Annotated in this window: 29 protein-coding genes (1 of these 29 running past the window's edge); 10 read left to right on the top strand and 19 right to left on the bottom strand. The window is 71.5% G+C overall.

The window, feature by feature from the left end; all coding sequences use genetic code 11:
* Together OB08_RS11410 and OB08_RS11405 are read left to right on the top strand one after the other, a co-directional pair.
* Positions 1–814: the 3' portion of an NAD(P)/FAD-dependent oxidoreductase gene (locus OB08_RS11410; RefSeq protein WP_461474808.1), read on the top strand. The gene continues 389 nt to the left of window position 1, outside the view; only the last 814 of its 1,203 coding nucleotides appear in the window; the start codon falls outside the window, past its left edge; the stop codon is at positions 812–814.
* Between the two features lie 71 nt (positions 815–885).
* Positions 886–1,665, top strand: a complete 780-nt coding sequence (locus OB08_RS11405) for a hypothetical protein (RefSeq protein WP_461474807.1) — start codon at positions 886–888, stop codon at positions 1,663–1,665.
* A 15-nt stretch (positions 1,666–1,680) separates the two neighbouring features.
* Here the strand turns inward: OB08_RS11405 and OB08_RS11400 are convergent, their stop codons facing one another.
* The 6 genes from OB08_RS11400 to OB08_RS11375 all read right to left on the bottom strand — a co-directional run bounded on the left by OB08_RS11400 (position 1,681) and on the right by OB08_RS11375 (position 7,816).
* Complete coding sequence (locus OB08_RS11400) at positions 1,681–2,832, bottom strand: OmpA family protein (RefSeq protein ID WP_461474805.1); 1,152 nt, start codon at positions 2,830–2,832, stop codon at positions 1,681–1,683.
* Between the two features lie 90 nt (positions 2,833–2,922).
* Positions 2,923–3,906: an alpha/beta hydrolase gene (locus tag OB08_RS11395; RefSeq protein ID WP_461474803.1), complete on the bottom strand. Its 984-nt coding sequence runs from the start codon at positions 3,904–3,906 to the stop codon at positions 2,923–2,925.
* 54 nt (positions 3,907–3,960) lie between these two features.
* Positions 3,961–5,331 carry an FAD-dependent oxidoreductase gene (locus OB08_RS11390; protein WP_461474801.1) on the bottom strand — a complete coding sequence of 457 codons (1,371 nt, stop codon included), beginning with the start codon at positions 5,329–5,331 and terminating at the stop codon, positions 3,961–3,963.
* Between the two features lie 52 nt (positions 5,332–5,383).
* Positions 5,384–6,439, bottom strand: a complete 1,056-nt coding sequence (locus OB08_RS11385; protein WP_461474799.1) for a polyprenyl synthetase family protein — start codon at positions 6,437–6,439, stop codon at positions 5,384–5,386.
* 46 nt (positions 6,440–6,485) lie between these two features.
* Positions 6,486–7,154: a bifunctional demethylmenaquinone methyltransferase/2-methoxy-6-polyprenyl-1,4-benzoquinol methylase UbiE gene (ubiE, locus tag OB08_RS11380; RefSeq protein ID WP_461474928.1), complete on the bottom strand. Its 669-nt coding sequence runs from the start codon at positions 7,152–7,154 to the stop codon at positions 6,486–6,488.
* Between the two features lie 113 nt (positions 7,155–7,267).
* Positions 7,268–7,816: a DUF402 domain-containing protein gene (locus OB08_RS11375; protein ID WP_461474797.1), complete on the bottom strand. Its 549-nt coding sequence runs from the start codon at positions 7,814–7,816 to the stop codon at positions 7,268–7,270.
* 22 nt (positions 7,817–7,838) lie between these two features.
* On the opposite strand from OB08_RS11375, the gene OB08_RS11370 reads away from it, so the two are divergent.
* The gene (locus OB08_RS11370) at positions 7,839–9,137 is read left to right on the top strand and encodes an isochorismate synthase (RefSeq protein WP_461474795.1); all 1,299 of its coding nucleotides are present in this window, start codon (positions 7,839–7,841) and stop codon (positions 9,135–9,137) included.
* A 99-nt stretch (positions 9,138–9,236) separates the two neighbouring features.
* Here OB08_RS11370 and OB08_RS11365 read toward each other — a convergent pair whose 3' ends face one another.
* The 5 genes from OB08_RS11365 to OB08_RS11345 all read right to left on the bottom strand — a co-directional run bounded on the left by OB08_RS11365 (position 9,237) and on the right by OB08_RS11345 (position 13,851).
* Positions 9,237–10,127, bottom strand: coding sequence for a permease prefix domain 1-containing protein (locus tag OB08_RS11365; protein ID WP_461474793.1), 891 nt, complete (start codon positions 10,125–10,127; stop codon positions 9,237–9,239).
* Positions 10,124–10,477, bottom strand: a complete 354-nt coding sequence (locus tag OB08_RS11360) for a PadR family transcriptional regulator (protein ID WP_461474791.1) — start codon at positions 10,475–10,477, stop codon at positions 10,124–10,126. The genes OB08_RS11365 and OB08_RS11360 overlap by 4 nt, the downstream gene beginning before the upstream one ends.
* Before the next feature lie 156 nt (positions 10,478–10,633).
* Positions 10,634–11,497 (bottom strand): polyphosphate kinase 2 family protein, encoded by an 864-nt coding sequence (locus tag OB08_RS11355; RefSeq protein ID WP_461474789.1) that lies wholly within the window; start codon positions 11,495–11,497, stop codon positions 10,634–10,636.
* A 54-nt stretch (positions 11,498–11,551) separates the two neighbouring features.
* Positions 11,552–13,372 carry a 2-succinyl-5-enolpyruvyl-6-hydroxy-3-cyclohexene-1-carboxylic-acid synthase gene (menD, locus tag OB08_RS11350; RefSeq protein WP_461474926.1) on the bottom strand — a complete coding sequence of 607 codons (1,821 nt, stop codon included), beginning with the start codon at positions 13,370–13,372 and terminating at the stop codon, positions 11,552–11,554.
* Positions 13,369–13,851 (bottom strand): PLD nuclease N-terminal domain-containing protein, encoded by a 483-nt coding sequence (locus OB08_RS11345; protein WP_461474787.1) that lies wholly within the window; start codon positions 13,849–13,851, stop codon positions 13,369–13,371. Before OB08_RS11345 ends, menD begins: the two co-directional genes overlap by 4 nt.
* Positions 13,852–13,961: 110 nt before the next feature.
* On the opposite strand from OB08_RS11345, the gene OB08_RS11340 reads away from it, so the two are divergent.
* Positions 13,962–14,246, top strand: coding sequence for a DUF4229 domain-containing protein (locus OB08_RS11340; protein ID WP_461474785.1), 285 nt, complete (start codon positions 13,962–13,964; stop codon positions 14,244–14,246).
* Positions 14,247–14,276: 30 nt separating this feature from the next.
* Here OB08_RS11340 and OB08_RS11335 read toward each other — a convergent pair whose 3' ends face one another.
* Positions 14,277–15,266: a 1,4-dihydroxy-2-naphthoate polyprenyltransferase gene (locus tag OB08_RS11335; RefSeq protein ID WP_461474783.1), complete on the bottom strand. Its 990-nt coding sequence runs from the start codon at positions 15,264–15,266 to the stop codon at positions 14,277–14,279.
* 114 nt (positions 15,267–15,380) lie between these two features.
* Between OB08_RS11335 and OB08_RS11330 the strand changes: the two genes are divergently transcribed.
* Entirely contained in the window at positions 15,381–15,827 is a 447-nt protein-coding gene (locus tag OB08_RS11330; protein WP_461474781.1) for a VOC family protein, read from the top strand.
* Here OB08_RS11330 and OB08_RS11325 read toward each other — a convergent pair.
* From OB08_RS11325 to OB08_RS11305, 5 genes are all read right to left on the bottom strand, one after another.
* Entirely contained in the window at positions 15,811–16,965 is a 1,155-nt protein-coding gene (locus OB08_RS11325) for an AMP-binding protein (RefSeq protein WP_461474779.1), read from the bottom strand. The two genes, OB08_RS11330 and OB08_RS11325, sit on opposite strands and share 17 nt — an antisense overlap.
* A gap of 22 nt (positions 16,966–16,987) precedes the next feature.
* On the bottom strand, positions 16,988–17,884 hold the full coding sequence (locus OB08_RS11320) for a 1,4-dihydroxy-2-naphthoyl-CoA synthase (RefSeq protein WP_461474778.1): 897 nt from the start codon (positions 17,882–17,884) through the stop codon (positions 16,988–16,990).
* Between the two features lie 32 nt (positions 17,885–17,916).
* Positions 17,917–18,717, bottom strand: coding sequence for an LLM class F420-dependent oxidoreductase (locus OB08_RS11315; protein ID WP_461474776.1), 801 nt, complete (start codon positions 18,715–18,717; stop codon positions 17,917–17,919).
* Positions 18,718–18,780: 63 nt separating this feature from the next.
* The gene (locus OB08_RS11310; RefSeq protein WP_461474774.1) at positions 18,781–19,740 is read right to left on the bottom strand and encodes a permease prefix domain 1-containing protein; all 960 of its coding nucleotides are present in this window, start codon (positions 19,738–19,740) and stop codon (positions 18,781–18,783) included.
* A 1-nt stretch (position 19,741) separates the two neighbouring features.
* Positions 19,742–20,077 (bottom strand): PadR family transcriptional regulator, encoded by a 336-nt coding sequence (locus tag OB08_RS11305; protein WP_461474772.1) that lies wholly within the window; start codon positions 20,075–20,077, stop codon positions 19,742–19,744.
* 135 nt (positions 20,078–20,212) lie between these two features.
* Here OB08_RS11305 and OB08_RS11300 point away from each other — a divergent pair, with 135 nt between their 5' ends.
* The 3 genes from OB08_RS11300 (at position 20,213) to OB08_RS11290 (ending at position 23,924) form a co-directional block, all read left to right on the top strand.
* Complete coding sequence (locus OB08_RS11300) at positions 20,213–21,178, top strand: TIGR03885 family FMN-dependent LLM class oxidoreductase (protein ID WP_461474770.1); 966 nt, start codon at positions 20,213–20,215, stop codon at positions 21,176–21,178.
* Positions 21,175–22,836: an alpha-amylase family protein gene (locus OB08_RS11295; RefSeq protein WP_461474768.1), complete on the top strand. Its 1,662-nt coding sequence runs from the start codon at positions 21,175–21,177 to the stop codon at positions 22,834–22,836. Before OB08_RS11300 ends, OB08_RS11295 begins: the two co-directional genes overlap by 4 nt.
* A gap of 95 nt (positions 22,837–22,931) precedes the next feature.
* Positions 22,932–23,924 carry an o-succinylbenzoate synthase gene (locus OB08_RS11290; protein WP_461474766.1) on the top strand — a complete coding sequence of 331 codons (993 nt, stop codon included), beginning with the start codon at positions 22,932–22,934 and terminating at the stop codon, positions 23,922–23,924.
* A 4-nt stretch (positions 23,925–23,928) separates the two neighbouring features.
* On the opposite strand, the gene OB08_RS11285 is transcribed toward OB08_RS11290, so the two are convergent.
* Positions 23,929–24,573, bottom strand: coding sequence for a TetR/AcrR family transcriptional regulator (locus tag OB08_RS11285; protein ID WP_461474764.1), 645 nt, complete (start codon positions 24,571–24,573; stop codon positions 23,929–23,931).
* Between the two features lie 130 nt (positions 24,574–24,703).
* On the opposite strand from OB08_RS11285, the gene OB08_RS11280 reads away from it, so the two are divergent.
* Together OB08_RS11280 and OB08_RS11275 are read left to right on the top strand one after the other, a co-directional pair.
* Positions 24,704–27,613, top strand: a complete 2,910-nt coding sequence (locus OB08_RS11280; RefSeq protein ID WP_461474762.1) for an efflux RND transporter permease subunit — start codon at positions 24,704–24,706, stop codon at positions 27,611–27,613.
* Entirely contained in the window at positions 27,610–29,604 is a 1,995-nt protein-coding gene (locus OB08_RS11275) for a YhgE/Pip family protein (protein ID WP_461474760.1), read from the top strand. The genes OB08_RS11280 and OB08_RS11275 overlap by 4 nt, the downstream gene beginning before the upstream one ends.
* Positions 29,605–29,712: 108 nt before the next feature.
* On the opposite strand, the gene OB08_RS11270 is transcribed toward OB08_RS11275, so the two are convergent.
* The gene (locus OB08_RS11270; protein WP_461474758.1) at positions 29,713–57,648 is read right to left on the bottom strand and encodes a hypothetical protein; all 27,936 of its coding nucleotides are present in this window, start codon (positions 57,646–57,648) and stop codon (positions 29,713–29,715) included.
* Positions 57,649–57,671: the final 23 nt, after the last annotated feature.

Below are 57,671 nucleotides of genomic sequence, written 5' to 3'. Positions count from 1 at the left end.
GTCGAGCTACACGTACGCCCTCGCCGCGAAGGCGTCCCCCGCTCTGCGGGATCTCCGCGGCGGAACGGTCGTCTTCGTGCAGCAGCCCGAACCCGCGTCCGCGGCGGGCGTCGCACAGAAGCCCATGTACCTCGCATGCGACTGGTGGCGCTCGCAGGGCGTTCTCGACGACATCCGCGTCGTGTTCGTGTGCCCCGAGCCCTCCGCCTTCCACATCCCCGCGATCAGCGACGAGCTTCAACGCAAACTCGACGAGTACGGCATCGAGACGCACTTCGACTCCGATCTCATCGAGGTGAGGCCCGGACGGAAGGAGGTCGTCATCGGCCGGGGTCCCGTCACGCAGACGATCGGCTACGACCTGCTGCACGCCGCGCCCCCGCAGTCGCCGCCGGACTGGATCGCGGCATCCGGTCTCTCTGACCCGGCGGATCCCCACGGGTTCGTCGACAACGACCCCGAGACGTTCCGTTCCCGCCGCTACGACACTGTCTGGGCTCTCGGCGACGCGGCCACCGTCCGCACGCTGCGCTCCGGTGGTGCGATCCGCAAGCAGGCGAAGATCCTCGCCGGGAACCTCGTCGACGCCCTCGGCGGCGCGACGCCGTCCGGCCGCTACGACGGCTACTCTGTCTGCCCGATCACCGTCAGCCGCAACACGGTCGTCTTCGCCGAGTTCGACGGCACGGGCCGGCTCGCGCCCACTGTTCCCGGCTGGAAGACGCTCTACCGCGAGCGCCGGCTCTCGTACTTCTTCGACCGGCGTGTGCTGCCCTGGGTCTACTGGCATCTCATCCTGCAAGGTCGCGCGTAGCGAGGCATCCGCTCGCCTGATCGGTGCCGTCCTCCCTGGCGCCGAGCCCGGATGCGGGTGGACAATGAGCCATGGCGGTCGACGAGCCCGTCGGCGATGCGGCCGACGAGTCGCCCTCAGCGCCGGGCGCAGCCGAGTCCGACGCCGTGCTGGCGCGCCGCGCGCAGATGCTCGCCACCGAGCACTGGGGGCTGCTGGCCGCTCGCGGCACCGCGCAGAGCGAGGTGCTCACCCGCATCACGATCTTCCTCACGCTCGTGTCGGCCGGGCTGGTCACGATCGGCCTCCTCGGACAGGCGACCGCCTTCGACGGCTGGTTCGCGGGGGCCGCCCTCGCGATCCTCGCGTTCCTCGCCCTCGTCGGCCTGATGACGCAGATGCGCGTGTTCAACGTCGCCGAGGAAGACCTCATGTACGTCGTCGCGATGAACCGCCTGCGCGGCGCGTACGTCGACCTCGATCCGCCGATCGAGCGCTACTTCCTGGCCGCGATCGCCGATGACATGGGTGGCTCGCAGCGCACGTACTCATTCCTGCGCACCCGGGGCTTCAGCCACCTGTTCGGCAGCTCGTTCATGCTCATCATCGTCGTCAACGCCTGCGTGCTCGGCCTGCTGGCCGGCAGCGTCGTCGTGGCGTCCGGCGGCGGGATCGGATGGGCCATCGCCGCGGGCGTGGCGGTGGGAGCCGCGCTCATCATCGCCTTCGCGCGGTACGGGTTCTGGACATACCGCGAGGCGTGGCGCAACCACCGGCCGCTGCGGACGACGCCCGATGCTGCCAGCGCGGCATCCGCCGTCCCGGGCCCCGGAACACGTCGTGGCCTGCGCGCCCGCTCAGGACCGTCCTGACCGGGACCGCCGGCCTCAGTCGAGCAGCACGATCTCGACCCGTCGGTTGAGCTGGCGCGCCGCGGGGTCGTCGGAGCCGTCGGGCAGAGTCTCCGCGCGCAGCGGCTCGGTCTCGCCCAGCCCTCGGGCCGCGAGGGAGTCGCTCGCGACACCGGCTTGCACGAGCAGGTCTCGGACCACCGTCGCCCGACGCTCCGACAGCTCGCGGTTGTACTCGGCTTCACCCACCTGATCGCTGTGCCCGTTGACCTGGGCTCGCGGCGATCCGAGGGCCACGAGGAGCGCCGCGACGCGCTGCAGATGCTCCTGTCCCTCCTGCTGCACGGTCGCGCTGTCGAAGCCGAACAGCACGTTGGAGTCGAGGCGGATGACCGTGCCGCAGACGGTTCCGGTCGGCTCGAGCACCTCGATGCGCGGCACGGGAGGGAACAGCGGCATGCCGTCGGCGAGCGTCTCGGCGACGACGGCGATCTCGTCGTCGGTGCCGTCGCCGAACGCCTCGCCGTCGGCGGACAGCGAGACGCGGACGCTGCCGTCGTCGTAGCCGCCCGCGCCGGACGCATCCACCCAGATCCGCGACTCGTCGTCGGTGTAGGTGCCCGAGCCGTCCGCACGCACCGTGTAGCGCCGGTCACCGCTTTCGTAGGTGCCCGACCCGTCCGACGACACCGACAGCCGCGTCTCCCCGTCGTCGTACACGCCCGAGCCGTCGGCGAGGACGGCGATGTGCACCCCCGGCGCGTCGTATACGCCCGTGCCGTCGCCCGCGACGGTGATGTCGACCGTGCCGTCGTCGTAGTTCTGCGCGCCGCTGACCGCGGATGCGCCCGCGTCGGCCGCCCCGGCATCGCCGGCCTCGGTGCAGCGTGCGTCGAGGACGGCGATGCCCTGGTAGAGGCCCGGATCCAGCTCGAGCTCGTCTGCGATCCGCTGATTCGCGTCGGTCGAGAGCAGCGAGGTGGGGATGCTGAAGCTCGGCATCGGGGGGACGGTCAGCAGCGCCCGCACCTGCTGTTCGAACGCGTCGAGGTCGCGCGGGGGCTCGGCCGTCCCGGTCGGGGCGGGATCGACGGGGGTCCCGTCGACGGGGGCGGCGCAGCCGCTGACGGCGAGGCCGAGTGCGGCGAGGACGATCGCGGACGTGACGATCGCGGGAAGTCGTGGCATCGGCTCGTGGCACTCTCAACGTGGCGGGTGGACGGTCGAGGACGTGGTGCGCTCCTGCGCCTCAGGCTAGCCGGTACCGGCCAGCCGAGGTCACCGCAGCGTGCGCACCCACCGTCCCGTCTCCCGGTACGCGTGCGCCCGGGGCTCCGGCGCCGACAGGAACACGTCGTGGATCGCGCCGTCGATCCGGGCGATCGTGACGAGGGCGCCGATGCGCGTCGCGCTCCGGGCGATGTCGTCCACCACGAGCACGGAGTCGGTCGAGGTCATCGTGTCGTTCCAGGCGATGGGCGGGGTCGACCGCGCCGACAGCAGCACGAGGACAGGGCATCCGACCTCCACCCCCGCCGCGATGCGCCGATGTCCGTCGAGGATCGCCGCGAGCCATCCCGGCCTCGTCGCGAACCCCCGCTCGGGCCGCCAGTCGGGGCGGTCGACCGGCAGCGGCAGTGCCCCCAGCTCGGTCTGCGCCCTCGTGTAGAACCCGAGGTCGACGACGGGCTGGGTGCCGCGCGGGTCGAACCGCGCACGGGCGCTCACGAGGGGTGCGATCGCCTGGCGGCCGACCGCACCGAACTGGAACTCGAGCCACGGGCTGTTGAGCACGAGCGCGCTCGCGCGGCCGGGGTGCCGCGCGGCCCACAGCGTCAGGGTCAGGCCGCCCGTCGAGTGACCGAGGAGGAACAGGCGACGACGGGGCGCGGCATCCGCTCCCTGCCCGATGGCGGCGAGCGCCGCCTCGATGTCGAGGTCGTAGTCGTCGAGGGAGTCGATGTAGCCGGGGACGTTGTCGGGGCGCAGGCTGCGGCCGTACCGGCGGAGGTCGAGCGCGTGGAAGCGCGCGCCCAGTCCGATCCAGAACCGGGCGAGCTCCGCCTGGAAGAAGAAGTCGGACCAGCCGTGCACGTACAGCACGTCGACGTCCCGCAGCGGCGCGACGAGCGCGGTGACCGGGTTCGGCAGCAGACGCACCACGGTGGCCGCCAGCGGACCGTGCACACCGTCGACGCCGAGCTCGAGCGTCAGCTGCTCGAACGGCTTCCCGAGGATGTCGGGGACCCACTGCCCGGCCATGGCCCGAGCCTAGCGACGCCTGTGCGCCGGCCGCCGAGGCGGGCGGTGCGGCGCTCAGTCGCGCGAGATCGTCACCATCTCGTCGCGCGGCACGACCTTGATGCGCGCCCGCCCGTGCGGGGCGCCGAGCGCCATCTCGTGCTCGTCGAGGCGGTGCCAGCCGTCGAGGTCGGTCCAGATCACCCCGCGCTGGGCGAGCAGCGCCGGGATCGCGTCCTCCGACGGGTCGGCCGGCTGCCACCAGGAGCCCTGGTCGTTGATGACGTGGCGGATCGTCTCCATCGCATCGGACTTCGTGTGGCCGATGAGGCCGACGGGTCCGCGCTTGATCCAGCCCGTCGCGTAGACGCCGGGGACGCGCTCGTTCGACTCGCGCCGCAGCACCTGGCCCTCGTGGTTGGGGATCACGCCGTGGCGCTTGTCGAAGGGCACCCCGTCGAGCGGCGAGCCGAAATAGCCGACCGCACGGTAGATCGCCTGGATCGGGATCTCGCGCACCTCGCCCGTGCCGACCACGCCGCCCTCGCCGTCGGGGCGCGTGCGCTCGTACCGGATCGCGCTCACGCGGCCCTCGGGGTCTTTCACGACTTCGAGCGGCTTCGCATAGAAGTGCAGATGAAGGCGACGGGATGCCTGACCGCCGGCGTTGTTGACCGAATCGCGCTTGCGCCACGACTGCAGCACGCGGTCGATGACCATGACCTGCTTGTTGCTCGCGATCGCCGCCTTCGACGCCTCGTCGTAGTCGAAGTCCTCGTCGTAGACGACCATGTCGACGTCGCGCAGCTCCCCCAGCTCGCGCAGCTCGAGCGGCGTGAACTTCACCTGCGCCGGGCCGCGACGGCCGAACACGTGCACGTCGGTGACCGCGCTGGCGGCGAGGCCCGCGTGGACGTTGTCGGGGATCTCGGTGGGCAGAAGGTCTTCGGCGTGCTTGGCCAGCATGCGTGCGATGTCGAGGGCGACGTTGCCGTTGCCGATGACGGCGACGGACTCGGCGTCGAGCGGCCAGTCGCGCGGCACGTCGGGGTGCCCGTCGAACCAGCTGACGAAGTCGGCGGCGCCGTAGGAGCCCGCCGCGTCGATGCCGGGGATCGAGAGGTCGGCGTCACGGATCGCGCCGGTGGCGAAGATCACCGCGTTGTAGTGGTGCTTGAGGTCTTCGAGCGTGATGTCCTCACCGAACCGGACGTTGCCGAACAGGCGGATGTCGCCGCGGTCGAGCACCTCGCGAAGGGCCGTGATGATGCCCTTGATGCGCGGGTGGTCGGGCGCGACGCCGTAGCGCACCAGCCCGTACGGCGCCGGCAGCTGCTCGAACAGGTCGATCGAGACGTCGAACTTGCGCTCGGCCTTGAGCAGGATGTCGGCGGCGTAGATGCCGGCCGGCCCTGCGCCGACGATCGCCAGTCGGAGCTTGGTCATTGGAGTCCTTTCGGGTACTGCGAAGTCGGGATGCAGCGGTGCGGCGATCGCGTCAGCTCGAGCGGTCCGCGACGGCCTGAGCGAAGCGGGTCAGCGCCTCGCGCACCGGACCGTCGGGCAGCGGGGCGAGCGCCTCGACGGCCTCGCTGGACCAGGTGTTCGCAAGGTCGAGGGTGGCCTGGGTCGCGTCGTGCTCGCGGAGCTCGGCGAGCGCGTCGTCGAGGATCGCGGGGTCGGCGCCGTCGGCGATGCGGGCGACGCCCTCGTCGATGCGCTCGCGCAACTCGACCGCGCCGGCATCGGTGCGCTGGCCGAGCACGAGATACGGCATCGTGGGCACGCCGGCGCGCAAGTCGGTGCCGGGGACCTTGCCGGTCTCGTCGGGATCACCCGAGAGGTCGATCACATCGTCGAGCAGCTGGAAGGCCACACCCGCCTTCTCGCCGAAGGTCACCATCGCCTGCTCGAACTCGCGCGGGCCGTTCGAGAAGATCACGCCCGCCTGGGCGGCGGCGGCGATGAGCGAACCCGTCTTGTCGGACAGCACCTGCAGGTAGAACGCGACGCGGTCGTCGCCCTCCTGCGGCCCGACGGTCTCGTGCATCTGACCGAGCACGAGTCGCTCGAAGGTGTCGGCCTGCAGCTGGATCGCCGCGTCTCCGTGCCGGGCCATGATCTGGCTAGCGCGAGAGAACAGCAGGTCTCCGGTGAGGATGGCGACGTTGTTGCCCCAGATGGCATGCGCGCTGGGCACACCGCGGCGCTTGTCCGCGGCATCCATCACATCGTCGTGATACAGCGAGCCGAGGTGGGTCATCTCGAGGGCGGTGGCCCCGTCGATCACGCGGTCGTTCGCGCCCTCGCCGAGCTGCGACGTCAGCAGCGCGAGCATCGGGCGCACGCGCTTGCCCCCGGCGTCGTACAGGTAGCGGCTCGTCGCGTCGGCGAGCGCGTCGGCGACGCGCAGCTCGCGCTCGAGCGCGTCGTCCACGCGCTTCAGGCCCGCCTCGACCACGGAGAGGAGCTTGCGGGACCTCGGTCCCGCGAAGATGCGGTCGGTGAGGCCCAGCTTGCCCGCGATGCGCGAGCCCGGCGCTGAGGGAGTCACACGCCCAGCCTACCGGGGCCGGTGGACGGGGATCGCGGTGAGACGCTCAGTCGCGGTCCTGGGGCTTCGTCGCCCGGTGCAGCGCCACGATGCCCATGGAGAGGTTGCGGTGCGCGACGTCGGTCCAGCCCGCGTCGCGGATCCACGTCGACAGCGTGCGCTGGTCGGGCCAGTCGCGGATGGACTCGTTGAGGTAGTCGTACGCCTCGGCATTGGAGCTCATCGTCTTGGCGACGACGGGCAGCACACGGTCGTTGTAGAAGCGGTAGAGCCCGTTGAATACCGGCGACGGCGGATGCGAGAACTCGCACACGACGAGCCGGCCACCCGGCCGGGTCACACGCAGCAGCTCGGCGAGCGCCTTCTTCGGCTCGTTGACGTTGCGCAGCCCGAACGACATCGTCACCGTGTCGAACTCCGCGTCGGCGAAGGGCAGGTCGGTCGCGTCGGCCTGCACGAAGGACAGATTCCGGATGCCGCCGTGCCGGCGCTCCCCCTCGGCGATCATGCCAGGCGAGAAGTCCGCAGCGACGACCGTCGCGCCGCTGCGCGCGAGCGCGACGCTCGACGCGCCGGTGCCGGCCGCGAGATCGAGGATGCGCTGACCACGGCGCGGCGCGACCGCACGCGTGGTCGCCGCGCGCCAGAAGCGGTCGTTCCCCATGCTCAGCACGGTGTTCGTGCGGTCGTACGCGGGGGCGACCTGATCGAACATGCCGCTCACGCGGGACGGATCCTTGTGCAGGTCCGCGCGGTTCGGCTCGCGCTCGGAGGGGTGGGATGCCACACGACGAGTCTAGGCGCGCGGGGCCGTGAGGGATGCCCGGGTCACTCGAGCCCGAGCTCGGCGAGGCGCTGGAGCCAGGCATCCGTCGTGGCGTCGTCGAACGGCGCCGCGCGGGCGACGACTTTCGTCTCGAGGTCGGCGGCGAGCTGTTCGAGGTGCGTCACGACCTCGGCCGGATATCCGAGTTCGATGCGGTGCTCGTCCCACTCGTCCTGATCGTCGAGGTACACGCCGCGATCGGAACGCTCGACGACGTCGAGGTCCATGTCGATGCCGGTGGGCTCGGCGCCCGTCCAGCGCACGTCCCACGCGAGGTCGATGTAGACGCGCGTGCGATGGGGCGCCGCGTTGTGCGTGAACGTGTAGTCGCCGCTGGGCGGCATGAGGGTGACGTTCGGATGCTCCGGCCGGAACTCGCGCCCGGGGCGGGAGCTGTCCCATCCCGGCAGCTGGCCGAACCAGTCGCCCCAGCGGTCGCTGCCGAGGAAGACGCACTCGTGGATCCAATGCGGGCTGCCGTCCCACTTGCGCCAGCGGAACATGAGCCGGGTGCCCGGCTCGGGGCGCGCGGGGACGGCGTCGTCGCTCATCCCGCGAGTCTAGGCTGGGTGTGTGACCTCTTCGCGCCGCCCGCCGCAGCTGGTGGTCGAGACCCGGGAGATCGATCCCGTCGAGGATCTGCTCGCCTTCACCGACCCGGACTCCCCGCTCGCGTGGCTGCGTCGGGGGGAAGGGATCGTCGGCGTCGGCCGCCCCGTGACGTGGTTCGAGTCGGGCGGATCCGACCCGATCGCCGATCCCGCGACGCAGCCCTCGGTGGAGGACGCGTGGCGCATGATCTGCGCCGAGGCTGAGATCGACGACCCGGTCGGCCTGCACGGCACCGGCCTCGTCGCGTTCGGGGCCCTCGTCTTCGACCGTCGTTCGGCCGCCGCGAGTCGCCTCGTCATCCCGCGGATGATCGTCGGCCGGCGCGACGGACGCTCCTGGGTCACCCGCATCCGCTCCACCGTCGGCGAGCTCGACGACCCGCCCTTCGAGCCGGTGCCCTACGGCCCGTACTGGTCGGCGACCCTCGGTCCCGGCGCGCTCGACCCGCAGGGCTACCAGGCCGCGGTCCGCGCGGGCCTCGACGCGATCGCCGCCGGCGAGGTCGGCAAGGTCGTACTCGCCCGCGACCTGGTGGGCACGGTCCCGGCCGGCTCCGACCTGCGCCGGCTCGTGCGGGCCCTCGCGACGGGGTACCTCGACACGTGGACGTTCGCCGTCGACGGCCTCATCGGCGCGAGTCCCGAGACGCTCGTGACCGTATCGGGCGGCGAGGTCACCGCGCGCGTGCTGGCCGGCACGTTCCCCCGCGGCGCCGATGCCGACGACGACGCCGCGGCGTCCTTCCGCCTGTCCCACAGCGGCAAGGACCTCGACGAGCACCAGTACGCGGTGCAGAGCGTTCTCGACGCGCTGGCGCCGCACGTGAGCACGGTGCGCGCCGACGACGAGCCGTTCGCCCTGGAGCTCCCGAACCTGTGGCACCTCGCGACGGACGTCGCTGGCGAGATCGCCGACGGCGCGTCGGCGCTCGACCTCGTCGCGGCCCTGCACCCCACCGCGGCGGTGGCGGGGACGCCGACGGATGCCGCGCTCGATCTGATCCGCCGGCTCGAGCCCTTCGACCGGCGCCGGTATGCCGGCCCCGTCGGGTGGGTCGATGCGCACGGCGACGGCGAGTGGGCCATCGCGCTGCGGTGCGCCCAGATCGGCGCCGAGCCCGCTCGGGGCTTCGCGGAGTTCTCCGACACGATCCCCGTCGTCGCCCACGCGGGCGCGGGCATCGTGGCGGGCAGCGATCCCGAGACCGAGCTGCTCGAGACGCGCGTGAAGTTCCGCCCGATCGTCGACGCCCTGGCCTGAGTCGCCGGCCGGCGTGCCGGGCGTGCCGGGCGTGCCCGGCGTGCCCGGCGTGTCCGGGGGTCGAGTCCGGTCGTGACGAGGTTGATCTGTGCGCTGGGGTCAGGACTTCTTCGGGGCGAAGAGCATCCGGGCGAGGACGAGCATCATGAGCGCGAAGCCGCCCGCGAACGCCGCCGGCGCCCACCACCAGCCCACCGTGAAGACGAGCGCCGCGATGACGGCGAACGTCACGAGCCAGATGACGACGGTGTAGATGCCGAAGCGGGCCGCCGTCTCGGGCTCGCGCTCGAACCGGTTGGCGGGCTCGCGGGCCAGTGCCTGACGCGTCCACGCCTTGTGGCGGTTGGTCTGGCTCGCACCGAGGAACGCGAAGAGGATGATCGAGGCGATCACGCCGAGCGCGGCGAAGACGACGCACCAGACGGGGAGCGCGCCCACCGCGACCAGGAACCCGAACGCGACGCCGTACGACGCGAGGAAGGTCGCCCCCGCGAATCCGCCGGCACGATTCTCGGGCATCGGGTGGTTGGTCGTCGTCTCCTGGTGGAGGGAGTCTCCGACGAGCAGCCCGAGCGCGGTGGACGCCATCCCGAAGAGGCCGATCACCGGCCCGACGACGAGCGGCAGGACGCCGGTCGCCCCGAGCACGCCGAGCACGATGCCGACGACGGCGGCGAGCGACCACACGACCGCGCGCACGACGTAGCCGACCTTGGGCTTCACGCGGTACCGCTGCTGCAGCGCTGCGTAGTCTTCGCGGGGCGCGGAGGTCGCAGCATCCGACTCGTCCAGCAGGTCGCGCACGTCGCCCAGCTCGGCGACGGCCTCGCGAGCGGCGTCGGCCGGCGTGCGGCCGCCCGCCTCCAGCTCGGCGGCACGGGCCATGAGGTTGGCGCGCACCTCCTCCTTCAGGTCCTGCGCGTCGGGCGTCATCGCGATGCCCCGGAACGCCTCGTCGAGGAGGCGGTGGATGTCGGTGTTCTCTGTCATTTCTCCGTGCCCTTCACGTCGAGGAGCGAGTCGATGATGCGGCGGGTGGCGTTCCAGGCCGCGACGTTGTTGCTGAAGACCGCACGCCCCGCGTCGGTGATGCGGTAGTACTTGCGGCGGCCGCCCTGCGTCTCGTCACCCCAGTAGGACTCGACGAGTCCGTCCTTCTCGAGGCGCCGGTAGGTGGCGTACAGGGTGGCCTCTTTGATCTCGTGGTCGCCTCCGGTCGCGTCGCGGATCGTCTTGTAGATCTCGAAGCCGTACCGGTCGCCGCGGCGGAGCACGCCGAGCACGATCGTGTCGGTGTGACCGCGCAGCAGGTCTGCTGCGAACGCGTCGTCCTTTGTCATGTCGAGTACTGTATCACATCAAGTACTCTACGAAAGATGTATCTGTATCGCATCGAGTGCCCCGCTCCTGTGCGGCGGCGCTGTGAAGAGCTCCACCCTGCCGGGGCGTTCACCATCGAGGCCACGGCCCGGGCGGCTCGCGGCATCACTCCCTGATCACGTCGCCGCGAGGCGCCTCTTCTCGGCCTCCACGTCGAAGGTCGCCTTCGGCCATTGGGGGTCGATCTCCTCGAGCGCCTCGAGCAGGAGGTTCTGCACCGCGATGCGCGCGTACCACTTGCGGTTGGCCGGGACGACGTACCAGGGCGCGTGATCGGTCGACGTGCGCTCGAACACCTGCTGGTAGGCGTCCATGTACTTGGGCCACAGCTTCCGCTCGTCGACGTCGCCGGGGTTGTACTTCCAGTGCTTGTCGGGACGGTCCAGCCGCTCGGTCAGGCGCGCCTTCTGCTCGTCCGACGAGATGTGCAGCATCACCTTGACCACCCGCGTGCCACCGCCGGTCAGCTGTTTCTCGAACGTGTTGATCGCCCCGTAGCGCCGCTCGATCTCGTCGTGGGGGGCGAGCTCGCGCACGCGACCGATCAGGACGTCCTCGTAGTGCGAGCGGTCGAACACGCCGATGAAGCCCGGCTCGGGCACCCGTTTGGCCACGCGCCACAGGAAGTCGTGCTCGAGCTCTTCGGGCGTGGGCTTCTTGAATGCGGTGATGGAGACGCCCTGCGGGTCGACGGATCCCACCACGTGCCGCACGATGCCGCCCTTGCCGGCCGAGTCCATCGCCTGCAGCACGAGCAGCACCGCCGCGTCGGTCGCATCGACGCGGCTGCGCGCGAAGAGGCGGTCCTGGTACTCGTCGAGCTGCTTCGCGCCGGACGCCAGGTCCTCGGCCGCCTGGACCTTGCCCTGCTCGTAGCCGGGAGTGGCCTGCGGGTCGACGTCGGCGAGCACGAAGCCCTCGCGCACGCGGAGCAGCTCGGCCACATCGCCGACCCAGTGCTTCTGACTCTTCGCGATCATGTGCCCATCATGCCGAGCGTGCGACGGCGAAGGGAAGACGAACGGATGCCGCGCTCACCGCGCGAGCGGAACCTCGATCAGCTGCCGTCCGCCCACGGGTGAGGTGAGCACCTGGTCGAGCGCCGCGCGCGTCGTGACCCGCTGGTACTCCCAGCCGTACGCGAGGGCGATCTGCTCGAGCCTGACGGTGTGGGGTGTGTAGAGCACGCGGTCCATCGCGTCGGATGCCGCGACCGCGGCGACCTCGAGGCCGTCGAAGATCGTGCCGCCGCCGTCGTTGCCGACGATCACCTGGAGGCGCGGCTCGGTCTCGCCGGGCGGCAGGAGCAGCGCGCCCACGTCGTGCAGCAGCGTGAGGTCGCCCACCAGCACGCGCGTGACGCCGGGGCGCCCGTCGGTCTGCGACGCCACGGCGATGCCGGTGGCGGTGGCGACGGTGCCGTCGATGCCGGCGAGGCCGCGATTGGCGTGCACGGGGACCTTCTTGCCGCCGAGGAGGTCGTCGGCCACGCGCACCAGCCGCGACGAGCCGAACACCAGCCGGTCGTGCGGCCACGTGGCCCGCCAGACCGCATCGGCGAGCGCGGCACGGTCGATCGGCGCCCGCACCGCGGCCAGTTCGGCCGCGATCGCGCCGAGGCGCTCGCCCGGCACCGCCGAGCTGAGGCCCTCCACGTCGGGAGGCGGCGGAGCCAGGTCGACGGATGCCTCGCGCGACGCGTGCAGCCACGCGCCGAGCCACGCGCGATCCGCCTCGCCCGTGGCGACCGCGACCGAGTCGACCGCCGTCGTCGCGCCGTTGAGGTTGAGGGGCTCGCCGGGACCGCGCAGCGCCACGACCTCGACATCGGGGTCGGACAGCAGCGCGGCGACCTCCCTGCTGAGCGTCGGGTGGCCGAGGACGACCGCCCGCTCCACGCGTCCGCCGAGCGACGGATCGCGGAGCAGCGCGCGATAGCCGTGCACGAGGTTGCGTCCGAACCGGGCGCCGCTGACGATCTCGGCGACGAGCGGCCATCCGCCCTCGTGCGCGAGCGTCTCGGCGTCGGGGCCGGCATCGGCGCCCGCGACGACGACGGTGCGCGGCCCGCGCACGAGCACGTGGGGCTGGTCGTCGGGATCGTCGGGCACGTCGGACTCGCCGATGCCGCCTCCGCCTTGATAGAGGGCGCCGGATGCCTCGTCCTCGGCCGGGGCGTCGACGAGCGGCGGGCCATCGGGGTCGGCCTCGGCGGCCGCGGCGAGCTCCGCCGTGGGAACGCCGAACCACGCGGGGAGGTCGCCGGCGAGCGGCTCGCGGTACGGGAGGTTGAGGTGCACCGGACCTGCCGACCGGAGGCCCGCGCCGAGCGCGGCGGCGAGCGCCTCGTCGGCGACGCGGTGGAGCATCTGGCTCTGCTCCTCGTCGCCCTCGACGTCGCACCCGTCGGGCACGGGAAGGTCGGCTTCGAAGCGCACGCTGGGCGAGAACATCCCCGGCTGGCGTGTCGTCTGGTTCGCGCCCACCCCGCGCAGTTCAGGAGGCCGGTCGGCGGTGAGGAGCAGGAGCGGCACGCCGGCGTGATGGGCTTCGAGTGCGGCGGGCAGGAGGTTGGCGACCGCCGTGCCCGACGTGCAGACCACGACCGCCGGCATCCGGGTCTCTCGTCCGATGCCGAGCGCCGTGAAGCCGGCGACCCGCTCGTCGATGCGCACGTGCAGGCGGACGGCCCCGCGACGCTCGAGCTCGGCGGCCACGAGGGCGAGCGCCTGCGAGCGGGATCCCGGGCTGAGCACGATGTGACCGACCCCGCGCTCGACCAGCCTGCTCAGCAGCGCGGCCGCGGCATCGGTGGCGGCGGAGGCGAGTCCGCCGGCGCCTTCCGGCGCGCTCAGCTGACGGCTCCGCGCTGACCGCGCTCGTCGTCTCCGTCCGTCGGACGCACGGGAGGTTCGACGGGGGCGTCGGGCGAGGCCGCCGTAGGGGTTCCCGGCGCTTTCGCGGCGGGGGTGCCCGGTGCGGCGGCGGAAGGTCCGTCGATCGTCCACCGGGGGTCGTCGTCTTCGGCGTCGAGCTGGGCGAGCTCTTCCTCGAGACGGCGGATGCGCTCGTCCTGATCGCTGACGGCGCCGAGGCGGCCGAGGAACTCGGGATCGTCATCGGGCGCGCGGCGAGCGGCGAGCGCGGACCGGCGGGTGCGGCCGACGACCAGCCAGAGGAGGCCGCCCAGGACGGGGATCAGCACGACGATGAGGATCCATACCGGCTTGCTCACTCCCCGGTGCCGAGTGGGCGGCTGCACCGCGCAGTCGACGATGGTGAAGACCCAGAATGCGGTCGCCACCAGGGCCAGTATCAACAGGGCCCGAGTCATGCCCCCATCCTAGGCGAGGCCGGGCATGCCCGGCCCTGTCGTGACCGAACCGTCGCTTCGCGGCATCCGTCGCCCGAATCGCACCGGAGGCGCTCGATTACGATGGACGGGTGAAAGCCCGCTCAGCCCTCGTCTACACGGTGCTGCGGCTCCTCGCCTTCCTCGTGCCGTTCGGCCTGCTGATGCTGCTGCCGATCATGCGCGAGTACTACTGGCTCGCCGCGATCTTCGCCGCGCTCATCGGCCTCAGCCTGTCGATGCTCTTCCTGCGTCGTCCGCTCGACGACATGACGGCCGGGCTCGCGGCGCGGCGCGCACGTGCGCGGCGACCCGTCAGCGACGAGGACGTCGAGGACGCCGCGTCCGACGCCGCCGAGCCGCGACCCGGCGACTGAGGCCGCTCCGGCAGGGCCGGCCCCGGGCGATCAGCCCGGCGACCCGATGAACGCCCAGGCCAGGAACGCCCCGTAGGCGATCGAGGTCAGCGAGGTGAGCCCCAGCGCGACGACCAGTTCGCGCGGGTCGCGGTAGGTCCACACGATGAGGATCGCCGGGAGCGCCGCCAGCAGCACGAGCAGGGTCAGCCATGCGATCGGGTAGAACAGCGCGAGGAACACCGCGATGCCGAAGGCCGCCAGCACGAAGACGGTGAACGCCCACCGCGTCGCCGTGCGGCCGATCAGCACGGTGAGGGTGCGCTTGCCGGCGAGGCGGTCCTGGTCGATGTCGCGGAGGTTGTTGGCCAGGAGCACGGCGCATGCGAGGAGCCCCGCGCCGACGGCGCCGAACCAGGCCTCCTGCGGCAGCGCGAAGGCCTGCACCCACGTCGTGCCGAGGGTGGCGACGAGCCCGAAGAAGACGAACACGAAGAGCTCGCCGAGCCCGTAGTAGCCGTAGGGCCGCTTGCCGCCGGTGTAGAACCACGCCGCGAGGATGCACGCCGCACCGACCGCCAGGAACCACCACTGCTGCGTGCGGATGGTGATGGCGAGCCCGGCGACCGCGGAGATCGCGAAGAACAGGAGGGCGACCGAGAGCACGGCGCGGGGCCTGACCTTGCGCGAGGCGGTGAGGCGGGAGGGGCCGACACGGTGGTCGTCGGTCCCGCGGATGCCGTCGCTGTAGTCGTTGGCGTAGTTGACGCCGATCTGCAGCGAGACCGAGACGATGAGGCAGAACAGCGCGATCACCCAGTGGAACTCGTCGACCACGAGCATCGCGGCGCCCGTGCCGATCACGACGGGCGTCACCGCGAGGGGCAGCGTTCGCAGGCGCGCGGCGGCGATCCAGTCGCGCGCGGTGGCGGGCTCGACCGCCCGCGGGTCTCGGGACTGATGCACGCGCTGCGGGTTGCCGCGGGGGGCCTGCTTCTTCGGACCGGGGTGCTTGCGCTTCTTGCTGGGAGTGCCTGCCACGAGTGGTCATCCTAGAGGGCTCGTCGATGTGCTGCGCGTCGACGCGTCATGCCGGTGCGATCCCGTGTGCGCAAGCCCTGGCGGGCGCAGCGCGGACAGGCGGAGGATGACGGCATGCTGAGCATCGGATCGATCGTGCTGACCGTGGAGGACATCGACCGCGCCGGCGCCTTCTGGCGCGAGGCGCTGGGCTACGTGAACCGGCGGGAGCCCAGCGAGGACTGGGTGCTGCTCGACCCGCCCGACAAGGCGACCTGGGCGGCGCCGGGCGCGAGCCTCGCCCTCTCGGTCACCGGCTACCCGCAGCACTACCCGCCGCGGATCCACCTCGACATCTACGCGGAGGACCAGCGGGCCGAGGTCGAGCGACTGCTCTCGATCGGCGCCCGCGAGGTCGACTGGCACGACTACCCCGATGACGCGGACTGGGTCGTGCTCGAGGACACCGAGGGCAATCGCTTCTGCGTCGTCGACGTGGGGCCGTTCGACGCCGCCATCGGCACCGATCGCCCGCAGCCGGGCGAGGAGGGGGTGCCCCCGCCGGTCAGTGCAGGGACGTGACGGCGCGGCGGATCGCCTCGCGGTCGGGCTTGCCCGACGGCAGCGTCGCCAGCTCGTCGACGAGCACCAGCCGTGACGGGCGCGCGTGCGGGCCGATCTCGGCCCTGACGGCCGCGCGGGCCTCCTCGAGCTGGACCGACTCGCTGCGCCGCAGCGACTCGCCTCGTGTGGCGACGACGACGGATGCCTCGCCCCACCGCTCGTCCGGGACGCCGACGACGACGGCGTCGGACAGGCCCGGCACGGTGCGTACGATCCGCTCGACGCGGTCGAGCGAGATGTTCACCCCGCCCGAGACGATGACGTTGTCGATGCGTCCGCGCACGCGCAGGACGCCGTCCTCGAGGATCCCGGCGTCGCCGGTGCGGTACCACCGCGTCCCGTCGCCCGCGTGCGGGAAGGCCCGGGCCGTCAGGTCGTCGTCGCCGAGGTAGCCCTCTGCCAGGACCGGGCCCGCGACCTGCACCTCGCCGCGCATGATCCGCGCGCTCACGCCGCGCAGCGGCACGCCGTCGTAGACGCAGCCGCCCGACGTCTCGGTCGAGCCGTAGGTCTTGACGATGCGGGCGCCTGCGGCGAGCGCGCGCTCGAGCGTCAGCGGGGGCAGCGCCTGGCCGCCCACCAGGATGGTGTCGAAGGAGCGGAGGGCGGTGAGGACGGTTCGGTCACCCTCGGCGGCGTCGAGCAGTCGCGCGAGCTGCGCGGGCACGAGCGACGTGTAGGTCGGGATGCGCATGCCCCGTTCGCTCGAGGCCATCATGAGTGCGGCGGCGGCGAACGACTGCGGGGTGAACGAGCCGCTGAGGATCGCGGGCTCGCGGTCGGCGACGATCGAGCGCACGAGCACCTGCATGCCGGCGACGTAGCTCGCCGGCAGCGCGAGCAGCCACGCACCCTCGCCGACGCGGTCGGCTGTCGCCAGCGCGCTCGCGGTGAGGGCGTCGCGGCTCAGCACGACGCTCTTGGGCACACCGGTCGACCCCGAGGTCGTGACGACGACCGCCGTCCCCGGGCGCACCTCGCCCGGGAGCTCGCTCACGAGGCCGAGCCCGAGCGCCGGCCCGGCGCCGTGCAGGGCGCTCTTGAGCGCCCGCAGGATGTCGCGGGGATCGTCGCCGGTGACGGGTTCGAGCTTCATCGGCCGGCAGCCGTGCGGCGCATCAGAAGTGCCACGGGTACGGCGACCAGTCGGGGTCGCGCTTCTCGAGGAACGCGTCGCGGCCCTCGACGGCCTCGTCGGTGCCGTACGCGAGGCGCGTCGCCTCGCCGGCGAACACCTGCTGGCCGACCATGCCGTCGTCGACGGCGTTGAAGGCGAACTTGAGCATGCGGATCGCCGTCGGCGACTTGGTGAGGATCGTCCGCGCCATCGCGATCGCCTCGCGCTCGAGGTCGGTGTGCGGCACGACCCGGTTGACCGCGCCGATCTCGTAGGCGCGCTGCGCCGAGTACTCCTCGGCGAGGAAGAACACCTCCCGCGCGAACTTCTGCCCGATCTGGCGTGCGAAGTACGCCGAACCGTACCCGGCGTCGAAGGAGCCGACATCCGCATCCGTCTGCTTGAAGCGGCCGTGCTCGGCGCTCGCGATCGACAGGTCGCACACGACGTGCAGCGAATGCCCGCCGCCGGCCGCCCACCCCGGGATCACCGCGATGACGACCTTCGGCATGAACCGGATCAGCCGCTGCACCTCGAGGATGTGCAGGCGCCCGGCGCGCGCAGGATCGGTGACGGCGTCGGTCTCGGAGTACTTGTAACCGTCGCGCCCGCGGATGCGCTGATCGCCGCCGGAGCAGAACGCCCACCCGCCGTCCTTCGCGCTCGGACCGTTGCCGGTGAGCAGCACGACGCCGATGCGCGGATCCTGACGAGCGCCGTCGAGCGCACGGTAGAGCTCGTCGACGGTGTGGGGCCGGAAGGCGTTGCGCACCTCGGGTCGGTCGAACGCGATGCGGGCGATGCGCCCGTCCTTCGACACGTGCGAGGTGATGTCGGTGAAGTCGCCGGCGCCGGGCGCCGGCATCCAGCTGTCTTCGTCGAAGAGCTCCGAGACCATGGGGTTCAGCCTAGAGCGCGGCATGCCGCCGCTCACGCCCCGTTCTTGGCGTCACGCCAGCGCAGCCAGGACCGCACGAGGTCGTAGTCCCAGTCGGGGCCGTGGAAGGCGAGCGTGAACAGGCGCACGCCGGCCGCGTGAAGCTCGTCGGCGACGGCCTCGTCGCGCCGGTGGAGCTCGTTCGAGACGACGAGACCCGACGTGTCGCGCTCCTCCTTCTCGGCCCACCGCTCGATGACGGCGAGCTTGTGCGCGAGCTCGTCGGGCCGCACGAAGCTGTGCCAGATGTCGGCGTGACGGGCCACCAGGCGCAGCGTCTTCTGCTCGCCCTTGCCGCCGATCATGACGGGGATGCGCCGCGTCGGTACGGGATTGAGCTTCGCCCACCGCGCCTCGATGCGCGCGAGCCCGTCGGCGAGGTCGTTCAGCCGCGAGCCGGCGGTGCCGAACTCGTAGCCGTACTCGTCGTAGTCGCGCTCGAACCATCCGGAGCCCGTCGCGAAGATGAAGCGGCCCGTGCCGTCCTTGGCGGAGATGTGGTCGATCGTGCGGGCCATGTCGGCCTGCAGGTCGGGATTGCGGTAGCTGTTGCAGTTCACGAGCGAACCGAACTCGACCCGCTCGGTCTGCTCGGCCCACGCCGCGAGCATCGTCCACGACTCGAAGTGCAGGCCGTCGGGGTCGCCCGTGAGCGGGAAGAAGTGGTCCCAGTTGAAGAGGATGTCCACCCCCATCTCCTCGAGGCGCAGGACGGCGTCGCGGAAGGCGGAGTAGGGGGCGTGCTGAGGCTGCAGCTGCACGCCGAGGCGCACGGGAGCGTCGAGGAGGGGCATGCAGAGAAGCCTAAGGCGGGCGGAATGCCTCGGCTCCGGCATCCCACCCGCCCGTGGTCTTCGTCAGGCCCGTCGGGCTCGCACCGCCTTGAGCGTGCCGTCGACGGTGTCCCACACCGCGATGCCGGCGATCACGAACCCGACGACGGTCGCGACGATCGCACCGACGTCGGCGCCCTCCTCGCCGATGATCGTCGGGAAGTACTCCGGGTTGATGAGCTCGCCCTGCATGAGCAGCCAGATGGCGGGGATCGCGATGGCCGCATTGAGGACGCCGTTGACGACGGCGAGCCACACGGTCCACCGGCCGAGCGCGTAGACCGTGACGGCGAGCCCGGCTTCGAGCGCCATGAGCGCGAACAGTCCGAGGATCCAGCCCGGCCACAGGCCCGGGTCGAGGAACGACAGGCCCGGCTCGGTCGGCACGAAGCCGATGAACAGATCCCACAGGATCGCCCCGGCGGCGACGGCGAGGAACACGAGCGAGGCGACGAGGTCGCCCAGGCCCGCACCACGCGGACGGGGCTCCGGCAGCTGGTCGACCGTCCACTCCTCGAAGGGCATGGACTTCTCGCGACCCTCGGTGCGCTCGACGATGACGAACACGAGCGTCGTCCAGAAGGCGAGGTGCACGCCGACGGTGAGCGCGAGCGGCCAGATCGCGCCCATGATCTCGCCGAAGGTGGCGCCGTCGAGCACCATCGCCAGCGAGACGCCGAACACGGCGCACGGGATCACGATCCACAGCAGCAGCTTCAGCAGCCGCCACCACTGCAGGTAGTAGCGCGGCCCGACGAGCCACAGCGGGCGGTCGGTGTAGCCCGCCGCGAGCTTGTCGGGGTCACCGAGCTCGGTGAGCACCGCGCGCTCCGCGGCTTCGGGCGCGTCGCCCTCGGCGACGCGCGCCTCGATCTGGTCGTCGATCGAGCCGCGCAGCTCGGTGGCGAGGTCGGTGCGCTGCGCCTCGGGGACGGTGCGCATGGCGGCGTCGACGTAGCGGTCGGTGAGGGAGGTCGTTGTCATCTCAGTGCTCCTCGGGGAGGGCGTCGATCGCCGTGGCGATGGCGCGGAAATCATCGGTGAGTGCGTTCGCCAGCCGCGTGCCGGCGGCGCTGGTGCGGTAGAACTTGCGGGGCCGTGCCTCGTCGGTGTTCCACTCGCTCGTGAGGTGCCCCTGCTTCTCGAGGCGGCGCAGCAGCGGGTAGAGGGTGTTCGCGTCGGTGGGGAAGCCGCGCTCCCCCAGCTGCTCGAGCAGCCCGTACCCGTACCCCGGCTGCTCGAGCAGACGCAGGCAGGCGAGCACGATGGTGCCGCGCCGCAGCTCCTGCAGGTGCGTGTCGAGGATCTCGGATTCGCTCATGTCTCACAATTTACTGTGTGAGACACAGCATAGGCAAGCACACATTATGTGCGGCTCACACGTTGTTGCTTTCAGCTCGCCCCCGCGAGCCGCAAGAGCCTTGAGAAGACGCAGCCCGGCGCCTTGACTCGGAGTATGGTCTTCATCGGCTACCACGCCTCGCACGAGCAGCTCCCGCCCAGCGCCCTTCTGTCGGCCGTCACCGGAGCCGAGCGCGCCGGCTTCGACGGCGCCATGTGCTCGGACCACCTCGCGCCGTGGGGCGTGCGGCAGGGGGAGTCCGGATTCGCCTGGTCGTGGCTGGGCGCCGCCCTCGCCTCGACATCGTTCTCGATCGGCGTCGTCAACGCCCCCGGGCAGAGGTACCACCCCGTCGTGATCGCCCAGGCCATCGCGACGCTCGAGGAGATGTTCCCCGGACGCTTCTGGGCGGTCCTCGGCAGCGGCGAGGCCATGAACGAGCACGTCACCGGCGACCCCTGGCCCCCGAAGGAGGATCGCAACGCCCGCCTCGACGAGTCGATCGATGTGATCCGCCACCTCCTCGCGGGAGACGAGGTCAGCCGCGACGGGCTCGTGCGGGTGCACCGCGCCCGCGTGTGGTCGCTGCCCGATCAGCCCCCGCCGCTGCTCGGGGCGGCCGTCAGCGCCGAGACGGCGGGCTGGCTCGCGGGCCGCGTCGACGGGCTCGCCACCGTTGCACAGGATCCCGCGGCGCTGCGTCGGGTCGTCGAGGCCTACCGGTCGGCGGGCGGCGGGGGACCCTGCGTCCTGCAGGTGCACGTCTCGCTCGCGGAGACGGATGCCGCGGCCCTGGCGCTCGCGGAGGACCAGTGGCCCAACGGGCTGATCGGCCCGCCGCGCGCGTGGGACTTCGATCAGCCCGAGGACTTCGACGCCGCTGTCCGCGACCCCGACGAGATCGAGCTGCGCAAGGCGGTGCTCGTGGATCACGACGCAGCGGCGCTGGCGGAGCGCGTGACCGAGCTCGCGAACATCGGCTTCGACCGCGTGTACCTGCATCACGTCGGCAAAGACCAGAACGCGTTCCTCGACCGCGCCGCGGACGAGCTGCTCCCCGCCCTGCGGAGGACGCTGTGAAGATCACCGACACGAGCGACCTGTGGTGGAAGACAGCCGTCGTCTACTGCCTCGACGTCGAGACCTACCTCGATGACGACGGCGACGGGATCGGCGACCTCACGGGCCTGGCCCGCCGCATCGACTACCTCGCCGACCTCGGCGTGACGTGCCTGTGGCTCATGCCCTTCTACCCGACCGCCGACAGGGACGACGGCTACGACGTCACCGACTTCTACGGCGTCGATCCCCGGCTGGGCTCGCACGGCGATCTGGTCGAGGTCATCCGCACGGCGCGGGACCGCGGCATCCGGGTCATCGTGGATCTCGTCGTGAACCACACCTCCGATCGCCACCCGTGGTTCATCGCCGCGCGGCGCTCGCGGAACTCCCCGTACCGGGACTACTACGTGTGGCGCGACGAGCCGCCCGAGAACAACGTCAACGCCGTGTTCCCCGGCGAGGAGAGCACCCTGTGGGAGCTCGACGAGAAGAGCGGCCAGTACTACCTGCACAGCTTCTACAGCCACCAGCCCGATCTCAACATCGCCAACGCGTCGGTGCGCGACGAGATCGCGAAGACGATCGGATTCTGGCTGCAGCTCGGGATCTCGGGCTTCCGCGTCGACGCCGTGCCCTTCCTGCTGGAGGTTCCCGAGGGAGCTGAGTTCAGCGATCCCCACGAGTACCTGCGCGACCTGCGACGCTTCCTCCAGCGCCGCTCGAAGGAAGCGGTGCTGCTGGGCGAGGTGAACCTTCCGTACTCCCAGCAGCGCCAGTACTTCGGCGGTGGCAAGGGCGAGGAGCTGACCCTGCAGTTCGACTTCATCGGCATGCAGGCCCTCTATCTCTCCCTCGCCCGCTCCGACCCGCGACCGCTCGCGAAGGCCCTGCGGTCGCGCCCCGCCATCGCGCCGGAGGCGCAGTGGGCGAATTTCGTGCGCAACCACGACGAGCTCACGCTCGACAAGCTGACCGACGCCGAGCGCGAGGAGGTCTTCGACGTGTTCGCGCCCGACGAGAGGCAGCGGGTCTACGGCCGGGGCATCACGCGCCGCCTGCCGACGATGCTCGGCGGCGATCCGCGCCGCATCCGCATGGTCTACAGCCTGCTGTTCTCACTGCCGGGCACGCCGGTGCTGTTCTACGGCGAGGAGATCGGGATGGGCGAGAACCCCGACATCCCCGGCCGCATGGCGGTGCGCACCCCGATGCAGTGGAACGACGGGCGCAACGGAGGCTTCTCGACGGCCCCGCGGTCACGACTGCCGGCGGCGCCGCCCGAGGGCGGCTACTCCCCCGCTCACGTCAACGCGTCCGATCAGCTCAACGACGAGGAGTCGCTGCTCCACTTCGTACGCCGTCTCGCGTCCCGCTACCGCATCTCGCCGGAGATCGGATGGGGCCAGGTCGAGATCCTCGAGCACGACGCGCCCGCCGTGCTCGCCCACTCGGTCCGCGCCGACGTCGGCCGTGTGATCGCCCTCCACAACTTCTCCGACGAACCGGCGCGCGTGCGGCTGTCGCTGACGGACGAGCCGCCGGGCACGCAGCTGAGCGATCTGTTCGGTCCCGACCGCCGGGATCTCGACGAGCGCGGCGGGGTGGAGTTCGAGCTCCCGGCCTACGGGTGGACGTGGGCGCGGGTGGCCCGGGCGGGCGACGGTCGCATCGGCTGAGCCGCGAACACTGGCGCGGTGGGCAAGCGCATGCCAGGATGACGAAAAGGAGGCCGCCATGACCGCCAAGCCCTCGCCCCGTGCATGATGGTCGCGTGAGCAGCGCCGTCCCCCCGCTTTCCGAGCTCCGCGCGAGCGCCCGCCTCGTCGCGCTGCCGCTCGCGACGCGATTCCGAGGCGTCGACGTGCGCGAGGCGCTCCTCTTCGAGGGCCCAGAGGGCTGGACCGAGTTCTCGCCCTTCGCCGAGTACGACGACGCCGAAGCCGCGACGTGGCTGGCCGCCGCGATCGATTTCGGCTGGATGCCGCAGCCCGCCGCCGTCCGCGATGAGATCCCGGTCAACGCCACCGTGCCCGCCGTGCCGGCGGCGTCGGTCCGCGACGTCCTTGCGAGGTTCGACGGATGCCGCACCGCGAAGGTGAAGGTCGCCGAACCGGGGCAGCGCCTCCCCGACGATGTCGCGCGGGTGCGCGAGGTGCGTGACGTCATGGGCGCGGAAGGGCGCATCCGGGTCGATGCGAACGGCGCCTGGAACGTCGATGAGGCCGAACGGGCCCTGCACGCGCTCGCCGAGTTCGACCTCGAGTACGCCGAGCAGCCGTGCGCGACGGTGGAGGAACTGGCCGAGCTGCGCCGGCGGGTGAAGTACATGGGCATCCCGATCGCCGCCGACGAGAGCGTGCGCAAGGCCGACGATCCCCTGGCGGTTGCACGCGCGGGAGCCGCCGACCTGCTGGTCGTCAAGGCGCAGCCGCTCGGCGGAGTGCGCCGAGCGCTCGTGATCGTGGCGGAGGCCGGACTGCCGGCCGTCGTGTCGAGCGCACTCGACACCTCGATCGGGCTCTCGATGGGCCTCGCTCTCGCTGCGGCCCTCCCCGACCTCGACTACGACTGCGGTCTGGGCACCTCGTCGCTCTTCACGTCCGACGTCGCCGATCCGCCGCTCGCGCCCCGCTCCGGCGCGCTGCCGGTCGGACGGATCGCGCCCGATGCCGCACTGCTCGCGGGGAACGCGGCATCCGACGACCGTCGCGACTGGTGGCTCGACCGTCTCGCGCGCTGCCACGCGCTCCTCGATCGCGGCTAGCGTCTCAGCCCTTCGAGGGCGCGATCAGCAGCTCGGCGACGCGCGCGAGCTCCTCGTTCGTGGCCTGGCGCATCTGCGCGTGGTCGAGACCTGCCATGACCGAGCGCACCGACGCGCCCTCCCACACCGTGAGCATGAGACGCGCGGCGTCGATGGGCGGGAGCAGGAAGGTGAGCGCCTCGGCGCGACCGATGTCGTCGATGATCTGCGCGACGCTCTCGAGCATCTCCTCGCCCTGTGCCAGATAGGCGGCGGCGAGCTCCGGATTCCGCAGGGCGTGGATGCGGATCTCGTTCATGAGGAGCACCCCCAGACGGTCATCGGCGGAGAGGTCGATCGCCTGCTGCACGATCTCGAAGGCGTTGACCCGCCCGCCCGCGAACGCCCCGTCGCGCTCGAGTTCGGCGACGCGGGCGCGGACCCCCGCCACACGCTCGCGGGTCACCCGCGCGACGAGCTCGAGGAAGAGCTCGTCCTTGGTCTCGAAGTTCGAGTAGAACGCTCCGCGCGTGAATCCCGCGCGCTCGCAGATGGCTTCGACGGATGCCGCGTCCAGCCCCACCTCGGCGAACACCTGCGCCGCCGCATCCAGCAGCTTCTGGCGCGTGGCCTCGCGCCGTCGTGAGGTCACTCCGACCGTGTCCGTCATCGCCCCTCCATCCGCTCATCTTCACACGCACTACCCAGGTTCGATTCCCGGGCGCGCCCTACGATACACTCATGTATCCGATACAGCGCTGTATCGAAAGATCCTGAACCCGTCCAGACGCGGAGGCGCTGTGTCCACCCTGCTGTATGCCCTCGGTCGCTGGTCCTACCGTCACCCCTGGCGGGTGCTCGTGGGCTGGCTGCTCCTCCTCGGCGTCGCGCTCGGCCTCGCGGTGCCCCACCTCGGCGGCACCGACAACTCGTTCTCGATCCCCGGCACGGAGGCGCAGGAGGGCATCGAGCTGCTGGACCGCAGCTTCCCGCAGGCCAGCGGCACGAGCGCGCAGCTCGTCGTCGTGGCCGCCGACGGCGGCGCCGTCCCGGAAGCGCCCTACGCAGGCGAGATCGACGACACCGTCGCCCACCTGGAAGACCTCGACGGCGTCATCGCCGTCACCGATCCGTTCAGCGAGATGGTCTCGGGCATGGTGTCCGACGACGAGTCGGCGGCGATCATCCGCCTGCAGTTCGACGGCCAGGCCACCGACGTGTCGGACGAGACCAAGGCCGAGCTCGAAGACGTCGGCGACGACCTGCGCGGCACGCTCCCCGAGGGCTCGCAGGTCGCGATGGGCGGCGACCTCTTCTCGCAGTCGGTGCCCGCGCTCTCCCTCATCGAAGCCGTCGGCGTGCTCATCGCGCTGTTCGTGCTGATCGTCACGTTCCGCTCGTTCGCGGTCGCGTGGTTCCCGCTCATCTCGGCGCTGATCGGCGTGGGCCTCGCGATCGCCCTCATCTTCGTCGCGACGGTGTTCGTCTCGGTCTCGTCCACGACGCCGATGCTCGCGATCATGCTCGGGCTCGCGGTCGGCATCGACTACGCGCTGTTCATCGTCGCGCGACATCAGGACCAGGTGCGCACCGGCGTCGAGCCCGAGGAATCGGCCGCCCGCGCGACGGGCACCGCCGGCTCGGCCGTCGTCTTCGCCGGCATCACGGTGCTCATCGCCCTGATCGGCCTCGGCTTCGCCGGCATCCCGTTCCTCACGACGATGGGGATCGCGGCCGCCGTCGCCGTCGCGATCGCCGTGATCGTGGCGATCACCCTGACGCCCGCCCTGCTCGGTTTCGCCAAGCACCGCGTCGCGGGCTGGGGTCACGGCCGCAAGAGGCGAGGGGTCGCGCTCGCCCGCCGGCGCTCGACCGCCCAGGCCGCGAAGCCGGAGGGCGTCACGGCAGAGCCAGCCGAGCGCGAGGGAGCGGATGCCGCGCCCCCGGCGCACGCGGCGGCGAAGAAGACCAACCGGTGGGTGATGCTCGTGACGCGGCATCCGATCATCACCACGGTCGCGGTCGTCGTCACGCTCGGGGTCATGGCGATCCCCGCGGCCAGCCTCGCGCTCGCGCTGCCCAACGCCGGCCAGCAGCCCGCGTCCAGCCAGGCGCGCCAGGCGTACGACCTCACCGCCGAGCACTTCGGCCCGGGCGCGAACGGCCCGCTCATCATGACCGGGACGATCGTCACGTCGACGGATCCGCTCGGCCTCATGTCCGACCTCGCCGACGAGATCGAGAAGGTGCCGGGCGTGAAGGAGATCGCGCTCGCGACCCCCAATGAGACCGCCGACACCGGGCTCGTCCAGATCGTGCCCGAGACGGCTCCCGACGACCCGGCGACGGCCCAGCTCGTGCGCGACCTGCGCGAGCTCGCCGCCGAGCTCGAGGACGAGTACGGCGTCGACCTCAAGGTCACCGGCTTCACCGCGGTCGGCATCGACATCTCGGATCGCCTCGGCGCCGCCCTGCTCCCGTTCGGCGTGTTCGTCGTGGGCCTCTCGCTCGTGCTGCTGATGATCGTGTTCCGCTCGATCTGGGTGCCGATCAAGGCGGCGCTCGGCTACCTGCTGTCGGTGCTCGCCGCCTTCGGCGTCGTGGCCGCCGTCTTCGAATGGGGCTGGGGAGCCGAGCTCCTCCACGTCGACCGCACCGGACCGGTGATCAGCTTCATGCCGATCATCCTCATGGGCGTGCTGTTCGGCCTCGCGATGGATTACGAGGTGTTCCTCGTCAGCCGCATGCGCGAGGACTACGTGCACGCGCGCCGCGGGGCGACAGCAGCCGACGGCAGCCCGCGCGACATCGCGCTCGGCGCCGTCCGCTCCGGCTTCACCGCGTCGGCGCGCGTGGTCACCGCCGCCGCCGTCATCATGTTCGCGGTGTTCGCGGCGTTCGTGCCCGAGGGGGACTCCTCGATCAAGCCGATCGCGCTCGGCCTCGCCGTCGGCATCGCCGTCGACGCCTTCCTCGTGCGCATGACCCTCGTTCCGGCCGTCATGGCGCTGCTCGGCGACAAGGCGTGGTGGATGCCGCGCCGGCTCGAGCGCATCCTCCCCCACTTCGACATCGAGGGCGAGGCGGTCGAGCGCGAGCTCGCGCTCGCGGACTGGCCGGAGCCCGGCACCACCGCCGCGGTGGTCGGCGACGGCGTGGCCGTGCGCGCCGACGGCGGTGCGGCCGGCGACGTCACCCTCTTCGACGAGGCGGGGTTCCGGGTCGAGCCCGGCGGCACGCTCATCGCGACCGGCGACCCGCGCGCGACCCGGGCGTTCGCGCTGACCGTCGCCGGGCGCCTCGCACCGGACGCCGGACGCCTGCGCGTCGCCGGGCATCTGCTGCCCGAGCGCGCTGCCTGGGTGCGCGCCCACGTCGGCGTCGCCCTGCTCGGCACCGCCGACGACCGTCTCGGCGAGCTCCGGCGCGCGCTGAGCGGACGCACCACGCTCGTCGTCCTCGACGGCCTGGACGCGCTCGACGCCGCCGAGCGCGACCAGGCGGCGGCGCTGCTGCGCGACGCCGAGACCGCCGCGCGAGCACGGCCGGGCGAAGCATCCGGTCGCCTCACCGTCGTCGCGACCGCGAAGCACGACGGACCCGCCCTCGCCCTGCTCGCCGACGCGCACCGACCGGACATCGCATCGCTCGCGCTGCGCACCGGCACCGCCCCCGCTTCCTCCTCCCCCATCGCCGAGGTGACCGCATGACCCTCTCCATCGAACGCGCGCGAACGCGCCGGCCTGTGACGTGGCTGACCCTCATCGGCGTGCTGCTGCTGCCCGTCGTGATCGGCGGCATCCTGGTCGCCTCGCTCTACAACCCGGTCGAGCGCCTCGACGGGCTGCAGGCCGCCATCGTGAACGAGGACGAGCCCGTCACGATCGACGACCAGCTCGTGCCGCTCGGCCGCCAGCTCACCGCCGGACTCGTCGAAGGCGGCGAGGACCAGCCGAGCAACCTCACGTGGACGATCTCGAACGCCGACGACGCGGCGTCCGGCCTCGCCGACGGCACCTACGCGGCGGTCATCACGATCCCCGAGAACTTCTCCGCCGCCGCGACCTCCACCCAGCCGGGCGAGACGCCCGAGCGCGCCACCATCGAGGTGCAGACCCCGCCCGACAGCCTCATCGTCGACGACGCGATCACCGCACAGGTGACGACCGCCGCGGCCGCCCTCATGGGCGAGCAGCTCTCGCAGGTGTACCTCGAGAACGTCTTCCTCGGCTTCACCACGCTGGGCGATCAGCTCGGCGAGGCTGCGTCGGGCGCCACCCAGCTGGCCGACGGCGCGTCCCAGGCGGCCGACGGCGCGACGCAACTCGCCGACGGGATGCCGCAGCTCGCCGCCGGCGCGGACGGACTCGCGTCCGGAGCCGGCGAGCTCCAGGGCGGGCTCGGGCAGATCGCCGGCGGGATCCAGTCCTCCGCCGACGGCGCCGGCGACCTCACCGCGGGCGTGAACGCCGGCGCAGCGGAGCTCGCGAAGACGGGCATCGTGCCGGATCCTCTTCAACAGGGAGCGGATGGAGCCGCCGCCACGGCGGTGGCCGCCAAGACCGCGTCCAACGAGACCGTCGCGGCGCTCCGGGCACTCTACGGTGAATGCCTCGCTGCGGGAGGTGACTGCGCCGCTCTGCTCGACGCCCTCACGCTCGCCGGAACGACATCCGCCATCCTCACCGGCGACGAGACCCCGCAGAACCCCGGTCTTGTTCCGCTGACGGAAGGAGTCGCGGGCGGTCTCAAGCTCTTCGACAAGGAGGCGACAGCGGAATTCGCGAAGCAGTTCCGCGACATCGGCGCGGGCGCTTCGCAGCTGTCCTCCGGGCTCGACCAGCTCGCCGCGGCGACCACGCAGTCCGCCGACGGCGCCGGCCAGCTCTCGTCGGGCGCCTCGCAGCTCGCGGGCGGGATCACCCAGGCGGGCGACGGCGCGAGCTCGCTCGCCGACGGCGTGGCGCAGCTCGCCGACGGCACGACCACGCTCGCGGATGGACTGGACCAGGCATCCGCCGCCCTCCCCTCCTACACCGACGGCGAGGCGTCGAGCCTCGCCGAGGTCGTCGCGAACCCGGTCGAGGCCGACGGCGTCGGCACGTCGCTGTTCGGCGCCTCGGCGATCCCCCTGCTGTCGACGCTCGCGCTGTGGTTCGGCGGCCTGGCGACGTTCATCGCCCTGCAGGCGGTGTCACGTCGTGCGCTCACCGCCCGCGAGCCGTCCGCACTGCTCGCGCTGCGCGGCTTCGCGCCCGGCGCCGCACTGGGCGCCGCGCAGGGCATCCTCGTCGCCGCCGTCGTGCAGATCGCCGCCTCGTACGACTGGGGTCAGTGGTGGGTCTTCGCGGGCGTGAGCGTCGCCGCAGGCGTCGCGTTCGCCGCCGTGAACCAGGCGCTGGTCGCGGTGTTCGGCGGCGCCGGCCGCTGGATCTCGGCGCTCATCGGCGTGCTCGCCGTCGCGACGGGAGTCGTGTCGACGGTTCCGGGTGTGCTGTCGAGCATCGCGGCCCTCATGCCGACGTCGCCCGCCTACAACGGCATGGTGTCGGCGCTGACCGAGACCGGCGGCGTCGGGGCGGCCTTCGCCGGGCTGGTGGTGTGGGCGGTGCTGGCGTTCCTCGCCACGGTCCTCGCGGTCGCCCGGCGTCGCACGACATCGGCTCGCGCGGTGCTCAGCGCCGCCCCCGCCGCGGCGTAGCGGCCGGCACGAGAGTGGCGGCCCGGTCCTCGCGGTGCGAGGGCCGGGCCGCCGTGTTTCCCGGCGGCCGAGTTCGTCGGGGGAGGTCGAACGCGGCCGCCGGAGCTTTCACCCGTCGTCGGTGACGATCGTCACCACTCCGCCGGAGCGCTTGAGGTTCGCCGCCGCGGTGGGACGCAGCCGCACCACGAACGACTCGGACTGCTCGCGGACCGCGTCGCCCACGACCGTGAAGGTGATCGTCGCCGTCGTCTGTCCCGCGGCGAAGGCCACCGTGCCCGCCGACGGCCCGAGCATGTCGGAGCCGAAGGCCGCCGACGACCCCGAGTAGGCGGCTTCGGTGCCCCACTCGAGTGTCAGCGGGCCTTCGGCCGACGAACGCGTCACCGTCACGGTGACCGTCCGCGTGCCGGATGCGCCCTCGACGACCGAGGCATCCGAGATCGACACGGTCTGCAGAGCGGCCGGCGCCGCCGCGTAGGCGTCGTCGTCCGTCTTCAAGCGGTATTCGTCCACCGAGGCCACCACGCCGGCGCCGAGGCCGAAGACGCCCTGCCGGCCGTCGCCGATCGGCGAGTTGTAGGCGAACGAGGCGAGCACCTGACCGTTGAGCGTGACCGTGACCACCGTCGCCTTGAGCACGACGTTCAGCACGTGGTCGACGCCGGATGCGATCGCCCGTGCGATCGCCAGATCGATGGTCCGGATGCCGCGCGACACGTGCCCGATGACGACGCGCTGCCCCGCCACGTCGAGCGCCGCGAACTTGTGGTCCGAGCCCGAGTACCAGTCGAAGACGAAGCCCGTCGTGCCGACGGCGCGCAGCCGGGCCTCGAGCTCGACGTAGCTGAGTGCGTCGAAGGTGGGGACGGCGCCGTCGGCCGCGGCGACGCCGACGAGCGAGATCGCGCGGCCCGAGGCATCCGCCGTCCCTTCGAACCGTCCAGTGCGCGTCTGCGTCCACGAGCCGGCGACCGCGGTGGTGGTCGCCGGTCCGCCGCCCTCGAAGAACTCGGTGCGGTCGATGGTGATCGCTGGGGCGATGACGGTGAGCGCGATGTTGTCGAACAGCCCCCGCGCCTGGTCGGACCCGAACCCGACGAGCCCCTTGTTGAGCGCGACCTGGCTGCCGTCCAGCATGCGCGGCGCGAACGTGTACGACAGGGCGTTGCGGCCGTTGATGGTCGCGGTGACGATGAGCCCGTTCACGACGACGTTGAGGTCGTAGTAGGTGCCCGCCTTGACACCGCCGGGAACGGATGCCTGGGCGAGGACCGCCCAGCCCCACGACGCGCGGTGACCGATGACGACCTTGCTGGTGGACTGGTCGATGCCGGCGAACTTGAAGTCCATCGGGCCGAAGTAGTCGAAGACCACGTACGCGTTGGCCTTCCAGCCGGCCGTCGGCTTGTCCATCGAGATCTTCGCCGACAGCTCGTAGTAGACGCTCTTGTACGCGTCGGAGTACCAGACCGCCATCGCGTCGCCCGTGCTGTCGGCCGCCGTGACCTTGAGCACGCCCTGCTGCACCGTGAAGACGCCCGAGTCCGTCGCGAAGCCCTGCATCGTGCCGTCGTTGAAGTCCGCTCCGCGCAGCGTGTCGCGCCGGCCGCCGGGGATGTTGCCCGCCTGCGGATCGGTCGGGCCGCCGGTCTGCGTCTGCCACTGGCCGTGATCGTGCTGGGTGATGAGACCGAGCTCGCCGTACGGTTCGCCGTTGCGGATCTGCTCGGTGCCCTCGTCGCTCCAGCGCGTGAGGTCGACGCCCTGGCTGCGGCTGAGCGCGTACAGGAACTGCGGCAGCTGCGGCTCGACCTGCCGGCTCACCGTGGCGATGCCGAACGGGGAGAACGGCACGAGGTAGCTGTTGAACTCGCCGACCCAGTCGATCAGGCGGTCGCCGCCGGTGTTGCCGATCAGGATGTCGAGGCCCGCGCCGCCGAACACCCGGTCCTGGAAGCTGGAGTTCACTCCGTCGGGGGTGTCGTTGAGGTAGGTGTCGCCGGGCACCGTGCAGGTGCCGTTCGGCTGGGCGGTGACGCAGCCCGAGTGCAGGTCGTCGTCGGCGTTGTGCAGGTCGTTGCCCCACCCGCCGTACAGGGTGTCCTGACCCGTGCCGCCGACGAGCCAGTCGTTGCCGAGGTCGCCGAAGATCGCGTCGTCGCCGTCCGAGGGCTGGTTCGTCTTGGTCTGCGTGCAGTTGCCCTGGTTGTCGACGGCGATGCAGGCGGCGACGTGGTTGCCGGAGAGGTCCTCGTTGTTGAGGAAGAAGTTGTGCGGGAAGAGCGTCACGTTCGGGCTGCCGGTGCACGTGTGGCCGCTGGGCGAGTAGGACGTGCAGCCCCAGACGTCGCCCGCGCCGTTGAAGCGGATCGTGCGCCGCGGGTCGTACTCGTTGTAGAGGTAGAACTCGCCGAGCCGCAGCTCGTTGTGGTTGTTGGCGTGCCACGGGTTGGTGTCGGCGCCGAAGTGCAGCACGTCTCCCGGGTTCCACGGGTGGGCGAAGTCGATGTACTCGAGGCCGACGGGGTCGCCGTCCGCGTCGAAGTGCTGCGCGAACCCGCCTGCCGTGTAGCCCCCGGTGCCGGCGCCGATCGCCTCGGCCCCGCTGATCGCGTCGTCGCCCGCCCCGCCGTGGATCCAGTCGCCGCCCCAGCCGCCGAAGATGATGTCGTCGGAGTTGTTCGCGTCGAAGGTCGGCTGGTTCGCGACGTGGTGCTGGCTCTGGTTCGTGTCGGGACCGAGGTTGTAGACCGTGAGGTCGACCGACTTGACCAGCTCGTTCGGCACGTTGATGGTCGCGGTCTGCACCTTGCCGGGCGTGTAGATGTACTCGCCGAGCACGTCGCCCTGGCTGGTCTTGGTGTCGGGGTCGATCGTGCGCAGCCGCAGCACGCCGTACAGCGGCTCGGCGTACTCGGTGCACACCGTGGCGGAGGCGGTCGAGCAGCCCGTGTTGCGGCTGGTGAAGATGCGGCCGTCGTCGCCGAGGATGCCGTCGGAGCCGGTGCCGCCCGAGATCCAGTCGTTGCCCCAGCCCCCGATCAGATCGTCGTTCTGCGCGTCGCCGAAGAGCATGTCGTGGTCGCCGCCGCCGTACACGGTGTCGTCGCCCGTCTCGCCGTGGACCTCGTCACGGCCGCCGATCTGCGTGCTCTTCCAGGCGCCTGTCGCGGTCTCGAGGACGACGGAGCACGTCGGCTGAGTGGGCGAGCCGTTGCAGTCGCTGCCGACGCCGAGGCCGAAGTTCTCGGGCTTGTAGTCAGGTCCGCCGACCGTGTAGTCGAGCAGGTGCACGCCCCGGACGATCAGGCGCAGCCCGTTGGGCAGGTCGTAGTTGAAGGTGACGTAGTTGGCGCCCGTGGTGGGGGCGATGCCGACGGATCCTCCGTTGCCGAGCCCGTTCACGTCGCCGCCGTTGATCCCGACGATCCGGATGATGCGGCCGTTGTCGCCGACGATCGTGTCGGCGTCGCGCGCGTCCATGTCGGCGGAGATCGTCGCGTCGCCGAGGATCCCGCCGGGCGTCCCGACGGTGCCGGGAGTGCCGTTCACCTGGTTGTTGATGCCGACCTGAAGCCCGGCGCCACCGAAGATGATGTCGGCGCCGCGGTCGTCGCCCGGCTGGTACCAGTCGGTCGGAGCGGGCAGCCCGTCCGGGCGCTCGTGCTGCTGGTCGAGGCTGAAGAAGTCGCTCGATCCGCCGAGGAGGTCGTCCTGACCGAGGCCGCCGAAGATGCGGTCGTTGCCGCCGCCGCCCTCGATGTAGTCCTCGCCGTCGGTGGCGAGTTCGGCCGCGCCGACGAACGAGAGCACGCCGGTGAAGTCGCAGACCACCGGGCTTCCGGTGCACCCCGCCGGCGTGCGGCTCGCGCCGACGTGCCGTGTCGTCCTCTGCACGCCGAGCTCGTCCTGGTCGGTGGCCCGCGCGAACGACTCCTCGAGGTCGCCGTCGCCCTGCAGCACGTCGTTGCCGAGCTGGCCGAACAGGAGGTCGTGCTTCGCGCCGCCCGCGAGTGCGTCGTTGCCGAAGCTTCCCGCGCCCTCCGTGCCCGCGTCGATCGCGAACGTGTGCCAGAGCTCGGTGACGTCGTACTCCGCCCACCACGGCGCTCCGTCGGGGTCGCGGTACGGACGAGGCACGCCGTTGACCAGGAGCAGGCCGGAGTCGTTCTCGGTGCCCGTGATGCCGCACGCGGTGCGGTCGCTGCGCGTGTACATCAGGGTGCCGCACAGCGCCTGGAAGCGGCCGTTGGTCCAGTCTCCCGGGGTCCGCACGAAGAGCACGTTGTCGCCGAAGAGGACGTCGTCGGCGTCGTCGCCGTCGGCCAGGTCGTGTCCCGCACCGCCGACCAGCACATCGCGGCCGAGTCCGCCGAAGATCGCGTCGTCGGCGCCGCGCTGGAGGTTGCGGCTCTCGATCGCGACCACCGTCGAGGTCTGGGTCGTCTGGATCTCCTGCAGCCGCGTGTCGGGCTCGTTGGTGTCGGCCGTGTTCCACGGGTTGACGCCGTTCTGCACGACGACGCCGTGGTCGCCGAACGCGATGTCGTCGTAGACGTGCTCGGGACCGCCGGCGACGGTGCCGGGGCCGTCGCCCCAGATCAGATCGCGGCCCGCGACGAGCAGGTCATCGCGCACGGGCGAGGCGTACGGCTGGATCGTCGTGCCGTTGTTGATGTAGCCCGCGCCGGTGACCGTGGGAAGCGGCGAGCGGTCGGTCACGGCGACGTCGAGGTTGCGGGTGAAGATGTCGACGTTGATGCCGGAGTCGCCGTACAGGTGGTCGGCGCCGCGCAGGCCGCGCAGCTCGTCGTCGCCCGAGCCGCCCGCGAGCCGGTCGCCCGTCTGGCTGCCGATGAGGAGGTCGTCGCCGAGACCGCCGAAGGCGGTGATGCCGATGGTCGGCAGGCCCGCGACGGGCGTGGCGGAGTGGAGGCCGCTCGCGTCGATGATGTCGTGACCGGCGTAGTCGTACGGGTCGGCGAGCGAGAAGACCCACTCGTCGTCCTCGTTCTCGGCGTCGGGGATGTGGGTGAACGGATCGAACGGCTTCGGGCCGAACTCCATGCCGAGCACGTCGCCGGTGCGACCCGAGTACCAGACGCCGTCCTGCGACGTGTCACCGTAGACCACGAGCGGCGAGTTCGGCCCGGCCGTGGTCGCACTGTCGCACGGAAGAGTGCGAAGACCGTCCGACGCGTCGGAGTCGGCGGGGTCGATCGGGGCGACCGTGCTGCACACCGTGATCACGTCACCGCCGACGCGCGTGCCCGCAGAGATCGCGCCGTCGAAGCCGGTGATCGTGAGCAGCGTCGTGAACCACACGGCGACCTTGTTGACCAGCTTCACCGTGGGCTGCAGCGCCGTTCCTGCCAGCCTCAGCTCGGTCGCCGAGACGACGGTGACGGTGAAGACGCCCGGCAGCCCGCTGATGCGCACCTGCATGCCGACCCGGAAGCCGTCGGCGACGAAGCTTCCGGCCGACCGCACGATGCGGTCCTTCTCGATGCGGAACTGACCGGTGGCCTCGACGCGCTTCGGGTCGGCGACGGCCACGGTGATCTCGGAGGCGCCCCCGCCGAGCACAGTGCCGCCGCCGCGGGGCGGCCCGCCGAGGTACATGATCGCGCCGACACCGCAGCCCGGGAACGGGTCGTCGATGCCGATGGCCAGGCAGTCCACGTCGCCGAAGCCGAGGACGAGCCGCGCGAAGGTCTCGCCCGAGAGCTGCACGTGCTGCGGCGTCGTGCCGTAGGGGTTGCCGGCGACGTACCCGCTGCCGGGCAGCGTGGGCGTCACCCCCCACGGCAGGCCGTCGCCACGCGTGATGGCGAGTCCTCCGCCGGCCTGGGGCGAGCGGGTCATCGAGAAGGTGTTGCTGATCGGGCTGTTCCCGCCGCCGTGCACCACCGTCAGGCCGCCGTGCGGGCCGGGCACGAAGACGGTGCGGCTCGCGCCGCCCATCGCGGCGGTCATGAGGTCGCCGCGGGCGAGGGTGAGCACTGCGTCGGTCACTCCGACGATCCGCCACTGACCGGCGACGTTCTGGATGCGCACGAGCTGGCCGACGACGAAGCCGTCCGAGATCCAGCTGCCGGTCGTGCGGGTGATCGTGCCGCCGTCGACGCCGATGGGGGCGACGACGATCGCGCCCGTGCGGGCGACCGGGACGTCGGAGGCGATGACAGTGCGCGACGCCGTGCCGGTCGCGGCGGCGCCGGACACGAGCTTCACGAACATGATCGTGTTGTCCGTGGTGTCGCCCGGGTCGGAGTCGCCGAACCCGACGACGAGGAACTGGCCGCTCATACCGGTGATCGTGACGGTCTGGCCGACGAGGAAGCCCTGGGCCTTCCAGTCGAACGGGGATCCCCGCGTGAGCGCGTGCGTGGTTCCGACCGGGACGCCCGCGCCCGCGCCCTGCGGCGACAGTGTCACCGTGCCGATCACCTTGACCGGGACATCCGGCTGCAGAGTCCCCTGAACGTCGAGGCGGTCGTTGCCCGAGCCGAGCAGGACGTTCACGACCTCGATCGTCGACTTCGACCCGTCGGACTGGTACTCGCCGTCGACGAACGCGACGGTGCCGAAGCTGATGCCGCCCCGGAAGATGCGCGACTCGCCGAACGTCTCGTCCTGCTCGCCCGCGTAGCCGGCTCCGAAGTCGAGGTCCTTGGCCATGCCGAAGCCTGTGAGGCTGGTCTTGGTCATGACGCCCCGGCCGTGCGCGACGCTCGAGTCGTTGTAGACGGTGAGCACATCGATCTGCTTGGACTCGGGCGCCTGCGTCGCGATCGCGAACAGCGGGCCGTCCGCCTCGCCGGGGAGCTTGAGTCCGAGCTCGAGCGACCGGTCGGCGCCCGTGACGCCACCCTCGACCGCGAGGGGCCCGCGCAGCTTCGAGAGCAGGTGAGTCGACGCCGGGAAGATCTTCACGCCGCGGCGCTGGAGCGGCTGCTCGAACCACACGTCGGCGGCGAGCTCGATGAATTTCTCGGTGGCCCAGTCGCCGTTGAAGGTGACCACCGCCGCGATGCGGCGCACGGTGAACCCGCCGCCCGAGAGCAGCGCGGCCAGCGTATCGCCGCTCCCCGCCTCGAGCCGGAGCTCGAGGATGTTGTCCTTGCTGCCGTTGGTGCCGCGCAGGATGGCGATCTTGGCCCGGACGCACGTGCCGCCCTTGCAGATCTCGATCCACTGGCCCTCGAGGAAGCCGTCCGCGAGCCACGAGCTGCCCGGCAGGTTCGCATCGCGCACGAGGCGCCAGCCGCTCGTCGCGTCGCCCGCGACGACGGTCGCCGCGCCGTCCCAGCTGCCGATGCGCGTGAGCACGTTGATGCTCGCGTTCGCGCCCGAGCCGCACGCGAGGGCCGCGCCGACGGTGATCTTCGTGGCGGTGACGGCCTGGATCGTGTAGATCGTCGCGCCGCACGACGAGATCGTGATGCGCTGCCCCACCGCGAATCCCTCGTCGAGGAAGCTGCCGAGGTCGCTGCCGTTCGCCCGCGTGATGACCGAGCCCGCGAAGGACAGGCTGCCGAGGAACCGGCGCGACGGGACGTCGCCGCCGATCGCGGTGTAGCCGGCCGGGGTGACCGCCACACCGCCGACCGAGACCACGTCGGCGAGTCCGTCGGTGATGAGGGCGATCTGCACCTGGCCGTTGGGGGCCTTGGTGAGGCGGATGGTGTAGCCGTCGGTGCCGCCCGGGATCGAGCACGCCGCGTTGCCGCACTTGATCACGACGGTGTCGGTGCCGGTCGGGATCGTCACGACGTTCGGCGTCTCGTCGTCGTAGACGAGCACGTCGGTGCGCTGCGCACTGCTGCGCAGGTTCGGGAACGGGTAGGCCGCGGCATCCGTCGCCGAGGTGCGGATCGTGTCGAGCTGGTAGTTGACGACCGCGGTCGTCGGGTCGCCCGGGTCGCTGTTGTCGCGCGCCTTCACGACGATCCGCACCGGGACGTCCCAGTTGGTGAGGTCGAACCACACCGAGTACCAGGTGCCCGTGGCGTCGACGACCTTCACCCAGCGGGCTGCGGGAATGCCGCTCAGGTCGAGCTGCGCGATGCGCTGGCTGTCGGCATCCATCCAGATCTTCACCCAGATCTTCGCCCCCGCCGCCGGCGCCTTCGCGAGCGACAGCAGGATGTCGTCGTTGCGCTCGGTGGCCACAGGGCCCTCGATCACGATGGTGCGACCGTCGGGGGACGTGGTTCCGGGGGCCACCGGCACCGCGTAGACGCCCGGGGTGTCGTTGTCGTAGACGAGCGCGTTGACCTGGCGCACCGCGGCGCCGTGGAAGCGCAGGTCGCCCGAGACGACGGAGTGCTGGATCACGACCGTCCGGTCGCCCTCGGACCGCGGGTCGTCCACGGCCCACAAGTACACCCGCTGCCACTGGCCGGTCGCCGAGCCCGCGAGGAACGTGAGGGTGACCGCCCGGCCGTTCTCGTCGACGACCTCGCCGTTGCGCACGTAGTGCCGCTGGAACTCGGATGCCTCGTCGCAGTCGGTGTCGACCGCGCCGACGCAGAGCCACACGGTGTCGCCGATGCCGTTGGGCAGCGGGGCCGGGTTGATGAGCGAACCGTCGGCCTCCTGCGAGGGCGGCCAGGCCGCCGAGACCGTGACGACCACGTCGTGCGTCGGCACCACCGCGAGCGAGACCTCGTAGTACGCGTAGCTCTTGATCGGGGCGGTGCCCGGTGCGCCCTCGCGCACGGCGGTGCCGCCGGTGCCCTCGCGGATGACGACGACGCCCTGGTCTCCGGTCGCCACGTTGTAGGGCACGCCGTCGGTCGGCAGGCCGTTGTACCCGGGATCGTTCGGCGCCGTGACGATGTGGTCGACCGCGCCCGAGAGCCCCTCGAGCTCCCGCGTGACGATGTCGGCCGTGACGTCGCCCGACACGTACACCCGATCGGAGCCAAGGCCGCCGATGACGCGGTAGCCGACGCCGTACGCCGTGGACTGCACGAAGAACTCGTCGTCGCCCTCGAGGCCGTCGATCTCGAGGACCTCGATCGTCGTGTACTTCACGTTGAGCCCGGCGCCGTAGACGGCCTTGTCGGTGATGGCGAAGTCGTCGGCGAACTCTGTGCCGAGCACCACGAGCTTGTCGAAGCCCGTGCCGCCGTCGACGTTCACCGGCGCGTTGACGTTGTACTGCACCTCGTCCTCGCCACCGCCGGCGCGGATGTCGAGGGGGCGCGCGGTCGAGAAGCCGAGCCCGATGACGGGCACCGCGACGCCGTTGGCGTCGAGCGGGATGACGTCGTCCTGCCACATCGTGTGATCGAGGTCGACGTTCGACGCGGGCGCGTGGGTGAACGTGACGTGCGCGTCGGCGTTGTTGCAGACCTTGTCGCCGTTGTTGTCGTAGCGCGTGTAGTTCGCGATGCCCTTGTAGGTGCCGATGACGCACGAGCCGAAGGCGACCGGCGTGGTCGGGAAGACGCCGCCGACCGGACGGAAGTCGACGTCGTTGAGGTCGCAGCCGGCGACGCTGTCGGCGCTCGTGTCGCACACCGCGGCGATCGCGAAGGCGCGGACGATGAAGAGGTCGTTGTCGTCGTCGCCGTTGAGCTGAACCTCGGCACGGTTCGAGTAGACGGTGAAGCGGTCGTTGCCCGTGCCGCCGGTGACGAGCAGCGGGGCCGAGGCGCCGGGGCTCAGCCAGCCGCGCGTCGTCGGGATGAGCGCCGGGAAGGTGTCGGCGGGCAGGAGCGCGCCGTCGGCCGGGTTGCGCTTGGTGCCGAAGATCTGGCCGATCTGGAACACGTCGTTGCCGCGGCCGCCGTCGAGCGTCATCGTCGCCTGGGTGTCGTCGACGTAGAAGGCGTCGTTGCCGCCCTTGCCGAAGACCGTGATGCGGCCGTTGAGCGCCCGGTCGTAGACGATGCGCTGCACGAGGACGCTGGGCTCGTTGTTCTGCACACGGTCGCGGTAGAGGCCGATGCCGCCGTCGGGGTTGCCGTTGCCCGCGAGCAGCGAGATGAACGCGGGGTGGTCGGCGATCTCGCTGGGCGACGCGCACACGGCCGGCACGCCGCTCGTCGTGTACGGCGACTCGTGGTCGATGCACGTGAGGGCCCGCAGCAGCCAGATGTCGTCGATGCGGCTGCCCAGGTTGAGGGATGCCGCAGTCTCGTCGAAGCCGTGCACGGCCAGCTCGTCCACCCCGGCGTTCGCGGCCCCGGTGTCGAGCACGTTGATGACGTAGTTGCGGATGTTCCCGTGGCTGCCGTTCGTGAAGACCGTGTAGTGGTCGGTCTCGCCCTGGCCGTCGAGCACCAGCACGTGCCCCGCGCCCGCGCCGTACTGCGGGCTGGTCTGCACGTTCATCGACTGCAGGTACCAGACCGTCATGCGGTCCTCGCCGTCAAGGCTGTTCGACGCGGCGGTCGCGTTGCCGTGCACGCTCGTCTTGGACCCGAGGAAGATGTAGCCGGGGTCACCCCACTGCTGCTTGTTGAGCAGGGGGTCGCTCGACTGCGAGCGGTCGAGGCCGGACGGATCGCCGAGCTGGATGGTGTCGGCGTCGGAGCCTCCCCACACGTGGGTCTGCTTGCCGGGGACGGGGTTCGCCGTGCTCGGCGCGCACGTGCCCATCGGGAATCCGGTCGCGGCACCGGGCGTGATGACGCAGTCGGCGATGATGCGGCCCCGCAGGATGATCGTGGTGCCGTGCTCGGGCGTCGGGTCGGCCAGCGTGCCGCCCGTGTCGAGGTTGCCGAAGTCGCCGCGGATGTCGATGGCGCCGTCGGCCAGAATCTGCGTGAACGGGTGCAGCGTGATGTCGTCGCCCACCCGGAGCTCGACGCTCCCCTGCTCGGCGAGGATCGTGCCGTTGTCGATCACGCGCGGCGCGTCGTCGTCGTTCCCCGGGGCGGTGTCCGCATCTTCGGCGAAGCGGGCGGTGCCGTTGCGGATGAGGAACAGGTCCTCGTCGAGGTCGGCCGACTCGCGGACCGTCAGGCGGATGCTCCCGCCCGTCGTGTGCGCGAGGAGCAGGCGCAGGTACTCGTCGGTCTCGGTGAGCCAGATGCCCGCGGTCGCCTCCAGCGCCACGTCGTCGGCGTTCGCCTGCAGTCCCGGATCGTGGGTGCCGGCGTTCGTGTCGGCGCAGTTCGCCTTGGCGCACGCGAAGGGCGAGTCGACGAGCGAGTCGATCTCGAGGTCGTTGGCGGCGGTGCCGATCGAGCCGCCGTCGGCGTCGATGTCGATCGACTGGCCGATCACGTCTGCGGCCGCGTCGTCGAGGGCATCGACGATGCTTCCCGCCCGTGTGCGCAGGGAGACGTTGCCGGTGGACAGCGAGTCGTCGCCCGCGGTGTGGACGATGCCGATGCGCAGGTCGCCGGCGACCTGGTCGAGGAAGATGCCGGGGGTCTTGTCGTCGTCGGCGGCGGTGTCGAAGGCGTTGAGGAGCCCCGCCGGCCCGCCCACGGCGTTCACCCGGATCTCGAGGAAGTTCGTCGGCAGGCCGATGCCGCCGACGCCCGAGACGCTGCCGGCCTCGCCGCGGCCGTTGTCGCCCGCGATCAGCGTGATGTTGCGGCCGGTGACGTCGATGCTGTTCGGCGTGCCCGCTGCGCAGTCGAGGTCGTACGCGTCGACGCATGTCGGGTCGTCGTCGGTGTCGATGACGCCCGCGTCGAGCTCGGCGTCGAGGATGCGCGCCGGCGAGCGCAGCGTGACGTCGGCGGCGATGGTCGCCGTGGTGCACGCCTTCGGGGTGGCGCCGGAGCACTGGCCGGTCGCGTGGATGTGGCCGACGCGCAGGTCGCCCTTGCCGCTCTGCTCGACGACGGTGATCGAGCCGTTGGTGAGCACGTCGATCTTGCCCGAGCCGTCGGTGGCCCCGTGCGACGCGCCGGTCTCGTCGTCGGTCCACGTGCCGTCCACGTCGGTGTAGGCGAGGATGGTGACCTCGGTGGCCGCCGACGGGTGGAAGATCGCGATGCTGTGGCCGGCGCGGATGTCGCTGAAGGTGTAGTTCGAGCGGATCGGCGTGAGGTCGGTGCCGAAGGCGACCACCACGACGTCACCGCCGACGATCACGGGGGCGTCCGCGCCGCCAGCGCAGAGCGCACCGTCCGGCCGGAAGTAGCAGGTCGTCGGGACCGTCTCGATCGGGTTGCCACTGCCGTACGGGTCGGGCTTGTCGTTCGGGTCGTAGATGTCGACGTTCACGTCACCGACGCCCGGGCCGGCGATGCCCTCGGCGCTGTCGCGCACGATGACCACGGCGTCGTAGCCCGCTTTGATGGGGCCGATCACGGGGGCGATGGGGGCGACGTTCGCGGCGAGCGAGTCGCGGCGGAGGACCGTCAGATCGAGGTAGAGACTCGCACCGGCCTCGGCGTCGAGGGCGGCGGGCTTCAGGACGGCCGGGACGCTGACCTCTCCGGTGTGGAAGATCTGGTGGAGCACCAGCCGGATCGGGTTGGCGACGGTGCCCAGGCTGCCGAGCTCGGAGTCGAGCTCGACGGTGTTGCTGTAGATGGTCTCGGTGCCGGCATCCGTCCCCCTGAGGATGGAGCCGCGGTCGTTGTCGATGACGGTGCGTCCGACGATGTTGCGGATGTCGCCGTCGAAGGTGAGGTCGAAGCCGGTGGTGGCGGTGGCCCGGAGGCTCTCGATGACCACGTCGGTGGCCGGGAAGATGTGGGCGAGGTGCCAGAACCACTGCGTGGCCGGGGGCGCGTGGGGCCCGTTGTCGACCGACACGCTGATCACGGCGGCCGGCGTCGTCGACAGGTGCGAGTTCAGGGTGTTGATCGACACGCTCTGCGGGTCGCTCGTGCCCTTGATCACGATCGCCTTATCGGAGCTGTTGCGGATCAGCACGGAGTTCCACGTGTGCTGCATGTAGAACATGCCCTGGGTGCCGTGGATCAGGCCCACGCAGTCGAGGTCGCATGATCCGCCGGCGTCGTTGGCCTCGAAGAGCGCCGCAGGCAGCTCGTCGTAGAGGATCGGGTCGATCCAGATGGTGCCGCCGCTCACGACGTCGCCGATGCCCAGCGGCGCGCCGAACTGCGACGAGCGCACCGTGACGTTCGCGGTCTTGGCGATGATCCGTCCGTCCGCGTCGATGATCAGCACCGGGTTCGGCTCGCCGAGCAGGTACACCGTCGACTCCCACGCGATGTCGCGCTTGGGGTGGTACTGCACGTCGGCGTCGCTGCTGCCGATGTCGAACAGCCCGCCGGAGCGGTGCGCGTACGCGTACAGCTTCTCGAACGACGTGAGCGCCGAGACGACCAGCTCGCTCGTGCGCACGATCGACTCGTCAGCCCCGACGATGAGGGAGTCGCCGGCGAAGGTCACCTTCGACCGGGCGTCGGTGTCGCCCCCGCCGCAGCCGCAGTTCGAGTTCGCGATCGTCTGCAGGTTGAGGCCGCGGTGCACCGCGCGGATGCGGACGTCGTCGCCCTCGACCTGCGCGCCGGTCTCGAGGGTCGTGCGCACGGTGTCGTTCACGGAAACGTAGGCGCCGGCATCCGAGTCCGCGCCCAGCGCGTACGCGTCGGCGTCGCTGCGCGCGATGCCCACGGCGTCGACGTCGTGGCTGTCGCGGCCGCCGTCGGCGAAGTCGACGTCCCAGCGCACGCCGCTGCCTGCCGACAGGTGCACCATCGCGCCGCGGATGCGCGCGGTGCTCTTGATGGTGGTGTCGACGGATGCCGCGTGCTCGCGGCCCACTCCCACGCCCTGGTGCTCGTCGTCGTTGGCGTCGGCGTTGGTGCCGAGACCGCCTGAGCCGGACGAGGCGCGGGCGTTGCCGTTGAAGGATGCCGCGGCGTCGATGACGATCGTCCGGTTGGCGTAGAGCGTGCCGGCGATCTCGGTGTTGACGTCGTACCCGATCTCGATGTCGACGTCGGTGTCGGCGCCGGAGATGAGGCCGCCGGTGCGGTTGACCGCCTCGCCGTTGCCCCGGGTGTCGGCGAACGCGGTGACCTGGATGTCGGTGCTGGAGAAGATCGACGCGCCCGACCCGACCTTGACCTCGACGTCGTTCTCGATGTCGGCGAAGGCGTTCGACGCGCCGAACCCGAGGAACCCGCCGCCCTTGCCGACCGACGACACCGCGCCCTGCGCGTAGGAGGTGCCGTCGACGAGGACCGAGCCGCCGCGGAGGATGCCGGCCTGCACGTCCACCGTGACCGCAGCGTCGACGGTGATCTCGGAGAAGACGTCGGAGAAGTGGAACACGCCGCCGCCCACGCCGGTGGAGTTCGCGCTGACGATCCCGTTCTCGTTCGGTCCGACCTGGCCGCCGGGGCCCCCGACGCCGATCAGCACGTGCGGGTTCGGGGCTGGCGGCAGGCCCCCGACGAGGTCGATGTAGAAGTCGTGGCCGCCGGTGCCGGTGCCCGTGACCGCGATGCCCTGGTCGCTGAGGAAGTGGGTGCCGAACTTGTCGGTGAGGCCTCCGACCAGGTTGCCCGCAGCGTCGCGCAGCTGGATGTGCGTGCCGTCGAGGACGTCGATGAAGTACATGCCCCCCTCGACGAGGCCGATCGACTCGTAGCCGACCCGCTGCAGCGTGTGGGTGGCGAGGACCGCCTTGAAGAAGTCGGGGTCGAGCGGGTTGGTGATCGTCGAGATCGCGATGACCTGGATCGCGTCGGCACAGCTGTTGCCGACGCCGCCGTCGCCCGGGGTGTTCTCGTAGGTGCCGATGCCGGCGCGGCACGGGTTGGCCGCCAGCCGCAGCATGTGCGCGCCCGCCGGGCCGTTGCCGAAGAGCCCGTCGGGGTCGCCGAGGAAGACGTAGTACGTCTGCCCGCTGTTGAGCCCGCCGATGCCGATGTCGCCGGTGAAGGTGTAGCGCACGGCGTCGCCGGTCGACCAGCCGTGGAACGGCGCGTAGATCGTGTTCCACGAGGAGTTCTTGTCGATCGAGCCGTTGTCGTCGGAGTCGGCGAGCTGCGACCCCTCGGTGTCGATGTCGATGATGGTGCTCTTGAAGACCACCTTCGCCGGCGCGGTGTAGACGACGGCGCGGCCGTCGAGCCCCGTCGAGTCGCCGACCTGGATCGTGGTCGGGTTCGTGACCGTGGTGAAGCTCACCACGACGTTGCCGTTCGAATCGAGCTGGCTCGTCGAGAGGCGGAAGCGCGTGTCGTCGATGACGAACACGTAGTAGGCCTGACCGCAGATGAGTCCGCCGACCGGCAGCGTGCCCAGCGCGCCGCCGCCGTTGCAGTCGTACACCACCCTGTCGCCGGTGGCGAAGTTGTGGCCGCTCGCGACCTTGATGCTGCCGGTGGGCACGTCGATCGAGCCCGCGTCGGCGGCATTGATCCGGATGCCGAGACGCAGGGTCGTGTCGTCGACCTTGATGATCCCGTACGTGCGCCCGTCGCCGAGGCCATTGATGGCGAACGGGTTCGGGATCGAGCCGTTGTCGACCGCGGGGATGCCGGTCGCGGGCGCCGAGTAGCTGACATTCGCGCCGGTGTCGATGCCGTGCGGGAGGGCGAAGCAGATCGTGTCGGCGCCGTTGCAGTTGATCGCCTGGATCGTGCCGTCCGACACCGAGCCGGGCTGGACGCCGTGACGACCGGTGATCGAGAGGCGTCCGCCGGCCTGCACGAACCCCCCGGTGACCGTGGCGTAGACCTTCGGCTTGGCGATCGATTCGGCCGTGAACCCGGCCTGGATGTTGATGACGCCGCCCGAGGTGGCGTCGGCGTACGAGTCGGCGTCGGTGAGCGCGTGGGCGAACAGGGTCACGTTGCCCGACGCCGTGACCTCTCCGCCGCCGAACGTGGCGCGGACCTCGTTCTCGGTGCGGGCCTGCGCCTTCGAGGCGCCGACCGCGATCAGGCCGATCGCGAGGCTGTCGACGCTCGCCTTCGTCGCGTCGTTGCCGACAGCCTTCACCTCGATGGCGGCGGCGCCCGGCACGCCGACGCGGCCGACGGCCGGGTCGATGTAGCTGGTGCCGACGTCGCCGTTGAGCTCGGCCTTGGTGATGCCGTAATTGGAGGCGTTCGGGAACATGACGTTGATGGCGACGCCGCCGATGCCCTTGCCGCCCGCGATCGCCGTCGCCCGGTTGTTCGCTGCCGCGTCGACCGTCAGCTTCCCGGTGAGGCCGGTGATCTCGGCCGGGTCGCCGATGATCGCCGAGGTGACGGTGCCGGAGCCGATCGTCGCCCTGCTCTCGGCGCCCGAGACGCTCGCGATGCCGGTGGAGAGCACCTTCGCCGTCGAGGTCGCTTTGTTCGTGGCATCCGCCTTCACGGTGAAGTGGCGGCCGGCGGTGACGGTGCCGCTCCAGTCGGCGCCCGTCGGGGCGGAGATGTCGGCGACCGGGGCGCTGACGGCGATGCCGCCGAGGATGCCGCCGGTGATGACGTTGGAGTAGGCGATCGCCGTGTTGGCGGAGGTGGCGACGAAGTCGAAGTCGCGCCCGGCCGCGGCGATGCTGCCAGATCCGGTGGCCCGCGTCGCACCGGTGACCTTCGCGTGCGCGACGCCGACCGCGAGGCTCGCGAGGGCGACGGCGAGCGTGAACACGTCGGCCTTGGCCCGGTTCGCGGACGTCGCGGTGACGTCGACGTCGGATGCGCCGGTGATCGCGCCGTTCATGGTGGCGCGGACCTCGTTGTCGACGAACGCGAGGGCGATCATGGCCTTCAGGTCGATGAGACCGCCCGACAGCGAGTCGACGGTGCTCTTGGCCCGGTTTCCCTCTCCGTGGGTCTTGGCGCGCACCGCGATGGCTCCGGTCGACGAGATCGTGCCGCTCGCGACGATCGCGCGGATCCAGGCGTCGGAGGTGATCTCGCTCGAGGCCCAGGTTCCCGCGATGCCGATGAGCGAGACGGCGCCGAGGAACGAGTCGGCGTACGCCTTGTTCTCGGCGTCGGCCTCGACCGTGATGCCCGAGGTGCCGGTCGCGCTGCCCGAGATCTGCGCGAGGGTGTGCCCCGCGAGCACGGCGAAGATGACCTGGATCGCGACCGCCACGCCGCCCCCGCTGATGGCGGGGGACCAGACGGATGCCGCATTGTTCGCCGTCGCCCGGACGGTGACTCCGCCGCTGGTCGACGTGCTGCCCGAGAGCTCCGACTCGAGGTGCCGCGACGAGCCCGCCCGCGCGACGGTCACGCCGATCGCGACGCCGCCGATCGAGGCGTTGATGCTCTCGACCGAGACGGCGCGCGTGCCGTCGGCGGTGATCTGCACCCCGCCCGCGCCGAGCGGTCCGGACGGCGAGGCGGAGGCGCGTGCCGTGCCCGAGAGGTCGACGAGCGTGACCACGCCGCCGATGCCGATCACGCCGCCCGCGAGCGAGAGGCCGAGGGCGTCGATCGTGATGTCGTCGACGACCTTCGCGCGGTAGTTCGCGACGGTGCCGAGACCGCCGACGGTGACGTTGCCGCCCGTCGTCTCGGCCCGGTTATCGCCGGCGACGCTGACGTAGGCGATCGCGAAGCCGACCGCGCCGGCGCCGACCGCTCCGCCGATCGAGTAGACCTTGAGCGTGCGGTGGGCGCCCGACTCGACGAGCACTCCCCCGCCTGCCCGGCGCAGCTGCGCGCCGCCGTCGATGTGCGCGCGCTGCGTGCCGGTGTCCTTGATGACGGTGACCTGGCCGCCGATGCCGACGAAACCGCCCGCCGCGGCGAGACCGAAGCCGAGCGAGTCCTCGGTCATGATCGCGCGGACGCTGATCTCGTCGGAGCCGCCGGCGCCCGCGGTCACGACGGCGGCGCCGCCGATCTTCGCGTCGGTGCGGCTGCGGATGTTGAGCACGAGCACCGCGCCGCCGACGCCCACGGCGCCCCCGGCGATGGCGCCCGCGATGCCGAGCACCTCCAGGTCGTCGATCGCCCACACCCGCACCGAGCGGCCGGCGACGACCGTGCCGTCGAGGCTGGCGGTGGTGCCGTCGCTGGGCGGCGTGCCGAGGGCGCTCGCGGTGAGGCCGGTCGTCGGCGCCGCGCCCGCGATGCCGGAGTTCGCGCCGGCCATCGCGTCGGTGATGCGCTGGTTGGTCTTGTCCTCGCCGTCGACCATGACCCACTCGTCCGGACGGGTGTCGGGGGCCGCGCCGGCGGTGGTCGCGTTGACCTTCGCGCGCCACTTCCTGCCGGCGTAGGTGACGTACGAGCTCGCGTCGTCCATGTCGTACGAGACGCCCGGGTTCCAGGCGGCGTACGTGCGCGTGCTGGTCGTGCCGCCGAGGGCGCCCTTGTACCCGCCGTCGCCCTTGGCGATGTCGTCGGCCTTGTCGGTGTTGTCCTTCGCGGTGGGGGCGGCGTCCGTCTCGCCCTGCCAGTCGGCGCTCACGCCCGGCGTGCCGGTCGCGTGGTCGACCTTGGCCGCCCACCGCTTGCCGCCGTGGGTGACGACGTCGCCCGAGCGGTAGAACAGGTTCGGGTCGGCCGCCGTGGCCGCCGAGTACGCGCCGCGGAACGGACCGCCGTCGGCCTGGTGGTAGCTGCCCGACTGCTGGGTGCCGATCGCCCAGATGGACAGCGAGATCGCGAGCGCTCCGGCCCCTCCGGCGATGCTCACCGCGATCGACGAGACCTCCTTGATCGACAGCGCGAACACCTCGACGTCGTCGTTCGCGCGCACCGTCGCGCCGGCCGCGATGGCCGCCTGCACGCTCGAGTCGGCGATGCCGATGTCGATGCCGCCCGCGACCCCGACGAAGCCGCCGGCCGCGCCGCCCGCGATGGTGAGGGACTTGAAGCGGTCGACCGCCGAGACGTTGACGCCCTGGGATGCCGCGGCCCCGCCCGCCTGGTTGACCTGCGTGCCCCCGCCGCCGATGAACGCCTTCACGACCACCCGGATGAGGGTGACGGCGATGCCGCCCGCGACGCCCACGAAGCCGCCGCCGATCGCGGGGACGAGCCCGAAGACGTCCTCGCTCGAGTACGCCTGAACCGCGACGCCGTGGAACGGGGTGCCGACCCCGTAGCGGCCGAAGGTGCCGCCCGAGACGGTGCCGCTGTAGACGTCGGGGAGGCCGGCTCCTCCGGCGAGCGCGTCGACGACCGACCCGGCACCGAGGAAGGCCTGCGTGTCCTTGGTGATGAGGGCGATGCCGACCGCGGCGCCGACGCCCACGAACCCGCCGGCGATCGCCGCGGTGATGAGGATGGCCTTCGTGTCGGAGCCCGCGAGGACCAGCACGTTGTTCCCCGCCGCGAGCGTCGCGCCGCCGCTCGTGCACGGCATCCCGTCGCCCGAGGGCGTGCCGGTGCACGCGTACGTCTTCGTGTTCAGGATGCTGACCGCCACCGTCGCGGCGACGCCCACCGTGCCGCCGCCTGCGCCGACGACCACCGAGACGACGGCGTCCTTCGAGGTGGCGATGAGCGCGATGTCGCCGCGGGCACGCACGATCGCGCCGGCCCCGACGTGAGCCCGGGTGTTGAGGTTGACGACCCGGACCCCCACCGGGATCGCGACGCCCGCGCCGCCGGCGACCGACAGCGCTCCGGCGATGCCCAGGTGGTAGAACTGGCTCGCCGCGGCGACCCGCACCGACTGCTGCGTGCTCGAACCGGCCGCCGTGGCGCTGCAGTCAGCGTTGCAGTTGATGCGGGCGCTCGCGCCGACCCACGCGTACGTGTGGATGTTGTCGACGTTGACGGCGCCGGCGAGGTTCACCGCGGCGCTGCCCGCGACGCCGGCCGAGATGCCGACGACGGCGATGTCGTCGCTGCTGCCCGCCGTGACCGCGACGCCCTGGAAGGAGTCGGTGCCGGCGAGGATCGCGCGAGGTCCGAACGAGGCGGCGTCGCCTCCCGGGGTGAGACCGCTCTTGACGATGCTGTGGCCGCGACCGGTCGTCGAGCCGGTGTTGAGCGACAGGATCACGCCGCCCTTGTCCTCGGGCTTGTTGCGCAGACGCAGCTGGTTGGCGGCGAGTCCGGTGGTCTCGACGTAGTAGGTCGCTCCGTCGATGAGGCCGCCGATCGGGATGCCGCCGCCCGAGCTGTACACGACCGACTGGCCGTCGCTGAACCCGTGGTCGTACGGGAGGGTGATGAGGTTGCCCGAGACCGCGCCGCCCTTGAGCGGGTTGAACCGGAACGACTCGTCCTTGCGCACCCCCGCCTGATCGGTCGGGATGAGACGGTGGCTCTCGCCGGTGCCGCCGGAGACCGCGATGGCCGGGTCGCTCAAGTCGCGGTTCTTGTGCAGCTTCACGGTCGTGCCGTCGATCACCTCGACGTAGTAGACCTCCTGCTGCCCGCCCTCGACGTCGGGCGCGTCCTTCAGGCCGACGATGTTGGTGCCGTAGCCCGAGTCGTAGATGACCTCGTCGCCGTTCTGGAAGCCGTGCGTGAAGCCGAGGTCGATCGCGCCGCCGCCCTCGAGTGCCGCCGACGGGTCGAAGCGGGTGTCCTGCGTGGTGACGGTGTAGCCGCCCGTAGCGACCGTGAGGGCCGAGCCGCCCAGGCCGACGACGCGGCTGAACGCGCCGATGTACGAGCGCGTGCTCTTCGTCACGACCGGCACGGCCACCGCGGCGCCGACCGCGGCGGTGCCGCCGCCCGAGATGTTGCCCGAGATCACGTTGAGGCGCAGTGTGTCGTTCGCGGCGACCCGCACGCTGCCCGACACCTCGATGTCGGCCCGGTCGCTCGCCGACGTGCCGTTCTCGACCCAGGCCGCAGTGTTGACCGTGATGACCGAGACACCGGCGTTGACGTTGACCGCCGCCGTGCCGCCGAAGCCGCCGCCGACCGAGATCGAGTCGATGCTCTCGGTCGAGCGCGCGTCGACTGTGAGGCTGCCGGTCCCGCGGATCGTGGAGTCCTTGCCGATCCACGCTTCGGTGGTCTTGTGGATGACCTCGACGTCGACGCCCGCGCCGACGCCGGCCGTGCCGCCGTAGCTGAGCTGCCCCGCGAGCGAGAGCACGGTGGTGTCATCGGTGGCGAGCACCGCGATGTGCGTGGTCGGGAGGCTCGTGCTGCCGAGCATGCTCGCGCGGGTCACGTCGGTCGTCGTGTTGACCACGACGGAGCCCGCGACGCCCGCCGTGCCGCCTCCGGAACCTCCCACCGCCAGCAGCATGAGGTCGCCGCTCTGCGTGGCCGAGACCGTCAGTCCGGCGCCGCCGGCACGCAGACCGGCACCTGCGCCGACCTGCGCCTCGACCGTGCTGCCCCGGACCACGACGACCGCCGAGGCGCCGACGCCGGCGGAGCCGCCGCCGATCGCGAGGTTGCCCGCGGCGATGTCGGCCTCCATGTCACGGTCGGCCGTGACGCGCAGTGCACCGCTCGCGTGCACCACGGCGTTCGCGCCGATGTGGGCCTGCACCTTGGGCGAGGATCCGCCCTGGTTGAAGACGAAGACGATGACCGCACCGGACACGGCGGCCGAGTTGAGGCTCACGCCGCCCGCGATCGCCAGCAGGAACCAGTCCTCGTCGGCGGTCGCCTCGACGGTGACCGCCCCGCCCGCTCGCACGTCGGCCGAGTCTCCGATCCACGCCCGCACGTTCGAGTTCGCCACGACGACGACGACCGTGATGCCCACGCTCGCGGAGCTCTGACTGAGCGAGAGGGTCCCGCCGATGTCGATCAGGCGGATGGCGTCGGATGCCGACACCACAACGGTCTGCCCGGCTCCGCCGAGGGCGAACTCCTGGTTCACCTGCGCCCCGTCGCCGATCCACGCCTGGGTGTCGAGGTTCAGGATCTCGACGATGAACGCGCCGCTCACGGCCGCCCCGCCGCTGCTCGCCCCGCCCGCGATCGCCACGGACGACAGTTCGAGCCAGTCGATCCTGCCGGCCAGCGGCGCGGGGACGTCGGGCACGAGCGGCACGAGCGATGCGCTGGCGGTGACGGCGATCGCGCCGGCGGCGTCGGCCTGGGTGATCGACCCCGCGGCCGTGCCCGAGTCGATGGCGGCCTTCGTCACGATCTCGAAGTAGTCGACGACGAACGCGGCGCCGATCGCGGCGTTGCTGCCGGTGGACAGTGCGCCCGCGATGGCCAGGTTCTGCGTGCCGAGCAGCTGGCGGGCGGTCACCGTGATGCCGCCAGCAGGCGCCTCGACGTCGGCGCCCTGGCCGATGCGCGCGTCCGTGGTGAGCAGCAGGATCTGCACCGCGGCGCTGCCGGCGAAGGAGGTGCTCTTCCCGCCCGATGCCGAGAAGCCCCACACCACGAACTCGTTGCGCTGCGGGACGCCGCCCACGACGGGGACGGTGGCTTCGACGGTGACGCCGGTCTGCCCGGTGACGACGGCGTCTGTGCCGATCGCGGCGATGTTGTCGAGGTCCTGCACGTTGAGGCCGATGGCCGCGGTGATCCGGTCTCCGCCGGACTTGATGTCGAGGGCCGACCCCATCCCGAACGCGTTCGCCTTGGCCCCCAGGGTGCTGCGCACCGTGACGGCCCCGGTGGTGGCGGTGACGACGGCGTTGCTCGCGATGCGTGCCGTGCTCGTGAGTACGACCCAGTTGACGCCGACCGCCGCCGCGACGGCGGTGGTGCCGCTGCCGGTGCCGGACTGGCTGCTGGATTGGCCGTTCGCGCCCGTCGCGCCGTTGCTGCCGTTCGTGCCGCCGTTGGACGTGGGCATCGTGCTGGTGGAGCCGCTCGTGCCCTGCGTGTTCGGGTTCTGGTTTCCGGCGCCGGTCACCTGGTCCTTGGATTCGGCGTCGCCCGACTTGCCGCTCTCGCTGGCGCCGCTCGCGCTCGCCACGGCCTTCGCCTCGCTGCGCACCTCCGTCGGCGCGAGCACGCCGACCGCTGTCCCCTGGATCGAGCGCGCGATCTCGGCGAGGGTATCGGCGCCGACCACGGCGTTGACCACGACGACGGCGCCCACCGCGGCACTGCTGCCTGCGGCATCCGCCTTGCCCTCGCTCGCGATCCACAGCACGCGACCCGCCGTCACCGTCACCGCGCCCGTGAAGGCGCCCGCCGAGCCTGTGCCGATGCGCGCCGTCACGTCGTCGTCGACGCTCACGACCAGCGCGACCACCGGGGTCACGGCCGTTCCTCCCGTCGTGCCGCCCTCCGCAGCCGTCACGAGATCGCGGAAGCCCCACGCGTCGACGATGAGGCCCGTGCCGCCCGTGAGCGACGCGCTGTTCTGGATCTCGGCGCGCACATCGCTGCCGTCGATCACCTGGAGTGCGAACGAGGCGCCGACGCCCGTCGCCGACCCGACCTCCGCGCGCGACGTGGCCTTCGCGACGTCGCGCTCGTTGCTCTCGGCGGTGACCGACGACGACGCCGACGTGAGTGTGACGACGGCTCCGGCCGAGACGATCGCCTCGGTCGTGTTGTCGAGGATGTTGATGGCGAGCGCACCGGCGACGCCGACGCTCGTGGACTTGCTCGCGCCCGCGCGGGCCGTCGTGGTGACCTCGTGCTCGAACAGTCGGAACAGCTGGTCCGCGGCGGGGCTCGCCGGGAGGCGGTCCCCGCTGCCGACGGTGGCCGAGCCCTGCAGCTCCCACTCGTGCGAGCCGTTGCGCTTGTAGAACCCGGGAGCCTTCGAGCCGTCCTGCTCGGTCAGCTCGAACCACGTGCCGGAGGCGATCTCGTCCTTGGGCAGCTCGACCTTCTGCGCGACCGTCGTCTTGGTGACGAACACCCACGCGCCGCCCTCGCGCTTCCAGACGCTGCCCGCCGGGTGGCCGTCCTTCGCGGTGGTGAGGAGGTAGTACTGGCCGTCGGACGCGCCGCCGGGAAGCGCCGCCACCGTGCCGGTGAGCGTCACGTCGGTCTCGAGTGTCCAGCTCGACCCGTCGAACGTGTAGAGGCCGTCGTTGCCGCCGTCGCCTCCGCTGGTCTTCACGAACGCGAGGTCGTCCTTCGACGGGCCGGGGAGCTGCTTGCCGGACTCGACGATCTCCCAGCGCTTCTTGGTGGCGTTCCACCGGCGCACGACGTCGTCGGTGTCGCCGTCGCGCATGCCCGCGGCCACGACGAGGCCGGTCGCGCTGATCGTCGACGACCCGGTGATCGCCCGCACGAGGATGTCGACCTTCTGCACGGCGACGCCGGCGCCGACGCCGACGGAGCCGTCGGTCGCCGAATCGCCCTTGGCGGCCGCCGACGAGTCGGTGTCGGCCAGCGCGCGCAGCGTGACCAGTCCCCCGGCGCTGACGACGATCCCGTTCGCGAACCACGCGCGGGAGGTGGTCGCGACGACGTTGATGGCGATCGCGCCGGCGATCGAGACAGAGTTGCCGCCGTCGTCGTTGCTCGCGGCCTTCGGCGTCTGCGACGTCGAGGTGGAGCCGCCCGCGTTCTGCTGCTTGTTGTCGTTTGCCTTGCCGAGGTTGTCGTCGGCGGACTTGTTGACGTTCTTGCCGTTGCCGCCGTCGCTCGCGGCCGGCGCCCCCTTGGTGGCCGCCTCGGCGATCGTCTTGACGTCGACGCGCTGGGTCGCGGTGAACGATGCCGCGCCGGTCGTCGTGAGGCTGCGCGCACTGCCGGAGTCGACCGTGACGTCATCGAGCACGGCGAGGGCCAGCGAGATGCCGATGCCCGCGGTGGATCCGGCGACGGTGGATCCCTTCGCCGTCGTGGCGGCGGAGACGTTCTGTGTGGCGGAGGCGGTGATGCTCGACGCCGTGAGCGGAGCGGAGCCTGCGCCGATGGAGGCACTGGTGCGGATGGTCGCGAGGGTGATGGCGACGGCGGGGACGATGGTGACGCTGCCCGACTTGCCTCCGGCATTCGCCTCGGTCGTGAGCGCCACGTCGTGCGTCGCAGTGATGGTGAGAGCACCTGCGCCGGTCAGCGGAGGCCCGCGGGTGGGGTTCACCACCTGGGCGATGCCCGCGTAGACGATGTGGGTGACGAGGTTCAGGGCGAGCGAGGCGCCGAGTCCGACCGTGCCGCCTCCGGACTGCGTGGCCTTGGCCGAGGCCTTGTCGGCGCTCTTCGACCCCGCGACGATCATCACGGCTCCGCCGCCGACGATCGCGACGCCCGGCATGGGCCCGGGTCCGGGATGCGGCGCAGGATCCTGGCTGCCCTCGAGCGCGGCCGTCGTCTTCTCGTCGACGAGGTTCAGCGCGAAGGCGCCGGCGACGCCGAGCGTCCCGCCGGTGTTCGCGGCGCCGGCCTCGGCGATCGCCTCGAAGGTGTGGGTCATGTCGGCGGCCACCGGCTTGACGACGGCGTTGATCGTGAGCCCGGCCGCCTGCAGCGACGCGCCGACCCCGATCCCCGCCCGGTTGATCAGCTGCACCTTGTTGACCGCGAGGGCCGCGCCGACGCCGACCGAGGTGGAGTTCGTCGCGGTGCCCTTGGCTGAGGCCGAGGCATCCGTGTTGTTGCGGGCGATGAACGAGGCGCTGCCCGTCGTGACGAGTGAGGCGCCCGCGGAGAGCATCGCGACCGTGGCCGACCGCACGAGGTTGAAGGCGATCGCCGCGGCGACGCTGACGCTCGTGCCGTCCTCGTTCTCGGCCTTCGGGGTGGTGGACCCGCCCCCGGCACCGCCGGTCGTGCGCCCCGACGCGTTGCCCAGCTTGTCGTTGGACTTCGTGTTGGCGTCCTTGCCGGACGAGTCCTTGCCGCCGCCGGACTCGCCGGGCGCCCCCTCGGCGCTCGCCTCGGCGACCGTGCTCGTCGTCGACACGCCCTCGGCGGTCATCGAGACGGCTCCCTGCGCGGTGACCGCGCGGTCGATCGTCGAGGTCGCCTCGTGATCGGCGGAGGTGAGCGCGAACGAGATGGCCGCGGCGAGCGACGAGCCCGCGCCCGCACCGGTCGCGCCGACGGCCTTCGTCGTCGCCTTCGCGGTCTGGTCGGCCTTCGCCGTGATCGCGCCGCCGATCGCGAGCGCGGAGCCCGCGAGGATGCTCGCGATCGTCTTGACGTTGTGGATGGCGATGCTCGCGACGCCCGTGAGCGAAGCGGTCGTTCCGCCCGCGGCGCCGCCGATCGTCTCGGTGGTGGCGTCGTCGACGCCGGTCGCGCTGATCGTCAGCGCGGAGATCCCGGTGGGGGCGGCGAGGGCCGCCACGCCGGCCTGGACGGTGGCCCGGATGAGACTGATCGCGACGGATGCCCCGATCCCGACCGCGCTGCCGTTGTCGCCGCCGGCCGCCTGCTTCGCGGTCGCCTTGGCGGTCGTCTTGTGGCTGCCGCGGGCCGTCGTGGTGACGGCGCTCGAGCCGTACGACCCGGTGCCCTGCACGAGGGCCGAGGTCGTGGCATCCATCTTCATCACGGCGAGGGAGCCGGCGATCGTGACGCTCCCTCCGGCCTTCTTGCCCGAGGCCGCCGTCGCGGTGAACGACGAGTCGCCCGCCTGGGGGCCGGTCGCCTCGAGGGTGAGCCCGCCGTTCGCGTCGAGGGTCACGCCCGACGTGAACGCCCGCGTGAGCAGGTCGGCGATGATGATCGCGATGCCGATGCCGAGGCCGAATCCGCTCGACCCGCCGCTGCCGTCGGTCGTGCCGCCGTCGCCGTCCACGGTGACGGTGTTCCTGGCCCGCGCGGCCACCGACTGGGCGCCCGTCGTCGTGACCTTCGCTCCCACGATGCGGGCCGTGGTGTCGTTGTCGAGCACGGCCACGGCGATCGCGCCCGCGACGTTGATCGAGCCGTCGCTCGTCGAGGACTGCCCGTTGCCGCGCCCGGCCGAGTTGGCGCCCTTGTTGTTCTGCGTCGCGCCGCCCTTGCCTGCCTTCGCCGTCGCGGTGATCGTCGCCTGCTGGTTCGCGAGGAGCGAGAGGGAGGCCGCGGTCGTGCCTGTCGTGTTCGTCGAATCGATCGCGGCGTCGGTGTTCTGCTGCAGGTAGGCGACCGAGACGCCGGCGCCGCTGGCCGCGTCCTTCGCGTCGCCGGTGCCCGTGAGCGTCGCCACGTTCGAGGCGGCGATGCCGAGGGACCCGCCGACGACGGCGCGCGCGTTGCCGGTGATCTTGCCGACGGCGCCGGCCACGACGGTGATGATCGCGACCGCGGCGTCGAAGTTCGACGGGCCGGACTCCTGCTTGGAGTTGTCGGCCTGCGGAGTCGCGGACGCCGTGACAGTGGACGTCGCGCTGATGGACGCCGCCCCGTCCACGTCGAGCACGGCGTCGCCGCCGATCGTGGCGGACGCGTCGGAGAAGATGATCGCCGCGTCGCCGTACTGCTTGTCGAGGGTGAACGGGCCGACCGTGGAGCTCGCCGTGGCGGAGAAGTCCCCTGTCGTCGTGATCTGAGCTCCGCCGCGCACGTCGACGACCGCGCGCGAGTTCACGAGCACGGCGTACGCCAGCGCGGACGCCGTGTCGGGCACGACCGTGGCGTTCGCCGCCAGGGTCACGGCGCCGGCGGTGATCGATCCGCCGTCGACGATCACCTCGACGTCGGCGTCGTGGTCGAAGCAGTCCGTCACGCTGAAGTCGTCGAAATCGGTGCAGTCGTCGAGGGACAGGCCCTCGGTGGTGGTCTCCTCCGCCGTGAGCGTGACCGAGCCGGCGGTGACCTGCGCGTTCTGGAGCGTGATCGACTCGAACAGCGCCTCGAAGGCGGCGTTGAGCAGGTTGATGATGCCCACCACGACGAGCGAGTCCCGCTTGCCCGCGCCCTCGATCCGCAGCTTCGTGCCGGCGAGGGTGGGAGCGGTGAAGCTCGTGTGCTCGAACGTCCCGCTCACGCTGAACAGCCGCAGCAGCGACGCGTCGCCCGGGTCGACCTCGAGGCGGGCGTCGTCCGCGTCGCCGGTGAGGACGAGAGTGACGTCGCCGCCGGCGCCCGAGTTGACGATGGGCTCGATCCCGGCGTAGTGCACGACCGTCGAGCCGAACGTCATGGTGCCGCTCGACGCGGAGGCCGCCTGGCCGGAGAACCCGCCCGCGCCCTTGGTCTTGAGCGTGTCGAAGCCCGCCGCTCCGTCGAAGCGGATCACGACACCCGGGTCGGTCCCGCCGAAGTCGATCGTGAAGACGTCGTTGCCGGCTGTGCCGGTCACGACGATCTCGGAGATCTCGGACAGCGCGCGGGTCATGCCGCCGAACGTGACGGTGCCGCCGGGGCCGAACACCAGGGATCCGCTCGTGCCGGTCATCGCGATGACCCAGGGCGACGGTG

The sequence above is a fragment of the Microbacterium sp. HJ5 genome (genome assembly GCF_054824025.1).
This window is presented reverse-complemented; position numbering and strand designations above follow the sequence as displayed.

Excerpts from the sequence above, each read along its gene's own strand:
- OB08_RS11345 (WP_461474787.1), bottom strand. The coding sequence starts at position 13,851 with ATGACTCGGGCCCTGTTGATACTGGCCCTGGTGGCGACCGCATTCTGG.
- OB08_RS11375 (WP_461474797.1), bottom strand. The coding sequence starts at position 7,816 with ATGAGCGACGACGCCGTCCCCGCGCGCCCCGAGCCGGGCACCCGGCTC.
- OB08_RS11320 (WP_461474778.1), bottom strand. The coding sequence starts at position 17,884 with ATGGTCTCGGAGCTCTTCGACGAAGACAGCTGGATGCCGGCGCCCGGC.
- OB08_RS11275 (WP_461474760.1), top strand. The coding sequence starts at position 27,610 with ATGACCCTCTCCATCGAACGCGCGCGAACGCGCCGGCCTGTGACGTGG.
- ubiE (WP_461474928.1), bottom strand. The coding sequence starts at position 7,154 with ATGTTCGATCAGGTCGCCCCCGCGTACGACCGCACGAACACCGTGCTG.
- OB08_RS11405 (WP_461474807.1), top strand. The coding sequence starts at position 886 with ATGGCGGTCGACGAGCCCGTCGGCGATGCGGCCGACGAGTCGCCCTCA.
- OB08_RS11400 (WP_461474805.1), bottom strand. The coding sequence starts at position 2,832 with ATGCCACGACTTCCCGCGATCGTCACGTCCGCGATCGTCCTCGCCGCA.
- OB08_RS11390 (WP_461474801.1), bottom strand. The coding sequence starts at position 5,331 with ATGACCAAGCTCCGACTGGCGATCGTCGGCGCAGGGCCGGCCGGCATC.
- OB08_RS11360 (WP_461474791.1), bottom strand. The coding sequence starts at position 10,477 with ATGACAAAGGACGACGCGTTCGCAGCAGACCTGCTGCGCGGTCACACC.
- OB08_RS11315 (WP_461474776.1), bottom strand. The coding sequence starts at position 18,717 with ATGCCCCTCCTCGACGCTCCCGTGCGCCTCGGCGTGCAGCTGCAGCCT.
- OB08_RS11365 (WP_461474793.1), bottom strand. The coding sequence starts at position 10,127 with ATGACAGAGAACACCGACATCCACCGCCTCCTCGACGAGGCGTTCCGG.
- OB08_RS11310 (WP_461474774.1), bottom strand. The coding sequence starts at position 19,740 with ATGACAACGACCTCCCTCACCGACCGCTACGTCGACGCCGCCATGCGC.
- OB08_RS11305 (WP_461474772.1), bottom strand. The coding sequence starts at position 20,077 with ATGAGCGAATCCGAGATCCTCGACACGCACCTGCAGGAGCTGCGGCGC.
- OB08_RS11330 (WP_461474781.1), top strand. The coding sequence starts at position 15,381 with ATGCTGAGCATCGGATCGATCGTGCTGACCGTGGAGGACATCGACCGC.
- OB08_RS11300 (WP_461474770.1), top strand. The coding sequence starts at position 20,213 with ATGGTCTTCATCGGCTACCACGCCTCGCACGAGCAGCTCCCGCCCAGC.
- OB08_RS11325 (WP_461474779.1), bottom strand. The coding sequence starts at position 16,965 with ATGAAGCTCGAACCCGTCACCGGCGACGATCCCCGCGACATCCTGCGG.
- OB08_RS11355 (WP_461474789.1), bottom strand. The coding sequence starts at position 11,497 with ATGATCGCGAAGAGTCAGAAGCACTGGGTCGGCGATGTGGCCGAGCTG.
- OB08_RS11270 (WP_461474758.1), bottom strand. The coding sequence starts at position 57,648 with ATGACCGGCACGAGCGGATCCCTGGTGTTCGGCCCCGGCGGCACCGTC.
- OB08_RS11285 (WP_461474764.1), bottom strand. The coding sequence starts at position 24,573 with ATGACGGACACGGTCGGAGTGACCTCACGACGGCGCGAGGCCACGCGC.
- OB08_RS11395 (WP_461474803.1), bottom strand. The coding sequence starts at position 3,906 with ATGGCCGGGCAGTGGGTCCCCGACATCCTCGGGAAGCCGTTCGAGCAG.